This window comes from Cupriavidus sp. UYPR2.512 (assembly GCF_000379565.1).
Lineage (GTDB): Bacteria > Pseudomonadota > Gammaproteobacteria > Burkholderiales > Burkholderiaceae > Cupriavidus.
Genome location: NZ_KB902853.1, coordinates 112,389 through 168,358 on the forward strand (window position 1 = coordinate 112,389; position 55,970 = coordinate 168,358).

Annotated in this window: 50 protein-coding genes and 1 tRNA gene (2 of these 51 cut by a window edge); 11 read left to right on the forward strand and 40 right to left on the reverse strand. The window is 66.4% G+C overall.

Annotation, left to right across the window (positions count from 1 at the left end; all coding sequences use genetic code 11):
* The 4 genes from A3A5_RS0103195 to ugpB all read right to left on the reverse strand — a co-directional run.
* A protein-coding gene (locus A3A5_RS0103195; RefSeq protein ID WP_018309214.1) for a sn-glycerol-3-phosphate import ATP-binding protein UgpC crosses the window boundary here: on the reverse strand, positions 1-268 show its beginning. Its footprint begins 833 nt before the window's first position; 268 of the gene's 1,101 nt are visible here — the first part of the coding sequence; the start codon lies at positions 266-268; its stop codon lies beyond the left edge, outside the window.
* A 39-nt stretch (positions 269-307) separates the two neighbouring features.
* Positions 308-1,156, reverse strand: a complete 849-nt coding sequence (gene ugpE / locus A3A5_RS0103200) for a sn-glycerol-3-phosphate ABC transporter permease UgpE (RefSeq protein WP_010809461.1) — start codon at positions 1,154-1,156, stop codon at positions 308-310.
* Positions 1,157-1,168: 12 nt separating this feature from the next.
* A complete protein-coding gene (ugpA, locus tag A3A5_RS0103205; protein WP_018309215.1) occupies positions 1,169-2,050 on the reverse strand; it encodes a sn-glycerol-3-phosphate ABC transporter permease UgpA in 882 nt (293 codons plus the stop codon).
* Between the two features lie 153 nt (positions 2,051-2,203).
* Positions 2,204-3,520, reverse strand: a complete 1,317-nt coding sequence (ugpB, locus tag A3A5_RS0103210; RefSeq protein WP_018309216.1) for a sn-glycerol-3-phosphate ABC transporter substrate-binding protein UgpB — start codon at positions 3,518-3,520, stop codon at positions 2,204-2,206.
* 195 nt (positions 3,521-3,715) lie between these two features.
* Here ugpB and A3A5_RS0103215 point away from each other — a divergent pair, with 195 nt between their 5' ends.
* Complete coding sequence (locus tag A3A5_RS0103215) at positions 3,716-4,507, forward strand: HAD-IIB family hydrolase (RefSeq protein ID WP_026200402.1); 792 nt, start codon at positions 3,716-3,718, stop codon at positions 4,505-4,507.
* Between the two features lie 68 nt (positions 4,508-4,575).
* On the opposite strand, the gene ntrC is transcribed toward A3A5_RS0103215, so the two are convergent.
* The 4 genes from ntrC to A3A5_RS0103235 all read right to left on the reverse strand — a co-directional run bounded on the left by ntrC (position 4,576) and on the right by A3A5_RS0103235 (position 9,525).
* Positions 4,576-6,123 carry a nitrogen regulation protein NR(I) gene (ntrC, locus tag A3A5_RS0103220; protein ID WP_018309218.1) on the reverse strand — a complete coding sequence of 516 codons (1,548 nt, stop codon included), beginning with the start codon at positions 6,121-6,123 and terminating at the stop codon, positions 4,576-4,578.
* Positions 6,124-6,210: 87 nt separating this feature from the next.
* Positions 6,211-7,389: a nitrogen regulation protein NR(II) gene (gene glnL, locus A3A5_RS0103225; RefSeq protein ID WP_018309219.1), complete on the reverse strand. Its 1,179-nt coding sequence runs from the start codon at positions 7,387-7,389 to the stop codon at positions 6,211-6,213.
* Between the two features lie 4 nt (positions 7,390-7,393).
* Complete coding sequence (locus tag A3A5_RS0103230) at positions 7,394-7,969, reverse strand: hypothetical protein (RefSeq protein ID WP_026200403.1); 576 nt, start codon at positions 7,967-7,969, stop codon at positions 7,394-7,396.
* A gap of 140 nt (positions 7,970-8,109) precedes the next feature.
* Positions 8,110-9,525: a 3-hydroxylaminophenol mutase gene (locus tag A3A5_RS0103235; RefSeq protein ID WP_018309221.1), complete on the reverse strand. Its 1,416-nt coding sequence runs from the start codon at positions 9,523-9,525 to the stop codon at positions 8,110-8,112.
* 461 nt (positions 9,526-9,986) lie between these two features.
* Between A3A5_RS0103235 and A3A5_RS0103240 the strand changes: the two genes are divergently transcribed.
* Positions 9,987-10,451 carry a rhodanese-like domain-containing protein gene (locus A3A5_RS0103240; RefSeq protein ID WP_018309222.1) on the forward strand — a complete coding sequence of 155 codons (465 nt, stop codon included), beginning with the start codon at positions 9,987-9,989 and terminating at the stop codon, positions 10,449-10,451.
* Positions 10,452-10,551: 100 nt separating this feature from the next.
* On the opposite strand, the gene A3A5_RS0103245 is transcribed toward A3A5_RS0103240, so the two are convergent.
* The 6 genes from A3A5_RS0103245 to hrpA all read right to left on the reverse strand — a co-directional run bounded on the left by A3A5_RS0103245 (position 10,552) and on the right by hrpA (position 19,474).
* The gene (locus A3A5_RS0103245) at positions 10,552-11,376 is read right to left on the reverse strand and encodes a molybdopterin-binding protein (protein WP_018309223.1); all 825 of its coding nucleotides are present in this window, start codon (positions 11,374-11,376) and stop codon (positions 10,552-10,554) included.
* 12 nt (positions 11,377-11,388) lie between these two features.
* Positions 11,389-12,288, reverse strand: coding sequence for an EI24 domain-containing protein (locus A3A5_RS0103250; protein ID WP_018309224.1), 900 nt, complete (start codon positions 12,286-12,288; stop codon positions 11,389-11,391).
* Between the two features lie 153 nt (positions 12,289-12,441).
* Positions 12,442-13,416, reverse strand: a complete 975-nt coding sequence (locus A3A5_RS0103255) for a sterol desaturase family protein (protein ID WP_018309225.1) — start codon at positions 13,414-13,416, stop codon at positions 12,442-12,444.
* The gene (locus A3A5_RS0103260) at positions 13,416-14,276 is read right to left on the reverse strand and encodes a polysaccharide deacetylase family protein (protein WP_018309226.1); all 861 of its coding nucleotides are present in this window, start codon (positions 14,274-14,276) and stop codon (positions 13,416-13,418) included. The genes A3A5_RS0103255 and A3A5_RS0103260 overlap by 1 nt, the downstream gene beginning before the upstream one ends.
* A gap of 18 nt (positions 14,277-14,294) precedes the next feature.
* Positions 14,295-15,293 (reverse strand): cytochrome D1 domain-containing protein, encoded by a 999-nt coding sequence (locus A3A5_RS0103265; RefSeq protein ID WP_018309227.1) that lies wholly within the window; start codon positions 15,291-15,293, stop codon positions 14,295-14,297.
* Positions 15,294-15,436: 143 nt separating this feature from the next.
* A complete protein-coding gene (gene hrpA / locus A3A5_RS0103270; protein WP_018309228.1) occupies positions 15,437-19,474 on the reverse strand; it encodes an ATP-dependent RNA helicase HrpA in 4,038 nt (1,345 codons plus the stop codon).
* A gap of 23 nt (positions 19,475-19,497) precedes the next feature.
* On the opposite strand from hrpA, the gene argA reads away from it, so the two are divergent.
* Together argA and A3A5_RS0103280 are read left to right on the forward strand one after the other, a co-directional pair.
* Complete coding sequence (gene argA / locus A3A5_RS0103275; RefSeq protein ID WP_026200404.1) at positions 19,498-20,964, forward strand: amino-acid N-acetyltransferase; 1,467 nt, start codon at positions 19,498-19,500, stop codon at positions 20,962-20,964.
* 99 nt (positions 20,965-21,063) lie between these two features.
* The gene (locus A3A5_RS0103280) at positions 21,064-21,336 is read left to right on the forward strand and encodes an oxidative damage protection protein (protein ID WP_010809445.1); all 273 of its coding nucleotides are present in this window, start codon (positions 21,064-21,066) and stop codon (positions 21,334-21,336) included.
* A gap of 68 nt (positions 21,337-21,404) precedes the next feature.
* Here A3A5_RS0103280 and rpiA read toward each other — a convergent pair whose 3' ends face one another.
* Entirely contained in the window at positions 21,405-22,091 is a 687-nt protein-coding gene (gene rpiA, locus A3A5_RS0103285) for a ribose-5-phosphate isomerase RpiA (RefSeq protein ID WP_018309230.1), read from the reverse strand.
* A 180-nt stretch (positions 22,092-22,271) separates the two neighbouring features.
* Between rpiA and tal the strand changes: the two genes are divergently transcribed.
* Complete coding sequence (tal, locus tag A3A5_RS0103290; RefSeq protein ID WP_018309231.1) at positions 22,272-23,228, forward strand: transaldolase; 957 nt, start codon at positions 22,272-22,274, stop codon at positions 23,226-23,228.
* Positions 23,229-23,279: 51 nt separating this feature from the next.
* On the opposite strand, the gene A3A5_RS0103295 is transcribed toward tal, so the two are convergent.
* The 3 genes from A3A5_RS0103295 to rnr all read right to left on the reverse strand — a co-directional run bounded on the left by A3A5_RS0103295 (position 23,280) and on the right by rnr (position 27,469).
* A complete protein-coding gene (locus A3A5_RS0103295; protein ID WP_018309232.1) occupies positions 23,280-24,047 on the reverse strand; it encodes an NAD-dependent deacylase in 768 nt (255 codons plus the stop codon).
* Positions 24,048-24,051: 4 nt separating this feature from the next.
* A complete protein-coding gene (gene rlmB / locus A3A5_RS0103300) occupies positions 24,052-24,795 on the reverse strand; it encodes a 23S rRNA (guanosine(2251)-2'-O)-methyltransferase RlmB (protein ID WP_010809441.1) in 744 nt (247 codons plus the stop codon).
* Positions 24,796-24,865: 70 nt separating this feature from the next.
* Entirely contained in the window at positions 24,866-27,469 is a 2,604-nt protein-coding gene (gene rnr / locus A3A5_RS0103305; RefSeq protein WP_018309233.1) for a ribonuclease R, read from the reverse strand.
* Between the two features lie 70 nt (positions 27,470-27,539).
* On the opposite strand from rnr, the gene A3A5_RS0103310 reads away from it, so the two are divergent.
* The 3 genes from A3A5_RS0103310 to A3A5_RS0103320 all read left to right on the forward strand — a co-directional run bounded on the left by A3A5_RS0103310 (position 27,540) and on the right by A3A5_RS0103320 (position 29,126).
* Positions 27,540-27,626: transfer RNA gene (locus A3A5_RS0103310), tRNA-Leu, on the forward strand.
* Between the two features lie 388 nt (positions 27,627-28,014).
* Complete coding sequence (locus A3A5_RS0103315) at positions 28,015-28,449, forward strand: Rrf2 family transcriptional regulator (protein WP_013957208.1); 435 nt, start codon at positions 28,015-28,017, stop codon at positions 28,447-28,449.
* Positions 28,450-28,514: 65 nt separating this feature from the next.
* Positions 28,515-29,126 carry an NAD(P)-dependent oxidoreductase gene (locus A3A5_RS0103320; RefSeq protein WP_018309235.1) on the forward strand — a complete coding sequence of 204 codons (612 nt, stop codon included), beginning with the start codon at positions 28,515-28,517 and terminating at the stop codon, positions 29,124-29,126.
* 28 nt (positions 29,127-29,154) lie between these two features.
* Here A3A5_RS0103320 and A3A5_RS0103325 read toward each other — a convergent pair whose 3' ends face one another.
* From A3A5_RS0103325 to ndk, 16 genes are all read right to left on the reverse strand, one after another.
* On the reverse strand, positions 29,155-29,724 hold the full coding sequence (locus A3A5_RS0103325) for a phosphoribosyltransferase (RefSeq protein WP_018309236.1): 570 nt from the start codon (positions 29,722-29,724) through the stop codon (positions 29,155-29,157).
* Positions 29,725-29,849: 125 nt separating this feature from the next.
* Positions 29,850-31,190, reverse strand: a complete 1,341-nt coding sequence (locus tag A3A5_RS0103330; protein ID WP_018309237.1) for an adenylosuccinate synthase — start codon at positions 31,188-31,190, stop codon at positions 29,850-29,852.
* Positions 31,191-31,275: 85 nt separating this feature from the next.
* Positions 31,276-32,427 (reverse strand): ATP phosphoribosyltransferase regulatory subunit, encoded by a 1,152-nt coding sequence (locus A3A5_RS0103335; RefSeq protein ID WP_018309238.1) that lies wholly within the window; start codon positions 32,425-32,427, stop codon positions 31,276-31,278.
* A gap of 199 nt (positions 32,428-32,626) precedes the next feature.
* Positions 32,627-33,535, reverse strand: a complete 909-nt coding sequence (gene hflC, locus A3A5_RS0103340; RefSeq protein WP_018309239.1) for a protease modulator HflC — start codon at positions 33,533-33,535, stop codon at positions 32,627-32,629.
* A gap of 10 nt (positions 33,536-33,545) precedes the next feature.
* Entirely contained in the window at positions 33,546-34,907 is a 1,362-nt protein-coding gene (gene hflK, locus A3A5_RS0103345) for an FtsH protease activity modulator HflK (protein ID WP_018309240.1), read from the reverse strand.
* A 141-nt stretch (positions 34,908-35,048) separates the two neighbouring features.
* Positions 35,049-36,311 carry a GTPase HflX gene (hflX, locus tag A3A5_RS0103350; protein WP_018309241.1) on the reverse strand — a complete coding sequence of 421 codons (1,263 nt, stop codon included), beginning with the start codon at positions 36,309-36,311 and terminating at the stop codon, positions 35,049-35,051.
* A 225-nt stretch (positions 36,312-36,536) separates the two neighbouring features.
* The gene (hfq, locus tag A3A5_RS0103355) at positions 36,537-36,776 is read right to left on the reverse strand and encodes an RNA chaperone Hfq (RefSeq protein ID WP_010809431.1); all 240 of its coding nucleotides are present in this window, start codon (positions 36,774-36,776) and stop codon (positions 36,537-36,539) included.
* A 213-nt stretch (positions 36,777-36,989) separates the two neighbouring features.
* Positions 36,990-38,333: a ribosome biogenesis GTPase Der gene (gene der, locus A3A5_RS0103360; RefSeq protein WP_026200407.1), complete on the reverse strand. Its 1,344-nt coding sequence runs from the start codon at positions 38,331-38,333 to the stop codon at positions 36,990-36,992.
* A gap of 219 nt (positions 38,334-38,552) precedes the next feature.
* Entirely contained in the window at positions 38,553-39,728 is a 1,176-nt protein-coding gene (gene bamB, locus A3A5_RS0103365) for an outer membrane protein assembly factor BamB (RefSeq protein ID WP_026200408.1), read from the reverse strand.
* Between the two features lie 68 nt (positions 39,729-39,796).
* On the reverse strand, positions 39,797-40,429 hold the full coding sequence (locus A3A5_RS0103370; protein ID WP_018309244.1) for a tetratricopeptide repeat protein: 633 nt from the start codon (positions 40,427-40,429) through the stop codon (positions 39,797-39,799).
* An 82-nt stretch (positions 40,430-40,511) separates the two neighbouring features.
* The gene (hisS, locus tag A3A5_RS0103375) at positions 40,512-41,891 is read right to left on the reverse strand and encodes a histidine--tRNA ligase (protein WP_018309245.1); all 1,380 of its coding nucleotides are present in this window, start codon (positions 41,889-41,891) and stop codon (positions 40,512-40,514) included.
* A 39-nt stretch (positions 41,892-41,930) separates the two neighbouring features.
* Positions 41,931-43,223 carry a flavodoxin-dependent (E)-4-hydroxy-3-methylbut-2-enyl-diphosphate synthase gene (gene ispG / locus A3A5_RS0103380; RefSeq protein WP_018309246.1) on the reverse strand — a complete coding sequence of 431 codons (1,293 nt, stop codon included), beginning with the start codon at positions 43,221-43,223 and terminating at the stop codon, positions 41,931-41,933.
* A gap of 48 nt (positions 43,224-43,271) precedes the next feature.
* Positions 43,272-44,237: a RodZ domain-containing protein gene (locus tag A3A5_RS0103385; protein WP_018309247.1), complete on the reverse strand. Its 966-nt coding sequence runs from the start codon at positions 44,235-44,237 to the stop codon at positions 43,272-43,274.
* Positions 44,230-45,009, reverse strand: a complete 780-nt coding sequence (gene pilW, locus A3A5_RS0103390; protein ID WP_018309248.1) for a type IV pilus biogenesis/stability protein PilW — start codon at positions 45,007-45,009, stop codon at positions 44,230-44,232. The genes A3A5_RS0103385 and pilW overlap by 8 nt, the downstream gene beginning before the upstream one ends.
* Positions 45,006-46,160 (reverse strand): 23S rRNA (adenine(2503)-C(2))-methyltransferase RlmN, encoded by a 1,155-nt coding sequence (gene rlmN / locus A3A5_RS0103395; protein ID WP_018309249.1) that lies wholly within the window; start codon positions 46,158-46,160, stop codon positions 45,006-45,008. Before rlmN ends, pilW begins: the two co-directional genes overlap by 4 nt.
* A 53-nt stretch (positions 46,161-46,213) precedes the next feature.
* Complete coding sequence (gene ndk / locus A3A5_RS0103400; RefSeq protein ID WP_018309250.1) at positions 46,214-46,639, reverse strand: nucleoside-diphosphate kinase; 426 nt, start codon at positions 46,637-46,639, stop codon at positions 46,214-46,216.
* A 374-nt stretch (positions 46,640-47,013) separates the two neighbouring features.
* Between ndk and A3A5_RS0103405 the strand changes: the two genes are divergently transcribed.
* On the forward strand, positions 47,014-47,718 hold the full coding sequence (locus A3A5_RS0103405; RefSeq protein ID WP_018309251.1) for a Bax inhibitor-1/YccA family protein: 705 nt from the start codon (positions 47,014-47,016) through the stop codon (positions 47,716-47,718).
* Positions 47,719-47,788: 70 nt separating this feature from the next.
* Here the strand turns inward: A3A5_RS0103405 and rlmD are convergent, their stop codons facing one another.
* Positions 47,789-49,093 (reverse strand): 23S rRNA (uracil(1939)-C(5))-methyltransferase RlmD, encoded by a 1,305-nt coding sequence (gene rlmD / locus A3A5_RS0103410; RefSeq protein ID WP_232431259.1) that lies wholly within the window; start codon positions 49,091-49,093, stop codon positions 47,789-47,791.
* A 251-nt stretch (positions 49,094-49,344) separates the two neighbouring features.
* Here rlmD and A3A5_RS0103415 point away from each other — a divergent pair, with 251 nt between their 5' ends.
* Positions 49,345-50,199 carry an endonuclease/exonuclease/phosphatase family protein gene (locus A3A5_RS0103415; protein WP_018309253.1) on the forward strand — a complete coding sequence of 285 codons (855 nt, stop codon included), beginning with the start codon at positions 49,345-49,347 and terminating at the stop codon, positions 50,197-50,199.
* A 26-nt stretch (positions 50,200-50,225) separates the two neighbouring features.
* Here A3A5_RS0103415 and A3A5_RS0103420 read toward each other — a convergent pair whose 3' ends face one another.
* From A3A5_RS0103420 to surE, 5 genes are read right to left on the reverse strand one after another with little or no spacing between them, the layout of a single operon-like run.
* The gene (locus tag A3A5_RS0103420; RefSeq protein ID WP_018309254.1) at positions 50,226-51,065 is read right to left on the reverse strand and encodes a 3'-5' exonuclease; all 840 of its coding nucleotides are present in this window, start codon (positions 51,063-51,065) and stop codon (positions 50,226-50,228) included.
* Positions 51,062-52,240: an RNA polymerase sigma factor RpoS gene (rpoS, locus tag A3A5_RS0103425; protein WP_026200410.1), complete on the reverse strand. Its 1,179-nt coding sequence runs from the start codon at positions 52,238-52,240 to the stop codon at positions 51,062-51,064. The genes A3A5_RS0103420 and rpoS overlap by 4 nt, the downstream gene beginning before the upstream one ends.
* 6 nt (positions 52,241-52,246) lie before the next feature.
* Positions 52,247-53,098, reverse strand: a complete 852-nt coding sequence (locus tag A3A5_RS0103430) for a peptidoglycan DD-metalloendopeptidase family protein (RefSeq protein WP_018309256.1) — start codon at positions 53,096-53,098, stop codon at positions 52,247-52,249.
* 8 nt (positions 53,099-53,106) lie between these two features.
* Positions 53,107-54,027 carry a protein-L-isoaspartate(D-aspartate) O-methyltransferase gene (locus tag A3A5_RS0103435; RefSeq protein WP_018309257.1) on the reverse strand — a complete coding sequence of 307 codons (921 nt, stop codon included), beginning with the start codon at positions 54,025-54,027 and terminating at the stop codon, positions 53,107-53,109.
* Positions 54,028-54,055: 28 nt separating this feature from the next.
* Positions 54,056-54,808 carry a 5'/3'-nucleotidase SurE gene (surE, locus tag A3A5_RS0103440; protein ID WP_026200411.1) on the reverse strand — a complete coding sequence of 251 codons (753 nt, stop codon included), beginning with the start codon at positions 54,806-54,808 and terminating at the stop codon, positions 54,056-54,058.
* A gap of 207 nt (positions 54,809-55,015) precedes the next feature.
* Here surE and A3A5_RS0103445 point away from each other — a divergent pair, with 207 nt between their 5' ends.
* A protein-coding gene (locus tag A3A5_RS0103445; RefSeq protein WP_010814246.1) for an NADPH:quinone oxidoreductase family protein crosses the window boundary here: on the forward strand, positions 55,016-55,970 show its 5' portion. It continues 20 nt past the right edge of the window; the window shows 955 of its 975 coding nt (coding positions 1-955); the start codon lies at positions 55,016-55,018; the stop codon falls past the right edge of the window.

Sequence of the window (55,970 nt, forward strand, 5' to 3'; positions counted from 1 at the left end):
GCGGATAGAGCGCGTAGTTCTGGAACACCATGGCGATGTCCCGCTCGGCCGGCTCCAGGTCGTTGACCACCTTGTCGCCGATATCGATCTCGCCGCCGGTGATGGTTTCGAGCCCCGCCACCATGCGCAGCAGCGTGGACTTGCCGCAGCCCGAGGGGCCGACGATGACGATGAACTCGCCGTCGGCGATCTCCATGTCGATGCCGTGCACCACCTTGACGTTGCCGGCGTAGGTTTTCTGTACGTTGCGTAGCGACAGTTTTGCCATTGCTGTTGTCCTGCGTTGCGCGCGGTGGCGCGCAATGCCTTATTTTTCCGTTTCGACCAGGCCCTTGACGAACCACTTCTGCATCAGCACCACCACTACCGCGGGCGGGATCATCGCCAGCATCACCGTGGCCATCACCAGGTTCCAGTCAGTGGCGGCATCGCCCGAGCGCGAGATCATCTGCGTCACGCCCACCACCACCGGCGTCATCGACTTCTGCGTGGTGATCAGCAACGGCCACAGGTACTGGTTCCAGCCGTAGATGAACTGGATCACGAAGAGTGCCGCGATACTGGTGCGCGACAACGGCAGCACCACATCCCAGAAGAAGCGCAGCGGCCCGGCGCCGTCAATGCGCGCGGCCTCGGCCAACTCGTCCGGGATGGTCAGGAAGAACTGGCGGAACAGGAAGGTGGCAGTAGCCGACGCGATGATCGGGACGGTCAGGCCAAAGTAGCTGTCGAGCATGCCCAGGTCGGACACCACCTTGTAGGTCGGCAGGATGCGCACCTCCACCGGCAGCATCAGCGTGATGAAGATCAGCCAGAAGAAGGTCTTGCGCAGCGGGAACTTGAAATAGACGATGGCAAAGGCCGAGATGATCGAGATGGCGATCTTCCCCAGCGCAATGCCCAGCGCCATGATCAGGCTGTTCTTCATCATGGTCGAGACCGGCGATGCGGCCTCGCCCACGCCCTGGAACAGCACGGTGCGATAGTTCTCAATCAGGTGGCTGCCGGGGATCAGCGTCATCGGCGCGTCCAGCACCTCTTCGGCGGTCAGCGTGGACGCTACGAAGGTCAGGTACACCGGAAACACCACGATCACGATGCCGAGGATCAGCACCGCGTGGCTCAGGAAATCCAGGAAGGGGCGACGTTCTACCATGTGTTGTCTCCGTCAGTACTGGACCTTGCGTTCCACGTAGCGGAACTGCACCACAGTCAGGCCGATCACGATCACCATCAGCACCACCGACTGCGCGGCCGAGCCCCCGATGTCCATGCCGCGGAAGCCGTCATGGAAGACCTTGTAGACCAGCGTGTTGGTCGAATTGAACGGGCCGCCGTGGGTGACCGCGTCGATGATCGCGAAGGTATCGAAGAACGCGTAGACCACGTTGATCACCATCAGGAAGAAGGTGGTCGGCGACAGCAGCGGGAACACGATCGACCAGAAGCGGCGCCACGGGCCGGCGCCGTCAATGGCGGCGGCCTCGATCAGCGAGCGCGGGATGCTCTGCAGCCCCGCCAGGAAAAACAGGAAGTTATAGCTGATCTGCTTCCAGGCGGCGGCCAGCACCACCAGCAGCAATGCCTGGTCGCCGTTGAGCAGGAAGTTCCATTCGACGCCGAGCTTGCGCAGCGCGTAGGAGACCACGCCCAGCGTCGGGTTGAACATGAACATCCACAGCACGCCGGCCACGGCCGGCGCCACCGCATACGGCCAGATCAGCAACGTCTTGTAGCCGACGGCGCCGCGGATGATGCGGTCGGCAAAATAGGCCAGCGCCAGCGCGGTGGTCAGTCCCACCACCGTGACGCCCACCGCAAAGATGGCAGTGGTCTGGAACGACTCCACATACAGCGGGTCGTTCCACAGCATGCGGAAGTTGTCCAGGCCGACGAACTCCAGGTTGATGCCGAAGGCATCCTGCTGCAGCATCGACTGGTACAACGCCTGCCCGGCGGGCAGGAAGAAGAAGATCAGCGTGATCGCGATCTGCGGCAAGACCAGCAGATACGGCAGCCACGGCGAACGGAAAACGACGCGTTTTTCCATAAACGGATTCCGGCGGATGCCGCGGGTCTCGGCATCAGACTAGGTACGGAGTTGCAGGCAGCCCCGATCGGTGCGACAGGGCCCTCCACAATGCAAGCGGGCGGAGGTTTCGCCACCGCCCGCTTGTCACATCAGCTTGCTGGCAATGCCGGGTTACTCGCGGGCAGTCTTCTGGAAGCGCTCCAGCAGATCATTGCCGCGGGCCACGGCCGAGTCCAGCGCCGCCTTGGGCTCCTTCTTGCCGGCCCAGACGGCTTCCAGCTCTTCGTCCACCACGGTGCGGATCTGCACCATGTTGCCCAGGCGCACGCCGCGCGACTTGTCGGTGGTCTTGACCACCATCTGCTGCACCGACACATCGGCACCCGGGTTCTTGTCGTAGTAGCCCGATTTCTTTGTCATCTCGTAGGCGGCCATCGTCACCGGCAGGTAGCCGGTGGCCTGGTGCCAGTCAGACTGGATCTCGGGGCGCGACAGGAAATTGAAGAACTTGGCCACACCCTTGTACTCGTCGGGCTTCTTGCCGCCCATCACCCACAGCGACGCGCCGCCGATGATGGTGTTCTGCGGGGCGCCCTGCACCTCCGGATAATACGGCAGCTGCGCCACCGCGAACGCGAACTTGGCGTTCTTGCGGATATTGGCCAGCGATGCCGACGACCCGGTGAACATCGCGCACTCGCCGTTGTAGAACTTGGCCTGCGACTCGGCCTTGCGCCCGCCGTAGCTGAAGTAGCCCTTCTTCACCATGTCCTGCAGGTTGGTGATGTGCTTGACGTGCAGCGGGCTATTGAAGAGCAGGCGCGTATCGGTGCCGCCGAAGCCGTTGTTCTTGGTCGCGTACAGGGTGTTGTGCCAGGCCGAGAAGCTCTCCAGGTGGACCCAGCCCTGCCAGTCGGTGGTGTACGCGCAGTTGGTGCCCGAGGCCTTGAGCTTGGCCGAGTACTGCATCACCTCGGGCCAGGTCTTGGGCGGCTTTTCCGGATCCAGGCCGGCCTTCTTGAAGGCGTCCTTGTTGTAGTAGAACACCGTGGTCGAGCTGTTGAACGGGAACGACAGCATCTCGCCCTTGGACGAGGTGTAGTAGCCCGCCACCGCCGGGATATAGGCCTTCTGGTCGAACTTCTCGCCGGCGTCCTTCATCACGGCCGACACCGGCTTGATCGCGCCCTTGGCGCTCATCATGGTGGCGGTGCCCACTTCAAACACCTGCAGAATGGCGGGCGAGCCGCCGGCGCGGAAGGCCGCAATGCCCGCGGCCATGGTTTCGTCGTAATTGCCCTTGTTGACCGGCACCACCTTGTATTCGGACTGGCTGGCGTTGAACTTGTTGGCGATCTCGTTCACCTTGTCGTTCAGGGCGCCCTGCATGGCGTGCCACCACTGGATTTCAACGGCGGCGTGGGCGCTGCCGGCCCCGGTCAGGGCTGTCAGCGCTGCGAGTTTGAGCACGGTACGGGAAAAGGACATCGGTGGCTCTCCTTTGGTCTGTCTGTTCCGGTCGGTCGAAAATCCGACAGCATGTGATTCTTTTATGACAGCGGCATGTTACGCCTGTCGCACCTGGGCTAGCAAATCAGCAGATTCACCAGTATGGCCAGTACGGTGAGTTTTGCAGTGCAATAAGAGAAATTGCCGCCAGATCCACGGTTACAATGGCCCGCCATGCAATCTCTGAACAAGCTCTCTAATACGGCGTTGCGCAGCGTGCGCGGCGTGCTGACCGACATCGACGGCACCCTGACCACCGAAGGGCGGCTGCCGGCCTCGACCTACCTCGCGCTCGACGGCCTGCGCCGCGCGGGCCTGCACGTGATCCCGGTCACCGGGCGCTGCATCGCCTGGGCCGAGATCCTGACCCGGCTGTGGCCGGTCGACGCCATCATCGGCGAGAACGGTGCGTTCTATTCGCACCTGCACAACGGCCGCCTGCAGACCCGCTTCCTGGACGATGCCCCCACGCGCGCGCGCAACCTGGAGCGCATCCACGCGCTGGGCCAGCGCATCGTGCGCGAAGTGCCGGGCTGCGCGCTGGCCTCGGACCAGGCCTGGCATGCCGCCGACCTGGCCATCGACCATGCCGAGGACGTCGCGCCGTTGCCTGAAGACGCCGTGGCCCGCATCGCCGCCATCATGCTCGAGGCCGGCATGACCGCCACGGTCAGCTCAATCCATGTCAACGGCTGGTTTGGCCTTCACGACAAGCTGTCGATGAGCAAGCTGTGCGTGGCCGAACTGCTGGGCGAAGACCTGGACGCGTGCCGCGACGAATGGCTGTTTATTGGCGATTCGGCCAACGATGCCAGCATGTTCGCCCACTTTCCGCTGTCGGTTGGCGTGGCCAATGTGCGCGACATCCTGCCTCGGCTGCCGGTGCCGCCGGCCTATATCACCGCAGCAGCCGGTGGCGAGGGCTTTGCCGAGATGGCGCAGCGGCTGGTCGAAGCGCGCGGCTGAATACGCCGCGCAAAAAAAACCGGCCAGGAAAGTCCCGGCCGGTTTCTTTGCCGCGTGCCTGCGCTGGCTCAGTCGAACCCCAATTCCTGCAGCTTGCGCGTGATGGTATTGCGCCCGATCCCGAGCCGGGTCGCCGCCTCGACGCGGCGCCCGCGCGTGACACCCAGCGCGGCCTCCAGCACCGCCTTCTCGAACCGGCGCGTCAGCACATCCATGACCTCCGGCTGGCCGGCTTCGAGCATCGCCCGTGCCTCGCCGGCAAGCAGGCTTTCCCAGCCGGCCGAGGCCGGGACCGGGACCACCGTCGCCACGGACGCGGGCCGGACTGCGGTGGCCGTATCGGCCTCTGCCACCGTCGTCGCGTACCCGCCGTAGTCGGCCAGGTCAGGTGCGCTTTCATACTCGGGCGCGCGCACTTCAGCAACGCGCTCGGGCCGCGGCGCATTGACCGGCTCGCTGGTGCCGGCCTCCAGCATCTCGCGCGGCAGGTCCTTGACCTCGATGGTCTGCGCCGGCGCCATCACGGTCAGCCAGTTGCACAGGTTTTCCAGCTGGCGCACGTTGCCTGGGAACGGCAGCGTGCTGACATAGGCCAGCGCTTCGTCCGACATGCGCTTGGGCTCGACGCCCAGTTCCTTGGCGCTCTTCTGCAGGAAATGACGCGCCAGCAGCGTGATGTCCTCCGGGCGTTCGCGCAGCGGCGGCAGGCGCAGCCGGATCACGTTCAGGCGGTGGAACAAGTCCTCGCGGAACAGCCCCTCCTTGACGCGCAGCTCCAGGTTCTGGTGGGTGGCGGCAATCACGCGCACATTGGCGCGCAAGGGGTTGTGGCCGCCGACACGATAGAAATTGCCATCGGACAGCACGCGCAGCAGGCGTGTCTGCAGGTCGAACGGCATGTCGCCGATTTCATCGAGGAACAGCGTGCCGCCCTCGGCCTGCTCGAAGCGGCCGCGCCGCATGGTCTGCGCACCGGTGAAGGCGCCGCGCTCATGGCCGAACAGTTCGGATTCGAGCAGGTCCTTGGGGATGGCTGCGGTATTGAGCGCGATGAAGGGCCCGTTGGCGCGCGGGCTGTGCTTGTGCAGCGCGCGTGCGACCAGTTCCTTGCCGGTGCCGGACTCGCCGGTGATCATCACCGTCACGTTGGACTGCGAGAGCCGGCCGATGGCGCGGAACACGTCCTGCATCGCCGGCGCCTGGCCGAGGATCTCGGGCGCGTCGACCAGGCGGTCTTCCAGCTCTTCCTCGCGCAGGCTTTCTTCCAGCGCGCGGCGGATCAGCTCGACCGCCTTGTCGACATCGAAGGGCTTGGCCAGGTATTCGAAGGCGCCGCCCTGGAACGCGGCCACGGCGCTGTCCAGGTCCGAGTATGCCGTCATCACGATGACGGGCAGGCCCGGATGCCGCGCCTTGATGGCTTGCAGCAGGTCCAGGCCCGATCCGCCGGGCATGCGGATATCCGATATCAGCACCTGCGGCTGGTCGTCTTCCAGCGCGGCCAGCGCATCCCGCACATTGGTGAAGCTGCGCGAGAGCAGGCTTTCACGGGCAAGGGCCTTTTCCAGGACCCAGCGGATTGATTGATCGTCGTCGACTATCCAGATCGGCTTCATGTGCGTCGCTTGTCTGCTCGGTGTCATTTGGTCTTCCGCATGCCCGGCCACGGCGGGTGCACCATCGCTCGCGGACGCCAGCAAAAGCTAGTGCAGCGGCAACAGGATGCGAAAGTCGGTACAGCCCGGCCTGCTCTCGCATTCGATCAAGCCCTCGTGCTGCTGCACGAAGGTTTGAGCGAGTGTGAGACCGAGTCCGCTGCCGCCATCCCTGCCCGATACCAGCGGATAGAAGATGCGTTCGCGGATGTCTTCGGGAATTCCCGGGCCGTTGTCAATGACATGCAAGTCCAATGCCAGCTTGAACAAGCGCTTGGCAATCGTGACCTGGCGCGCCACGCGCGTGCGCAGCACGATCTGCGCATCGCCGCGCGCCATGCGGTCGGCCAGCGCCTGCGCGGCGTTGTGCACGATGTTGAGCACGGCCTGGATCAGTTGCTCCATGTCGCCCTGCAGCTCGGGCAGGCTGGCGTCGTAGTCGCGCACGATCTCCAGCCCGTTGGGAAACTCCGCCAGCACCACCGAGCGCACGCGCTCCAGCACTTCGTGGATATTCAGGCTCGATACGATATGCGGATGCCGGTGTGGCTCCAGCAACCGGTCCACCAGCGTCTGCAGTCGATCCGATTCCTTGATGATGACCTGCGTGTACTCGCGCAGCGAGCGCTCCGGCAGCTCGAACTCCAGCAGCTGCGCCGCGCCGCGGATGCCGCCCAGCGGGTTCTTGATCTCGTGGGCCAGGTTGCGGATCAGTTCCTTGTTGGCCGAGGTCAGGTCCAGGATGCGCTCTTCGCGTTCGCTGCGCACCTTCTGTTCATTGGGCAGGATCTCCACCACCACGGTGTCGCCCACTGCTTCCAGCGCGGCGATCACCACGTGCACATGGGCCGGCTCCTGCAGCGGCGGGTGCAGGATCAGGTCCTGCCGGCGCACGTCGAACTGCCGTGTGACCACGGTGTCGATCATGCTGTGCAGCTCATCGGAACGCCCGAACAGGTCAGGCAGCGTCAGCTCCACCATGCCCTTGCGCGACACGCCGAAGGTGGCTTCAGCCGCCGGGTTCGCAAAGACGACGCGCAGCCCCGGCTGCTGCACCAGCAGCACCGGGTTGGCCACCACGTCCAGGCCGGCATGAAACGCCACGGCGCCCATGGTCAGCACCTGGGCGCTGCCTTCGGCCAGTGCCGCGTCAGCCGCCGGCGATTCGCCACGGACGCCGTCGGCACCGCTGACCTTGCGCGACACTCCGCGAATCAGGCGACGCATAAGACTAGTCCTTCAAATTGCCAAGCTCGCGCCGCAGCGACGCCGCGTTGGCTTCGCTGCGGGCGATGTCATCGCGCAGCGCTGCCGTGCGATCGAGGTATTTCTGATAGTTGCGCTCATTGCCCTGGCGCTCCGGCTGGCCGTTGTTGTACTCGGCACGCAGCGCCTGCAGCTTGGCCTCTTCGGCCTGCAGCTCCTGCGCGAGCACCGCGCGGCGCTCGCCGTCGCGACTCTTCTGCGTGGCACTGTCCACGCGCGGGAAGCTGGTGCCGCCAGCAGCCGCGCCGGCCGTGCTGCCAGCGCCCTTGGCCGGCGCAGCAATGCGCCCGCCCGGGACCGTCACCACCTCCGGCAGGTTCAGCTTCTTGCAGCCCTTGCCGGCGTTGCCATTGCGATACTCGGGCACGCCATTGGGCCCGGTGCAGACATAGACGTCCGAGGACTGCGCGGAAGACTGCCCGGCCCATGCGCCCAGCGTCAGCGCCACGGCACTCACCAGAACAGGGAATCCGAGACGAAATTGGTGCAGAGATTGGTGCAAGGTCAGGGTCCGGCGGGCCGTGCGAGAAGAGGCGTCCATGAACATGGCGTTAGGTTTGAACGGGGTGGAACAGGATTCCCCATTCTAGCGAGCAAAGCAAAAAGGGACAGCCGAAGCCGCCCCTTTCTGGTGCAACTGTTGCCCGGTCGCAACCTGCGTCATTCCCGGGCAAGGGCCGCTTACAGCGAGTAGTACATTTCGAACTCGACCGGGTGCGTGGTCATGCGGAAACGCGTGACTTCTTCCATCTTCAGTTCGATGTAGGCATCGATCATCGAGTTCGAGAACACGCCGCCGCGGGTCAGGAACTCGCGGTCATTGTCCAGGTACTCCAGCGACTGGTCGAGGCTCGAGCAGACGGTCGGGATCTTTGCATCCTCTTCCGGCGGCAGGTCGTACAGGTTCTTGTCTGCGGCTTCGCCCGGGTGGATCTTGTTCATCACGCCGTCCAGACCGGCCATCAGCAGCGCCGAGAAGCCCAGGTACGGGTTCATCAGCGGATCCGGGAAGCGGGTCTCGATGCGGCGGCCCTTCGGGTTGGCGACGTACGGGATGCGGATCGAAGCCGAACGGTTGCGGGCCGAGTAAGCCAGCTTGACCGGAGCCTCGAAGCCCGGCACCAGGCGCTTGTACGAGTTCGTGCCCGGGTTGGTGATAGCGTTCAGCGCGCGGGCGTGCTTGATGATGCCGCCGATGTAGTACAGCGCGAATTCCGACAGGCCGGCGTAGCCGTTGCCCGCGAACAGGTTCTGGCCGTCCTTCCACACGGACTGGTGCACGTGCATGCCCGAACCGTTGTCGCCAACCACCGGCTTCGGCATGAAGGTGGCGGTCTTGCCGTAGGTGTGGGCGACGTTCTGGATCACGTACTTCTGCAGCTGGGTCCAGTCGGCGCGCTGCACCAGCGTGCTGAACTTGGTGCCGATTTCGTTCTGGCCCTGGCCAGCCACTTCGTGGTGGTGGACTTCAACGGGGATGCCCAGCGATTCCAGGATCAGGCACATTTCCGAACGCATGTCCTGGAAGGTGTCGATCGGGGCGACCGGGAAGTAGCCGCCCTTCTTGCCCGGACGGTGGCCGCTGTTGCCGTGCTCGAATTCCTTGCCCGACGACCACGGGGCTTCTTCGGAGTGGATCTTCACGAAGCAGCCTTGCATGTCGACGTTCCACGTCACGCCGTCGAAGATGAAGAATTCGGGTTCCGGGCCGAAGTAGGCGGTGTCGCCCAGGCCAGTGCTCTTCAGGTAGGCTTCGGCGCGCTTGGCGATCGAGCGCGGATCGCGGTCATAGCCCTTGCCGTCCGACGGCTCGACTACGTCGCAAGTCAGCACCAGCGTGGGTTCTTCGTAGAACGGATCGACGTTGGCGGTATTCGGATCCGGCATCAGCAGCATGTCCGAAGCTTCGATACCCTTCCAGCCGGCGATCGACGAACCGTCGAAGGCGTGGCCGCTTTCGAACTTGTCTTCATCGAAGTGCGACACGGGCACGGACACGTGTTGCTCCTTGCCTTTGGTATCGGTGAAACGGAAATCGACGAATTTGACGTCGTTTTCCTTCACAAGCTTCATCACGTCTGCAACGCTGTGGGCCATGCCAATCTCCTGGATATTCGGCGGAAGTCTGAGAAAGCCAATTCTTGGGCCTGTCGTCACCGGCGCCGATGCATGCTCTGCCGCGCCGTCCCGACCAGCCACGAAAGGACGAGGAATGTTAGCAGAAAGCGTGCCATGCAAACGCCCCACTGCCGCCGATAGCCCGAAAAATGTGCAACGTCGGCGAACCGCGCACCGCGGCGGCGTCAGTGTCCGTCACGCAAGTAGCTGCTTCGGTGGCGAGTGGCGCAGCGGTTACACGCATCCCGCCATAGCGCCTCCTAATAAAACACCACAATGGTGCATTCAGCAAGGAGGCGCACTGTAACAGTGCAGCCGCACCAAAAAGAGTCATGCAGCGCTCCGGCAGCCGGCAATCAGGCTTCGAACCGGCCCGGCGCTATAGAATACTGTGTTGCGGTCTTGCCGCACCCATTCCATTCCTCAAATTTGTCACGCAGATGACCACCCGAGACGATCTCCTCCAGGCCGCCCGCCAGCGCCAGCAACAGAACCAGCTCCCGTATTTCGGCGCGCTGTCGCCGCAGGAAGCCTTTGCGCTGCTGCAGAACGACCCTTCCGCCGTGCTGGTCGACGTACGCACCCAGGCCGAGCTGGACTGGGTCGGCGGCGTTGACGTGCCGGACGCGCAATTCGCCCATGTCGAATGGATGTCCTATCCGGGAGGTGCGCAGAATGCCCGCTTCGTCGAAGAGCTGAAGGCGCGCGTGCCGGCCGACGTGCCGGTGCTGTTCCTGTGCCGCAGCGCGGCGCGCTCAAAGCACGCCGCGCGCGTGGCCACCGAAGCCGGCTACCACTTCGCCATGGACGTGCTGGAAGGCTTCGAGGGCAACCGCGACGACCACCACCACCGCAAGACTGTTGAAGGCTGGTGCGTGCGCGGACTGCCGTGGCACGGCGCCTGATCGCTGTCGGGCATGAATAGAAGAAGGGGCAGCCTTGGCTGCCCCTTCTTCTTTCTTGCGACCAGTCCTGCTGAAGAACCTTTTCTTTGTGAAACGGGTTCTAAGCCTGCGCCGCTTCGCGCGGCGGCTGCTCCACGGTCTCGAATCCCATCGCCTGCACGCCTTCGAGCAGCATCGCATAGGCCGGCGCCAGCAGATCGGCCGGGCCCTTGACCCCGAGGTCGATGTGGCGGCGCGCGAAGCGGTCGCCGCGCTGCACGTCGCCGACCGACGGCAGGCTGAACACGCGGATGCCCGGATGCGCCGCTTCGACCGTCTCCATCAGCGGCGTCAGCGTGGACTCCGGCGCCTCGAACACGTAGAAGGCCCGCTCCTGCTGCTGCACCTGATGGAACAGGTGCGCATAGTCGTGGTCCAGCACCCATTCCATCATCGGCCATGCCATCACCGGGAAGCCCGGCATGAAGTGGTGGTGACCGACCGAAAAGCCCGGGATGCGGTTGTAGCTGTTGGGGATGATGCGCGCGCCTTCGGGGAACTCGCCCATCTTGAAACGGTGCTGGTTTTCCGGCTGGTTCAAGTCGGCCTTGACCGGGTCGCCGCCGGCAGTCTCGGCAATGCGCAGCGCAATCAGCTCGCGCGCCTCGGGATGCAGCAGCAGCGGCACGCCCAGCGCGGCGGCCGCGCACTGGCGGGTGTGATCGTCCGGCGTGGCGCCGATGCCGCCGGTGCAGAACACCACGTCCGGGCCGGCCAGCGTGCGCCGCAGCGTGGCAGTGATGCGGGCGCGGTCGTCGCCGACGTATTCGGCCCAGTCCAGCGCCAGGCCGCGCGCGCCCAGCAGTTCGATGGTGCGGCGCAGATGCTTGTCTTCACGCCGCCCCGACAGGATCTCGTCGCCAATGACGATCAGGCCAAAACCCATATTGCCCTCGCTTCAGGAATTTTCGATGCGGCGCACGTCGGTCGGCGCCAGGTCAATGACGTCACCGTCAAGCGCCGGCTTGCCCGGCTGATGCGCCGGCGGCTGGGCCGGCACCGCCGCGCGCTCGGCCCGCAACTGCGCCAGCGCGCGCAGGCAGAAGTGGCCGAACCACAGCGCCGAGAAGATAAAGATCAGCACATAGAGCCACAGCGTGCCGGCCAGCACGAACGGGAACAGGAAGATCACCGCCGCCGACGACACCCACAGCAGCGTCGGCGCCGAACCTAGCAGCCCCACCGCCACTCCGATCACCAGCAGCGGCGTGCGGTGGCGGCGCACCAGCGTCTTGCGCTCTTCGGCGCTGGCGTGGTCGGCGAGCGCGTCATACGTCATCACGCGGTAGGTCAGCCAGCCCCACAGCACCGGCGGGATCAGCGCAAAGAACGGCGGGATCAGCCACAGCGGCAGCGTCACCAGCACCAGCACCAGGAACACCAGCGTGCTGCCCAGCGACTGGAACACGCTGCCCAGGATGCTGCCGCCATGGGCCTTGGCCAGGTCCGGGTAGCTGCGCTCCAGGTGGCGCACCACCGCCGGCACCGAGAACACGCCGATAAACATCAGCATCGAGGCGATCACCAGCGGGATCGCCAGCGCCGCCACGAACAGCGGCGCCACGATAGTGCGCATCGACTGCAGGCCGAACCAGTCAAGCGCGCTGTAGATCCAGCTGGTCAGGATGGAGGTTTCCAGGAAACTGCGCGTGGCGCCCATGATGGGGTCCCAGCCCCACCAGAGCAGGCCGCCCCACAGCAGCGTGACCAGGACGAAAGGCAGCACGGTCAGCATCAGCATGCGGGGATGCAGCTGGCTGACCAGCGCGCGGCCAAACGAGCGGAAGATATCGTTCATGCAGTCGAAGGCAAACAGGAGGAAAGGCGCCGGGCGCGGCAGTAGTCCGACTGGGCCGGACCGGCGGCAATCCGAAACACTAGCATACGCCGCTTGCCGCCGCGGCGCGCCGTGCTGCGCCGCGGGTAGAGGGCTGCCTCCAGACCTGTCGTTTCAGCGCAGCCTCAGCAGCCGCTTGATGCCGTACCACTGGTGCGCCAGGAAGCCCGCGCCGTAGTCGTGGCCCTTGCCCAGCGGCGGGGGCAGCTGGTCGCGGATGCCGGTCGGGTGGTAGGTCTCGGTGAAGACCGCGGTGCCGAGCAGCATGTCCCACCACGGGAAGATCACGCCGTAGTTGCAGCCGCCCAGGCTGGCCGGTGCGCCGTCGGCCTCATGGCCGATGCCCACGGCGTGATGGGTGCGGTGAAAGCGCGGCGAGATCAGCAGCCGCTCGCCGATGGCGCCGAAGTGCAACCGCACGTTGGCATGCTGCAGGCTCTGCAGCAGCTGCGACAACGCCACCAGCAGCACGTACTGCGACGGCTCCACGCCCACGCCCAGCGCCACCAGCGCGAACACCAGGTCGCGCAGCATGTCGTCCAGCAGGTGGTTGCGGTTATCGCTCCACAGCGTCATCTGGCGCTGGCTGTGGTGCACCGCATGCAGTTGCCACCACCAGCGGAACGTATGCGACAGCCGGTGGTACCAGTAGTCGAGCAGGTCGAACAGCAGCAGGTAGACAAAGAAGCTGACCAGCGGCACCGAGGTCACGCCCGGCCACCAGTCTTCCACATTGATGCGGTGCCAGCCCATCAGCCGCAGCTCGCCTTCCAGGGCGTCGGTCAGCGGCGCCAGCAGGAAGAACATGGCCAGCCGGAACAGCCCGAGCCGGTGGATCACCGTGTAGAAGATATCGGTGCGGATGGCGGCACGGTCGGATACCGGCTCGACCGGGCGCCATTTCTCCAGCGGTCCCAGGATCAATGCCATCACCACGATCTGCACCAGGCCCACCAGCAGCCATTCGGTGCCGGTGAAGGCTTCCTCGGCATAGCGGCCAAACCCGAGGTCATAGACCACGGGCAGCACCACGTCCTGGAACAGCGTGCCCTCAACCTGGCCGATCCAGCCGTTCAGCGTCTCCCACATTACCGCCTGCCCTCCTTTTGCCCCACTGCCTGCGGCCTGGCGATCCAGTCGCGGTAGGCCGGGTGCTCGCGCAGCGTCGCGAAACAGAATCCCTTGCGCTCAAGACCGGCGAGCAGCGGCTCCAGCACGCCAGGCGCCCACGGATCCTTGCGCGACCAGATGCCCAGGTGCGCCATGGTGATATCGCCGTCGCGCAGGCTGGCCAGCGCGCGCTCCAGCAGCACCGCGTTGGGATAGCGGTCGGACGACAGCTCATCGCCCAGGAACCCCGCCGGCGCCCAGCCGACGTGGCGGAAGCCGCACCGTTCGGCCCATTGCACAGTCTGCGGCGCGGTGCGCCCGCCGGGGGCGCGCCACAGCGGCACCATGTCGGCGCCGGTCATACCGTGGAAAGCGTCGGCGCTGCGCCGCAGCTCCTGGCAGAATCCAGCGGCGTCCATGGCCATGTCCTTGCCCGCCTGCGTGCCGAACTGCGGCCGCATGGTCACATGCCCGGCGCGCACGCTGCGCAGGTAGACATGGTCGAAGGTGTGCGTGCCGAAGGCGTGGCCGTCGGCCACCAGCGCCTTCCAGTACGGCGCCCAGGATGGGTCCAGCGAACTGTCCTGGCGCACGGTCGGCTCATTGGCCAGGAAGAAGGTGGCGCGGATATGGTGGCGGCGCAGCGTGTCGGCGATCAGCTGCGCCTGGCTCATGCTGCCGGTGTCGAAGGTCAGGTAGAGCGTGCCGGCCAGGCACGCTTTGGCGGCGGGCTTGGGGACATCAGCCGCCTGCAGCGCGGCCGGCAGGCCGCAGGCAAGCGCCAGCGCAGCCAGCAGCTTGCCCAGCCATGCGGATCGCGATGCCCTGGTGTGGTCCATGGTCCCTGCCCTGCCCGGTCAATACAGCGGCGCGCGCGTGCGGAAATAGATGCCGTGCGGCGAGCGCCCGACGCGCACGGTCTTGACCAGCTTGCGGCTGGCCACGTCGACCAGGCCGACCGAGCGCGCCCAGCGGAAGGTGACCCACAGCGTCTTGCCGTCGGCGGTCAGCTCCATGTCGTCCGGGCCCGGCGGCAGGCCGGTGATGTCGCCGACCTTGGCCAGCGTCTGCTGGTCGATGATGCTGATGCTGCCCGTGACCCGGTTGCTGAGGAACAGATGGCGCTTGTCGCCGACGGCGCGGAAGTTGTGCGCGCCCTTGCCGGTCTGGATCTGCTTGACCACCGTGCGCGTGCGCCAGTCGATCACGGCCACGTAATCAGCCCCGGTCATGCCGACCAGCAGGTATTTCTGGTCCGGCGTGACCCAGATGCCCGCCGGCGCCGAGCCGGTTTCCATGCGCCACATCACGTTCTGCGTGACCAGGTCGATGGCTACCACCTCATTGGAGTCCTGCAGCGTGATGAAGGCGATGCGGCTGTCGGCGGTAAAGGCGATATGGCTGGGGGTCTTGGCCAGCGGGAACTGCTTGGCCAGCTTCAGCGCCTTGCCGTCCCAGCGGTAGAGGTCGACACGGTCGAGCCGGTTGCCGGTGGCGACAAACCACTTCTGGTCCGGCGAGAAGCCGATCTGGTACGGGTCGTCGACATTGGGCACGCGCTGCTGGACCTTGCCCGAGACCGGGTCCAGGAACACCAGGTCGTTGCCGACCGCGTTGGCAATGATCAGCGACTTGTCGTCCGGCGTGGCGATCAGGTGGTGCGGTTCCTTGCCGATCGGGAAGGTCTCCAGCACCTTCTGGGTATCCTTGTCGATCAGAGTGACAGTTGCATCACCCGAATTCAGGATCACCACCACTTCCGCCGATGCCGGTGCGGCCAGCAGGCCCAGCGCCAGGGCGCCCACCGTGAAACCACCAGCTACAACACGACGCAATGCGAACTGCAGCGCAAACATAAGACCCGCCAGAAGAAGACTGAACCGGCGATTCTAACGGTTGAGCATGAGAATCCGCTGACGTCCAGACTGATCACCATCAAGATTTTGGCAGATTGTTGCGCCGGAGCGACCAATTGTGGTTCGCCCCGGCATTCCGACGTTCAGCGCTGCATCGATTCCCACACCTTCTGCAGCCGCTTGACCGACATCGGCACCGGTGTGCGCAGCTCCTGGGCGAACAGCGCGATGCGCAGTTCCTCCAGCATCCAGCGGAATTCCTCCAGCCGCGCGTCCTCGCCGCCGCGGCCCTGGGTGCGCAGCTGCTTTTCGGACCGCTGCCACTGCTGTACCAGCGGCGCCATCTCCTGCGTGCGCTGCGTGTCGCGCGCCGGGTCGCCCTTGAGCTTGTCGACCCGCATGGCGATGCCCTTCAGGTAGCGCGGGAAATGGACCAGCTGCGTGTACGGGGTCTCGTCGACAAAGCGCTTGCCCATCAGCCGCCCGAGCTGCGCTTCCATGTCCGCATGGGGCCCGGCGAACGGCTTGGCCTGCAGCAGCTTGCGCGGCAGTCCGGCGTACTCGGCCAGGATCGTCCCCACCAGCCGCGCGATCTCCTGCGCCAGCAGCGACAGCCGGGTGCGGCCCTCGTCCTTGCGCGCATTGAACTCGGCCTCGTTGCGCGGCAGCGGCGCCTGCATGCAGGCACGCTCCAGCGCCAGCATCACGATCTGCTCGCGCAGCATCTCCTGCGTGCCCAGCGTCATGTACTGCATCGCCATCTGCTGCAGGCCCGGGATGTTCTTCTCGATGAACTTGACCTGCTCGCGCAGCTGCAGCGCAAACAGCCGGCGCAGCCCCAGGTGGTGGACGCGGGCGGCTTCCTGCGGGTCGTCAAAGACTTCCACGTCGCAGTGCGTGCCGCGGTCGACCAGCGCAGGGTAGCCGAACAGGGTCTGGCTGCCCTTGCGGATCTCCAGCAGCTCGGGCAGCTCACCGAAGGTCCACCCGGTCAGGCCCTCGTACTTGCCGGGCTCGGCCGCGGCCAGCGGCACCGCCTGCTCCGGCGCCTGGGTTGCCGCCTGTGCCGCGGCTTGCGCGGCCACCCGCTGGAACGACTGCTGCGCCTGCCCGCCCAGCTCGGCGCGCAACTGGGCCAGGTTGCGGCCCATCTCAAGCTGGCGGCCGTGCTCGTCGACCACCTTGAAGTTCATCGTATGGTGCGCGGGCAGCGTTTCCAGCTTGAAGTCGGCCCGCTTTACCATGGTGCCGGTCTGCTCGCGGATATCGGCGATCAGCACATCCAGCAGTTCGCCCTCGCCAAGCGGCTGGCGTGCGACAAAGCCCGCCGCATATTCCGGCAGCGGCACGCAGTGGCGGCGCAGCTTCTGCGGCAGCGACTTGAGCAGCAGGTGCACCTTCTCCCTGATCATGCCCGGCACCAGCCAGTCGGCGCGCTCCTGGCGCACCTGGTTGAGTGCGTACAGCGGCACGGTCAGGGTCACGCCGTCGCGGTGGCTGCCTGGCTCGAAGTGGTAAGTCAGCCCCATGTCCACCCCGGCCACGTTCATGGCCTTGGGGAACAGGTCGGTGGTGATGCCGGCCGCCTCGTGCCGCATCAGCTCGTCGCGGTTCAGGTACAGCAGCTTGCGGTCCTTGGCGCTGTCGGCCTGGTACCACTGCTCGAAGGTGGCCTGCTGGCAGATGTCGGCGGGAATCGCGCGATCGTAGAAGGCGTAGATCAGTTCGTCGTCGACCAGCACGTCCTGGCGGCGCGACTTGTGCTCCAGGTTCTCGATTTCGCGCACCAGGCGCTGGTTGTGCGCATAGAACGGCAGGCGCGTATCGAACTCGCCCTCGACCAGCGCGCGGCGGATAAAGATCTCGCGCGCTTCCTGCGGGTTCATCGGGCCGTAGTGCACGCGGCGGTGCTGGTAGACCACCAGCCCGTACAGCGTGGCGCGCTCCAGCGCCAGCACCTGGCCCGCCTTCTTTTCCCAGTGCGGATCGCTCCAGCTGACCCTGAGCAGGTGGCGGCCCACCTGTTCCAGCCATTCCGGCTCGATGCGCGCCAGCGTGCGCGCGAACAGCCGGCTGGTCTCGACCAGCTCGGCGGCCACGATCCAGCGCCCGACCTTGCGCGCGATCAGCGAGCCCGGCCAGAGGTGGAACTTGATGCCGCGCGCGCCCAGGTATTCGCGGCCCTTGCCGTCGCCGTCCTCGATGCGGCAGCCGACATTGCCCAGCAGGCCGGTCAGCAGCGCCTTGTGCACCTGCTCATAGGTGGGCTCGCTGTCGTTCAGGCGCCAGCCCTGCTCGGTCACCGTGGTCATGAGCTGCGAATGCACGTCACGCCACTCGCGCAGCCGCAGGTGCGAAAGGAAGTGGGCGCGGCACTGGTCCTGCAACTGGCGGTTGGACTTCTTGTGCGCGACCGCGTCCTCGAACCACTTCCACAGTTTGACCCAGCCCAGGAACTCGGACTTCTCGTCCATGAACTTGCGATGCGCCTGGTCGGCGGCTTCCTGCGCTTCCTGCGGGCGGTCGCGCGGGTCCTGCACCGACAGCGCGCTGGCGATGACCAGCACCTCGCGCAGGCACTGGTGCTCGCGCGCGGCCAGGATCATGCGCGCCACGCGCGGGTCCAGCGGCAGCTTGGCCAGCTGGCGCCCGGTGGCGGTAAGCTGGTTGGCGTCGTCGACCGCACCCAGTTCCTGCAGCAGCTGGTAGCCGTCGGCAACGGCGCGGCCCAGCGGCGGCTCGATAAACGGGAACGACTCGATCTCGGTCAGCCGCAGCGCCTTCATGCGCAGGATCACCGCGGCCAGCGACGAGCGCAGGATCTCGGGGTCGGTAAAGCGCGGACGGCCGGTGAAATCGGACTCTTCATACAGGCGGATGCACACGCCGTTGGCAACCCGGCCGCAACGGCCGGCGCGCTGGTTGGCGGCGGCCTGCGAGATCGACTCTACCTGCAGTTGCTCGACCTTGTTGCGATACGAGTAGCGCTTGACCCGCGCCAGCCCGGTATCGACCACATAACGGATGCCCGGCACCGTCAGCGAGGTTTCGGCGACGTTGGTCGCCAGCACGATGCGCCGTGCGTTGGACGGCTTGAACACCCGCTCCTGCTCCTGCACCGACAGCCGCGCAAACAGCGGCAGGATCTCGGTATGCGGCGGGTGGTGCTTGCGCAGCGCCTCGGCGGCCTCGCGGATCTCGCGCTCGCCAGGCAGGAAGACCAGCACATCGCCCGGGCCGACGCGGCACAGCTCGTCGACCGCCTCGACAATGCCGTCGTACAGGTCGCGCTCGCGTGCCTGCGGGCTGCGCGGCGCGCCCGCGGGCACGTCCTCGGTGATCGGACGGTAACGCACTTCCACCGGGTACAAGCGGCCGCTGACCTCGATCACCGGCGCCGGCTTGTCGCCCGAAGCGAAATGCTGGGCAAAGCGCTGGGCATCGATGGTGGCAGAGGTGATGATCACCTTCAGGTCCGGGCGCTTTGGCAGGATCTGGCGCAGGTAGCCGATCAGGAAGTCGATGTTCAGGCTGCGCTCGTGCGCCTCATCGATGATCAGCGTGTCGTAGGCGCGCAGCAGCGGATCGTTCTGGGTCTCGGCCAGCAGGATGCCGTCGGTCATCAGCTTGACCGACGCCCCCGACGACATGGTGTCGTTGAAACGCACCTGGTAGCCCACATGCTCGCCCAGCGGCGTGCCGATTTCCTGCGCGATGCGCTTGGCGGTCGAGGTGGCGGCGATGCGCCGCGGCTGGGTGTGGCCGATCAGCCCCCCACCCTCGCGCCCCGGGCCGCGCCCGATCGACAGGCAGATCTTGGGCAGCTGGGTGGTCTTGCCCGAGCCGGTCTCGCCCGAGACGATCACCACCTGGTTGGCCAGCAGCGCCGCGGCGATCTCGTCGCGGCGGCCGGAGACCGGCAGGGCCTCCGGGAAGGTGATTGGCGGCAGCGGGTTGACCGGCCTTGGCGCACGCGGCGCACGCGGCTCGCGGGGCCCGCGTGGCGGGCGCTGCCCGGCGTCACCGGCCGGCCGGGCAGCGGCTGGCTGCGCACGGACGTCCGGCTTCCTGACCGGGCCTGGGGCCGGCCGGGACTGGGTTGGGGAGGCGGACTGGCCGGCACCGGCGCGCTGGCTCGGCGCGGCGGGTGGTTTAGGCTTGACGGGGCGTTGTTCTGACATTGGCCGGGATTATAATCCGCGGGATGAACGCCAGAACCGACGCGCCGCAGACGGCGCCTGCCTCCTCACCCGCCGCCCCCGTGCCGGCGGAGCCGCCCGCGGCTGAACTCCCCGCGCCTGCCCCGACCTCTCCCGTGCCCGCCACCGCGGCGCCCACGGCGGCCGAGCCCGAGCGCAGCGGCCCCGACCACCAGCAGTTCGTCGACTGGCTGCGCATGGTGGCGCCGTATATCCATGCCTTCCGCGGCAAGACCTTTGTGATCGCCTTCGCCGGCGAGCTGGTCAAGTCGGGCGTGCTCAATGCGCTGGTCAACGACGTCGCGCTGCTGCACGCCATGGGCATGCAGATCGTGCTGGTGCACGGCTCGCGCCCGCAGGTGGAAGAACAGCTGGCGCTGCGCCATGTCGAGTCACAGTTCGTCGATGGCGTGCGCGTCACCGACAACGCCGCGCTCGAATGCGCCAAGGAGGCTGCCGGCGAGCTGCGCCTGGACATCGAGGCCGCCTTCAGCCAGGGCCTGCCCAATACGCCGATGGCCGGCGCCCAGCTGTCGGTGATCTCCGGCAACTTCGTCACCGCGCGCCCGGTCGGCATCGTCAACGGCACTGACTACCAGCACACCGGCCTGGTTCGCAAGATCGACGCCGAGTCCGTGCGCATGTCGCTGTCGCACGGCAAGGTGGTGCTGCTGTCGCCGCTGGGCTTCTCGCCCACCGGCCAGGCCTTCAACCTGTCGATGGAAGACGTGGCCAGCGCCACCGCCACGGCGCTCAAGGCCGACAAGCTGATCTTCATCACCGAGGTGCCGGGCGTGCCCGACCCGGTCGGCAAGATGATGCAGGAAATGTCGCTGCGCACCGCGGTGGAGCGCCTGCAGAACAAGCACCTGCCGCCGGACGTGGCCAATTACCTGCAGCACCTGGTCAAGGCGCTCAAGGGCGGCGTGCCGCGTGCGCACCTGATCCCCTATTCGCTCGACGGCGCGGTGCTGCTGGAACTGTTCCTGCACGACGGCGTCGGCACCATGCTGTCCGACACCGACCTGGAAAGCCTGCGCGAAGCCACGCTCGACGACGTCGGCGGCATCGTCCAGCTGATCGCCCCGCTGGAGCAGGACGGCACGCTGGTGCCGCGCGGACGTCACCTGATCGAGCGCGATATCGCCAACTTCTCGGTGATCGAGCACGACGGCGTGCTGTTCGGCTGCGCGGCGCTCTACGACTACCCGCGCGAGAACATGGGCGAGATGGCCTGCCTGACGGTATCGCAGGAAGCCCAGGGCACCGGCGACGGCGAGCGCCTGCTCAAGCGCATCGAGCGCCGCGCCCGCGCGCTCGGCCTGGAAAAGCTGTTCGTGCTCACCACCCGGACCGAACACTGGTTCCTGAAGCGCGGTTTCGTCCACGCCAACGTCGACGACCTGCCCGAAGACAAGCGCAAGCTCTACAACTGGCAGCGCAAGTCCATGGTGCTGATGAAAAAGCTGTGATGCCGTAGGGGCAATCGCCGCCGCGCCGCGGCCCCGGTGCCCCGCTTGGCTACAATAGCGCCAGCGCCGAAGCTCTAACGAACATACCAAGGAGTCCCCATGGCCCGCATGGTCCAATGCATCAAGCTGAACAAGGAAGCCGAAGGCCTCGACTTCCCGCCGCTGCCCGGCGAACTGGGCAAGAAGATCTGGCAAAGCGTGTCGAAGGAAGCCTGGGCTGGCTGGCTCAAGCACCAGACCATGCTGATCAACGAAAACCGCCTGAACATGGCCGATGCGCGCGCGCGCCAGTACCTGCTCAAGCAGACCGAAAAGTACTTCTTCGGTGAAGGCGCCGACCAGGCCCAGGGCTACGTGCCGCCGCAGTCCTGAACCGGACCGGCCAATGACAAAAGGGGTGCCTCAGGCACCCCTTTTTGCTTGGCAGCGGACGATTTTGCTCAGTAGTCCGTGCGCTGCACGCCGTCGCCGGTGCCCAGCAGCAGCACATCCGCGCCGCGCAGCGCGAACAGGCCCACCGTGACCACGCCCGGCACCTGGTTGACGGCGTGCTCCAGGCCGCGCGGATCGTCGATCTTCAGGCCGACCACGTCCAGGATCACATTGCCGTTGTCGGTCTTGTAGATGCCGCCTTCCTTGGTCATGCGCAGGCGCGGCTGGCCACCCAGGGCCTGCAGCTTGCGCGCCACCGCGGCGCGTGCCATCGGGATCACCTCGACCGGCAGCGGGAAGGTGCCCATGGTCTGGACCAGCTTGCTGCCGTCGGCGATGCAGACAAAGCGCTTTGCGACCGAGGCCACGATCTTCTCGCGCGTGAGCGCCCCGCCGCCGCCCTTGATCATGGCGCCGCTGGCATCGATCTCGTCGGCGCCGTCGACATACACCGGGATCTCGTCGACCTCGTTCAGGTCCAGCACCTTGAAGCCGTGCTGCTGCAGGCGGCGCGTGGACGCCTCGGAACTCGACACCGCACCGGCGAAGCGCTCCTTGAATGCCGCCACGGCGTCAATGAAGAGATTGGCGGTGGAGCCTGTGCCCACGCCGAGCACCGCCCCTTCGGGCACTTCCTGCTTCACGTAGTCGGCGGCGGCTTGCGCGACCAGCGCCTTGAGTTCATCCTGAGTCATGACAACAGCCAGATTGCGTTGGGGGAAACGCGTAGTGTAGCGGATTGCGGCGGCAGGTCACGCGGGCGACGGTACAATGGATCAGGCTAGGGTGCCGGGTGCGCGCCCCGTATGCGACCTGCGCGCCCCCTGATGCCCGCGAACGATTTTGCAGACGCTCAAGCAGACCAACTAGCGACCATGAACCAGCTCGAACAACTCAGGCAGTTCACCACGGTGGTGGCCGATACCGGCGACTTCCAGCTGATGAAGCAATACACCCCGCAGGATGCGACCACCAATCCGTCGCTGATCCTGAAGGCGGTACAGAAACCCGAATACCGCCACCTGCTGGAGCGGGCCGTGCGCGACCACCACGGCAACGGCGGCGTCGATGCGGTGATGGACGAAGTGCTGATCGCCTTTGGCTGCGAGATCCTGGCGATCGTGCCGGGCCGCGTTTCGACCGAGGTCGATGCGCGCCTGTCCTTCGACACCGAGGCCAGCGTGGCCAAGGCGCGCCACCTGATCCAGCTGTACGAGCAGCGCGGCATCGCGCGCGAGCGCGTGCTGATCAAGGTCGCCTCCACCTGGGAAGGCATCCGCGCGGCCGAGATCCTGCAGCGCGACGGCATCCGCTGCAACATGACACTGCTGTTCTCGCTGGTGCAGGCGGTGGCGTGCGCCGAGGCCGGCGCGCAGCTGATCTCGCCATTCGTCGGCCGCATCTTCGACTGGTACAAGAAGCAGGCCGGCGACCAATGGGACGCGGCCGCCAACGGCGGCGACAACGACCCCGGTGTGCGCTCGGTGCGCCAGATCTACGACTACTACAAGAAGTTCGGCTACCCGACCGAGGTGATGGGCGCCAGCTTCCGCAGCACCGCGCAGATCCTGTCGCTGGCCGGCTGCGACCTGCTGACCATCAGCCCCGAGCTGCTCGAGCAACTGGCCGCCGGCCAGGGCCCGGTGGCGCACAATCTTTCGGTGGACCAGGCCCAGGCCGCCAATATCGCCCGCATCGCGGCCGACGAGGCGTCCTTCCGCTGGCAGTTGAACGAGGATGCGATGGCGACCGAGAAGCTGGCCGAAGGCATCCGCCTGTTTGCGGCGGATGCGGTCAAGCTGGAGAAGCTGATCGGCGAGATTGCGAAATAAGCGCCAGTTCAGCGCAAGACAGGCCCGGGCGGCAAAGCCCGGACCCGAGGCTCAGCCGGCCGATGGCGCCAGCTGCGGCCACAGCCGCGGCAGGCACGCGCCCGCCGCGGCGGACAGCACGATATCCGCGGTCTGGTCCAGCGCCGACGGCTGCGGATTGACCACGATCACCGGCGCGCCATGCTCGCGCGCCAGGCCCGGCAGCCCCGCCGCCGGATAGACCAGCCCCGAAGTGCCGACCACCAGGCACAGGTCACAGTTCTGCGCCGCATGCTCGGCGCGGTAGCGCGCCACGCGCGGCAGGTCCTCACCGAACCACACCACGCCCGGACGCATCAGCGCGCCGCATAGGTCGCAGCGCGGCGGCATGCCGGGCAGCGCGGTTGCCTCGTTGCAGCGTCCGCACCCGTCCAGCCATTTGTTGGCGAACAGGTTCCCATGCAGCTCGACCACGCCCGCGCAGCCGGCGCGCTGGTGCAGGCCGTCCACGTTCTGCGTGACCAGCGTGAAAGGTTTCTGCGCAGCCAGAGCGACCAGCGCATAGTGCGCCGGGTTGGGATGCACGGCTGCGACCAGCTCGCGCCGGTGCAGGTACCACTCCCAGACCAGCGCCGGCTGGCGGCGGTAGGCCTCCTCGCTGGCCAGCTCTTCCGGGTCGAACTGCTGCCACAGCCCGGTCATCGCGTCGCGGAAGGTCGGCACGCCGGATTCGGCGGAAATGCCGGCGCCGGTCAGCACGAAGATATTGCCGGCGGCCGCGATCAGCCGGCGTGCTTCCTCAAGCCCCGGCATTTCAAAGAGACCGGAATCAGCGGCCATGGACTTATCGCGGCAGGCGCCGCTGGCGCACGGCTTCGTACAGGCATACGCCGCTGGCGACCGAGACGTTCAGGCTTTCCACGCCACCCGCCATCGGGATGCCGACCAGCTCATCGCAGGTCTCGCGCGTCAGGCGGCGCATGCCCTCGCCTTCGGCGCCCATCACGATCGCGGTCGGGCCCTTGAAGTCGATGTCATACAGCGACTTTTCGGTACCGTCGGCGGTGCCGATGACCCAGATGCCGCGTTCCTGCAGTTCACGCAGGGTGCGGGCCAGGTTGGTGACGGTGATATAGGGCACGGTCTCGGCGGCGCCGCTGGCGACCTTCGCCACGGTGGCATTGAGGCCGACGCTGCGGTCCTTGGGGGCGATCACGGCATGCGCGCCGGCGCCGTCGGCCACGCGCAGGCAGGCGCCCAGGTTGTGGGGGTCGGTGACGCCGTCCAGCACTAGCAGCAGCGGCGTGCCCTCGATGCCGTCGAGCAGTTCATCCAGGTTCAGCGCCAGTGCCACGTCTTCGGCACGCGCCACCACGCCCTGGTGGCGGTCGGTGCCGGCCATGCCGCGCAGGCGCTCGGCATCGACCGGATGCAGGCGCACGCCCAGGCTCTCGGCCAGGCGCACGAAGTCCTGCATGCGCCGGTCGCGGCGGGCGGATTCGATATAGACATCGGTCACGCCCTTGGCATCTTGGCGCAGGCGTGCGGTGACGGCGTGAAAGCCGATCAGGAGTTTGTTTTTAGCCATGGCGCGATTGTACCCGCCCCCGGCAGCCGGCCGGGGGCGAGAGGCGGCGGCATGGCGGCCGCCGCAGGCTTCAGCGCTTGCGCGGGGTGCGCGGGCCCTTGGCCGGCGTCTTGCCCGCCGGCTTGGCCTGGTGCGACTTGGAGGCCGGCTTGCGCGGTTTCTCCAGGTGCGGCGGCTTGGGCTTGGCCGCGCGCTTGGCCGGCTTGCCGCCGGTCTTCACATGCGGCCTGAGCGGCGTGATCACCGCCTCGAACACCGGCTGCTCCTCGATCACGCGGTCCAGCGTCTCGTCGAACGACTCTTCCGGCTTGGACGAGCCGCCCAGCAGCGCCGCCAGCTGGCGGCCCTTCTTGCGCGCCGGCACCGCATGGGCGGCGGGCACGCGCGGCTGGGTCTCGGTGCCGCCCGCGCGAGCACGCAGGGTTTTCGCCGACGGCTCCTGCACCAGGCGGAAGTCGATCTTGCGCGCATCCAGGTCCACGCGCGACACCTGCACGCGCACGCGGTCGGTCAGGCGGTAGCGGATGCCGGTGCGCTCGCCGCGCAGTTCGTTGCGGGCCTCGTCGTACTGGAAGTAGTCGCTGCCCAGCTCGGTCACGTGGACCAGGCCTTCCACATACAGCTCGTCGAGCTGCACGAAGATGCCGAACGAGGTCACGGCGCTGATGGTGCCGGCGTAGTCGCTGCCCAGCTTGTCGCGCATGAAGTAGCACTTGAGCCAGGCCTCGACATCGCGCGAAGCCTCGTCCGCGCGGCGCTCATTGGCCGAGCAGTGCAGGCCGAGCTCGTCCCAGATGGCCTCATTGCGCCTGGCGCGCGCCGCGGTCAGTTCTGCCTTCTGCTCGGCATCCTTGGCCTGCAGCCGGCGCGCCTTGGGCGAGATCGCGGTATTCAGCTCGGTCCCGTGCGCAAACGCCGGCTGGTACTTGGTATGTGCCAGCACCGCCTTGATCGCGCGGTGCACCAGCAGGTCAGGGTAGCGGCGGATCGGGCTGGTGAAGTGCGCATAGGCCTCGTACGCCAGGCCGAAGTGGCCGATATTGTCGGGGCTGTAGACCGCCTGCTGCATCGAGCGCAGCAGCATGGTCTGCAGCATCGGCGCATCCGGGCGGGACTTGATCTTGTCCATCACCTCGGCGTAATCCGATGCCTGCGGCTTGTCGCCGCCGCCCAGCGACAGGCCGGCGGTGCGCAGGAAATCGCGCAGGTTCTTCAGCTTCTCTTCGCTGGGGCCCGCGTGGATGCGGTACAGCGCCGGGTGCTTGAAGCGTTCGAGGAAGTCGGCCGCGCATACGTTGGCGGTCAGCATGCACTCCTCGATCAGCCGGTGCGCGTCGTTGCGCGTGCGCGGCAGGATCTGCTCGATCTTGCCCTGCGCGTTGCAGACGATATAGGTCTCGGTGGTGTCGAAGTCGATCGCGCCGCGCGCGCGCCGTGCCTTGAGCAGGACCTGGAACAGCTCATACAGGTTCTGCAGGTGCGGCACCAGCTCGCCGCGCTTGTGCGCCTCGGGGCCCTTGGTGTTGGACAGCACCGACCAGACCTCGTTGTAGGTCAGGCGCGCGGTCGAATGCATCACGGCCGGGTAGAACTGGTAGCCCTTGAGCTCGCCCTTGGCGGTGATCACGGCATCGCACACCATGCACAGCCGGTCCACATGCGGATTGAGCGAGCACAGCCCGTTGGACAGCTTCTCCGGCAGCATCGGGATCACGCGGCGCGGGAAATAGACCGAGGTGGCCCGATCCAGCGCATCCGCATCCAGCGGCGTGCCGGGGCGCACATAGTGCGACACGTCGGCGATCGCCACGATCAGGCGCCAGCCCTTGGCGCGGCCGATCTTCACCGGCTCGCAATAGACTGCATCGTCGAAGTCGCGTGCGTCTTCGCCGTCGATGGTCACCAGCGGGATGTCGCGCAGGTCGATGCGGTGGTCCAGGTCGGCCTGGCGCACCTCGTCGGGCAGCGCGGTGGCTTCCTGGGCAGCGGCCGGCGAGAATGCATGCGGCACGCCGTACTTGCGCACGGCGATCTCGATCTCCATGCCGGGATCGTCGATGTCGCCCAGCACTTCCACCACGCGGCCCACCGGCTGCACATAGCGGTCGGGGAATTCGATCAGCTCGACGCTGACCACCTGCCCCACCCGTGCCTTACCCTGCGCCTTGGGCGGGATCAGGATGTCCTGGCTGATGCGCTTGTCCTCAGGCGCAACCACCAGCACGCCGCCTTCACTGAGCAGGCGGCCGATGACAAAACGGTTGGCGCGCTCGATGATCTCGACGATCTGCCCTTCGGGGCGTCCGCGCCGGTCGTAGCCCACCACGCGCACCTGCGCGCGGTCGTTGTGCATGGCCTTCTGCAGCTCGCGCTCGGGCAGGAAGATGTCGTCTTCGCCGTCGTCGCGGATCAGGAAGCCGAAGCCGTCGCGGTGGCCCTGCACCCGCCCAGTGACGAAGTTCGGCTGATGGGCCAGCTCATAGCGGCCCTTGCGGTTCAGCTCGATCTGGCCGTCGCGCTCCATGGCCGCCAGGCGCTTCTGGAAACCGTCATGCTCTTTGCGCGTGACGGAGAGGGCCTTGGCAATATCGCCGGCGGACTGGGGGGATCCCGACGTTCTCAACACGCCCAGGATTTCTTCCCGGCTGGGGATCGGATAATTGTTCTGATTCAATTTTTTCTGGAAACTAATTGACAAAATTCTCGCGCTCTCTATAATGAGCGCTTCGGTTGTTTCGACACCTGCCCAGGTGGCGGAATTGGTAGACGCACTAGGTTCAGGTCCTAGCGGTGGCAACACTGTGGAGGTTCGAGTCCTCTCCTGGGCACCAGATCACCGGAAAACCCGCAGCGCTTTCAAGCCCTGCGGGTTTTTTGTTTTTGACGCCATTTTCGCGCATCAGATCCGGCAACTTGCACTCCTTGCTTGGCGGCCATTGCCGCGATGTCATACCTGCGAGCGTACGGGTTTTTTCCCGTCCGTGAAACCGCGCACCGTACCCCGCGCGGCAGCCGAACCACAACGGTACGGCAATGTCGGGGAGTGTAACAGCTTCAGTGGCGATTCCGGCATTCCACCGGCCATTGGCTGCCACATCGGCGTATCACCTCCTTCCCGCCCGGTACTCCGGACACTTTGCACCCTGCGCGCGCTTGACATGCCCGACCATGTGTAACTATCATGGTTTCACATTGCACCCGACATCCCGAGCACAAGCATTGAGCACAAGCAGCCGGTTCGCCGTGGCGGTCCACATCCTTACCCTGCTCGCCAGTTCGGCCGAACCGGTGCCCTCGTCGCTGATCGCCGGCAGCGTGGGCACCAACCCGGCGCTGATCCGGCGGCTGGTCGGCCAACTGGCTGAAGCGGGGCTGGTGGCGACCACCATGGGCAGCACCGGCGGCGCCACGCTGGCGCGCCCGGCCGCGTCAATCACGCTGCTCGACGTGTTCCGCGTGGTGGAAACCACCGCGCTGATCACGCTGCACCAGAGCGCGCCCAACCCGGCCTGCCCGGTCGGGCGCGAGATCACCGGTGCGCTGCGCAAGGTCGCGGACCGTGCTCAGGCGGCCATGGACGATACCCTTGCGGGCATCACCATCGCCAGCATGCTCGCCGATGTCGAAGGCAGCAACCAGCGCCGCAAGCGCTGAATTTTTTTGCCCCGATATGTAACCACGCTGGTTTCATATCAACCTGACCAAAAGAAGGAGTGACCATGAAGATCGCAATCATCGGCGCCACCGGCCGCGTTGGCACGCGCCTGACCGACGAAGCCCTGCGCCGCGGCCACCAGGTCGCCGCCATCGCGCGCCAGGCCAGCCAACTGCCCGCACGCGCAGGCGTGACAACCACGGATGCGGATGCGACCGACAGCGCCGCACTGGCCGCGGCCCTCGCCGGCCACGATGTCGTCATCAGCAGCGCGCGCTTTGCGCAACTGAACGCGCAGCAGGTGACTTCGGCTGTGCGCAAGGCGGGCGTGCCGCGCCTGCTGGTGGTGGGCGGTGCCGGCAGCCTCCATGTCGCGCCGGGCGCGCACCTGGTCGACACCCCGAATTTCCCCGAAGCCTACAAGGCCGAGGCGCTGGCCGGCCGGGACTTCCTGAACGCGCTGCGTAGCGAGCAGCAGATCGACTGGACCTTCCTGTCGCCGTCTGCGCTGTTCGAGCCGGGCGAGCGCACCGGCAAATTCCGCATCGGCGGGGACAACCTGCTGAGCGACGCGGCAGGCAAGAGCTGGATCTCGATGGAAGACTACGCCATCGCGATGCTCGACGAAATCGAAACGCCGGCGCATTCGCGCCAGCGTTTCACGGTCGGCTACTGAGCCGCAGCGTGGCGGCCGGCGGGGGCGCTCAGTCGCGCCCGCCGTCGTCCAGCAGGCTGGCGCGCTTGCCGCGCTTGAGCCATGCGGCGAGGTTGTGCGGGCGCAGCGTGTCGTACTCTTCGAACGGCTGGTGGATCCAGGGGTTGGACTCCAGGAAGGTCACGTGGTAGTCCGGCTCGATCTTGGAGCACGCCTTGTACCACAGTACCGCCGAGCGCACCTCGGTCACCGCCGGGTAGCGTTCCTTGAGGTGGCGGCCCACGCGCTCCAGCGTGATGCCCGAGTCCACCAGATCGTCCACCAGCAGGATCTTGCCGCTCAGCTCGCCGCGGGTCATGGTGATGTACTGCGCGATGTCCAGGTCGCCCTGCTGCGTGCCGGCGGCCTCGCGATAGCTGCTGGTGGCCAGGATCGCCAGCGGCACGTCGAAGATGCGCGACATCTGGTCGCCCACGCGCAGCCCGCCGCGCGCGAGACAAAGGATCTTGTCGAACTTCCAGCCCGACTCATGCACGTTCAGCGACAGGCGTGCGATCAGGCGATGGTATTCGTCCCAGGAGACCCACAGGTTCTCGTCATCGTTGGTAGGCAGGTTCATCGTTCTACTCTTTGTATCTTCGGGTCGGTTGACCGATATGGCTCGGCCCGCTTGCGCGGGCCGATTTTTTTCTGGCGGGCCGCTGCGCTCGTGGCGTGGCGGCTTGCAGCCGTACTGCTGGCGGGTCAGGCCGTGTACGGGTGGCGCAGCAGGATGGTCTCGTCGCGGTCCGGGCCGGTCGAGATCATGTCGATCGGAATGCCGACCACTTCTTCCACGCGCTTCAGGTAGACACGGGCCTGCTCGGGCAGCGCGTCCCACGTCTTCACGCCGAAGGTCGACTCGTTCCAGCCGGGGAATTCCTCGTAGACCGGTACGCAACGGGCCACGGCGTCAGAGCCGCGCGGCAGGATGTCGACGGTCTTGCCGTCGAGTTCGTAGCCCACGCACAGCTTGATGGTTTCCAGGCCATCGAGCACGTCCAGCTTGGTCATGCACAGGCCGGACACGCCGTTGATCTGCACCGAGCGCTTGAGCGCGGCGGCGTCCAGCCAGCCGGTGCGGCGCGGACGGCCGGTGACCGAACCGAATTCCTTGCCGACGTTGGCCAGGCGCACGCCGACCGGGTCCTGGCGCGACGGGTTGTCGTTGTCGTACAGCTCGCTCGGGAACGGGCCCGCGCCCACGCGCGTGCAGTAGGCCTTGGTGATGCCCAGGATGTAGTTCAGGCGGCCCGGGCCGACGCCGGCGCCCGCTGCGGCCGCACCGGCCACGCAGTTGCTCGAGGTCACGAACGGATAGGTGCCGTGGTCCACGTCCAGCAGCGTGCCTTGCGCGCCTTCGAACATCAGGTTGCCGCCGGCGGCGTTGACCGCGTACAGCTCGGCCGACACGTCGGCCACCATCGGCGCCAGGCGCGGCGCATAGGCCAGCGCTTCGTCCAGGGTCTGCTGGAAGTCCACGGCTTCGGCGCCGAGGTACTGGGTCAGCATGAAGTTGTGGTAGTCTAGGTTCTCGCGCAGGCGTTCGGCGAACTGCTGCGGATCGAACAGGTCCTGCACGCGCAGCGCGCGGCGGGCCACCTTGTCTTCATAGGCCGGGCCGATGCCGCGGCCGGTGGTGCCGATCTTGGCGGCACCGCGGCGGGCTTCGCGCGCCTTGTCGATGGCAACGTGGTACGGCAGGATCAGCGTGGCTGCCTCGGAAATGCGCAGGCGGCTCTGCACCTGCAGGCCGGCGCCTTCGAGTTCTTCGATTTCACGGAACAAAGCTTCGGGCGACAGCACCACACCGTTGCCGATGTAGCAGACCGTGCCGTCACGCATGATCCCGGACGGGATCAGGCGGAGAATGGTCTTCTTGCCGCCGATGATCAGCGTGTGGCCAGCGTTGTGGCCGCCCTGGAACCGCACCACGCCCTTTGCCTGGTCGGTAAGCCAATCGACGATTTTTCCTTTGCCTTCGTCACCCCATTGGGTGCCGATCACGACGACATTGCGCCCCTGGCCTACTGCGGATGCGGACATATTGCTTTGGTCAATAGGTTAAAAACGTATTCTACTCTTGTTGCCGGGCGATTCTCGATTTTTGGGCACGCCCGGCGCCCAAGCGTCAGCGCGGCACCACGGCCCAGCCGGCGTCCTGGCGCACCAGCTGCCGGTCGCAGTTGAATTCATCGAGCTCGTGGGTATGGCCGGGCAGCGACTGGATCACGATCTCGCCGGCCGCACGCAGGGCGGAAATGGCGGCGCGGAGTGCGGGATCCGCATCCCAGGGCGCAAAAATCGCCTGAGCGCGCACTTCCACGGGCGACAGCGCCGCCACTTCGCGCAGGTCCAGCGAGAAACCCGTGGCCGGGCGGGCACGGCCGAAGGCCTCGCCCACCTTGTCGTAACGGCCGCCACGCGCCACATAGTTGGGCAGCCCGGCAACATAGGCCGCGAACATCACGCCACTGTGATAGTGGTAACCGCGCAAATCCGACAGGTCGATATTCACGCTGGCACCGCGCACCTGCACCGCCAGTGCCGCCAGCTCATCCAGCGCGCGGCCGATGGCCGGGCTGGCCGGCAGCGTCGCGCGGGCGCGCTCGATCACGTCCACGCCGCCGTACAGCGTCGGCAGCGCCAGCAGCGCATCGCGCTCGGTCTGCGGCATGCCTGCGGTCAGTTCGCGCAGGGCCGGCACATCCTTGGTTTCCAGCGCGGCAAAGAGCGCGTCCTCGATCTTGCGGATCGACGGCAGGCCCGCCAGCAGCGCTTCCAGGATGCCGGCATGGCACAGGTCGATGCGGACATCCGACAGCCCCGCCGCCTGCAGCGCGGCCAGCATCAGGTCCTGGATCTCGACGTCGGCTTCCAGGCCGGCATGGCCATAGATCTCGGCGCCGATCTGGATCGGCTCGCGCGTGGCATGGAAACCCGCCGGGCGCGCATGCAGCACGTTGCCCGCGTAGCACAGGCGGGTCACGCCCGGACGGTTCAGCAGGTGCGCGTCGATGCGCGCCACCTGCGGCGTGATATCGGCACGCAGGCCCATGGTGCGGCCCGACAGCTGGTCCACCAGCTTGAGCGTGCGCAGGTCCAGGTCATGGCCGGTGCCGGTCAGCAGTGACTCCAGGTATTCCAGCATCGGCGGCATCACCATCTCATAGCCGTAGGTGCGGAACAGGTCCAGCATGCGGCGGCGCAATTCTTCGATCTTGCGCGCTTCCGACGGCAGCACGTCGGCAATGTTTTCTGGCAGCAGCCAATGGTTGGACATAGTGAATCTCTTCTCAGTCAGTCTCGTCTCTGTCATTCGGCTTGCCTCGAGGCAATGCCCCCAAGGCACCCGTCCTTGACCAGGAACTTCATTGCAGGCGCCGCGCGCCCGCGCCATCACTCAGCGAGGATGGCTCCAGCCGGACAAAACCCCGGCAAGCCGGGGTTTCGTCAATCCGCCACACGGACAAGCGACGGTGCTAACGCTTGCCCCCGGATCCGCCCGGGGCGGCCGCGGCGGCACCGCCGCTGGAACGCATGTAGCGGAAGAACTCCGAGTTGGGCTCAAGCACCAGTACGTCGCGCTTGTCGCGGAAGGTGTTGCGGTAAGCCTCCATGCTGCGCCAGAACTGCGCGAACTGCGGATCGCGGCCAAACGCATCGGCATAGATCTGCGAGGCCTTGGCATCGCCCTGGCCCTTGATCACCTGGGCGTCGCGATAGGCCTCGGCCAGCACCACTTCGCGCTGGCGGTCGGCATCGGCGCGGATCTTCTCGCCCTCGGCGGCGCCGGTGGAGCGCAGTTCGTTGGCCACGCGCTTGCGCTCGGCCTCCATGCGCCGATACACCGATTCGCTGATCGCGGGCAGCAGATCAACGCGCTTGAGGCGCACGTCCAGGATCTCCACGCCTACCGACTTGGCGTATTCGCTCATGGCGCTGCGGATGGCCTGCATCACCTGCTCGCGCTCGCCGGCGACTACATCGGCCACGGTGCGTTTGCCGAACTCCTCGCGCGCCACCGAGTCGATCCGCTGGGTCATGCGGTCCTGCGCGCCGCGCACGTTGCCGCCGAAGGCGACAAAGAACTTGCGCGGATCGGTGATGCGCCATTTGACGAACCAGTCCACCACCATGCTCTTCTTCTCGGCGGTCAGGAAACGCTCGCTGGCGGCGCCATCGATGGTCTGCAGGCGGCGGTCCATGAACACCACGTTCTGGAACGGCGGCGGCAGCTTGAAGTGCAGGCCGGGCTCGCGCACCACCTGCTTGATCTCGCCAAAGGCGAACACCACGGCGTACTGGCGCTGGTCGACCACGAACAGCATGGACGAGACCACGGCCAGCAGGATGAAAAAGCCAATCGCGAAGGAAATCAGTCGGTTCATGACGGTCTCCTCAGCGCGAGTCGCGGTCGCGGTTGCGCAGCGATTCGCGCGAACGGATGTCCGTCGATGCATCCGGCGCGGGTGCCGGCGTGCTCGCGGCGCCCGGCTGGCCCGGTTGCGGCGCGGCGCGGCCGTCGGCCTGCGCCATCAGCTTGTCCAGCGGCAGATAGAGGAGATTGTTGCCCTGGCGCGCGTCCACCAGCACCTTGGTCGAGTTGGTGTAGATCTGCTGCATGGTTTCCAGATAGATGCGGTCGCGCGTCACCTGCGGCGCCTTGGCATATTCGGTCTGCACCGAACGGAAGCGCGAGGCATCGCCCTCGGCCTGCGCCACCACGCGGGAGCGGTAGGCTTCGGACTCCTCCTTCAGGCGCGCCGCGGTACCCTTGGCGCGCGGGAGGATGTCATTGGCATAGGCCTGGCCTTCGCTGATCGCGCGCTCGCGGTCCTGGCTGGCCTTGTTGACGTCATCGAATGCGGCCTGCACCTGCTCGGGCGGCTGCACGCTCTGGACGTTCACGGACAGCACGCGGATACCGGTCTTGTACGCGGTCAGGATGGCCTGGATCGACTTGGCCAGTTGCTGCGCGATCTGTTCGCGGCTCTCGTACAGCACCGCGTCCATCTTGTTGCGGCCGACGATCTCGCGCACCGAGGTCTCGGCGGCCTGCGTCACCAGTTCTTCATCGCCGCCGCGGTCGGTCTTGTTGAAGAACAGGAATTCGCTGGCGTCCTGGATCACGTACTGCACGGTAAAGCGCACGTCGATGATGTTCTCGTCCTGCGTCAGCATCGACGAGTCCTTCAGGTTGCTGTCCTTGATCGAGGTGGAGCGCCCCACCTCGACCGAACGCACGGCCGACAGGTTGACGACCTCGGCCGACTGGACCGGCCAGGGCATGCGCCAGTTGATGCCGGGGCCAGTAGCGTACTTGAACTTGCCGAACTGCAGGATCACCGCGGTCTGGCCTTCCTGCACCATGAAGAAGCCGCTGGCCAGCCAGATGCCGACCACGGCCGCCACGATCACGCCAGCGCCCATGCCCGAGCCCTTGCCCGGCGTGCGCGGGCCGCCAAAGCCCTGGTTGCCGCCGCCGTTGTCCTTGCGGCCGAGCAGGCCATTCAGGCGGCGGTTGAAGTCGCGCCACAGCTCGTCCAGGTCGGGAGGGCCGCCGTCCTGCTGCGGGCGCTGATTCTGCTGGCGGTTGTCGTCGCGACCATCCTTCTTGTTGTCGTCGTCGTCCTGACCGTTGCGACCCCAGCGCGGATCGTTCAGCGAGAAGATGGCGCGCAGGCGCTGCCAGCCCGCGCGCAGCGCGAAGCGGCCGCCTGGTGTCAGGCTCGAATCAGCATTCCGGGGAAACTGGGGCATGAAGTGCACGGGTCCGGGGAAGTTTGTAACAGGGGGATTCTAGCAGTCATCCGAGCCACTTTTGGCCAATTCGCGCAATCCCGGCAGCAATCGCACCGGAATTGGGCAGAAGCTCCGGAGGACTGGCGGCGAACTGACTGGCTAAAGCCTGCCCGGATTCCCCGCATCGGGGGCGTCGCTGCCGTCAGCCACGCCGCCATCATCGGCGCTGTCATCATCGCCGGCACCGTCGTAATGCGGCACCTCGGCCAGGCGCGGATCATAGGGTTGCGGCTCGGGCGGGCGGCTGGCCAGCCATTGCGCCACCTCGACCACGGCCTCGCGCAGCGCATCCAGGCCGATCCCCTCGCGCGCGCTCAGGAACACGCGGGTGGGGATACCGTCCTCATCGCGCTCCAGGCGCGGGCCCTGCTCCAACAACTCGGGCGCCGCATCGATCTTGTTCATCACCACGATCTGAGGGATGTCCAGCGCGTTGATTTCCGCCAGCACGCGGTTGACCTGCTCGATCTGCTCGTGGCGCACCGGGCTCGATGCATCCACCACATGCAGCAGCACGTCGGCATGCACGGTCTCGTCCAGCGTGGCGCGAAATGCCGCCACCAGCTGCGTCGGCAAGTCGCGGATAAAGCCGACCGTGTCGGACAGCACCACGTTGCCCAGGCCGTCCAGGAACAACCGGCGCGAGGTGGTATCCAACGTGGCAAAGAGTTGGTCGGCCGCATAGGCGCCCGCCTTGGTCAGCGCGTTGAACAGCGTCGACTTGCCCGCGTTGGTATAGCCCACCAGCGAAATGCTGAGCGTGTCGTTGCGCGCGCGGGCGCGCCGCTGCGTGCTGTGCTGGCGCTGCAGCCGCGACAGATCGGACTTGAGCCGCTTGGCGCGCTCGTCCAGCATGCGCCGGTCCAGTTCGAGCTGGCGCTCGCCGGGGCCGCCGCGCATGCCGATGCCGCCCTTCTGCCGCTCCAGGTGGCTCCACGCGCGAACCAGCCGCGACGCGCGGTACTGGACCTGCGCCAGCTCCACCTGCACCTTGCCGACGTGGCTCTGTGCGCGCTGCCCGAAGATATCCAGGATCAGGCCGGTGCGGTCGATCACGTGGCGGTTCAGGAAGCGCTCCAGGTTGCGCTGCTGTGCCGGGCTCAGGGCGTGGTTGAACACCACCACGTCGGCATCCAGGGCGTCGGCGGCCTCCTTCAGTTCCTCGGCCTTGCCCGAGCCGATAAACAGCGCCGGATCCGGCCGCGAGCGGCGGCCCGTCAGCGTATGCACTGGCAGCGAGCCGGCGGTAGACGTCAGCAGCGCGAGTTCGCTGAGGCTTTCCTGGAAATCATGCTTGCCGAAGTCGACGCCGACGAGAATGGCGCGCGAAGGGGCGGTATTGGAAGTGGCTCTGGGGTCCAAGGGAGGGCGCGAAAGCGCAGGGAAAAACGGGTTCAGGGGGAAGGCGGGCGGATGTCGGACACTGTCCTGGCCCCTGCCGGGACAGGCCGCCGCATGATGCGGAACGTGGCGGCAGCGGCGGCTGCATTGGCAACCGCCGGGCCGCGCGGCACCGGGCGCGATGGCGCACCGGCGCCGGGCATCGATGCGGCGCCGCGGGGCGCCCGCACGATGCCCGCAAGCAGATCAGGCCTCGGCGGCGTCATCCACGCGGAAATTGACCGCGCGCGCAGGAACGACAGTGGAAATCGCATGCTTGTAGACCATCTGCGTTACGGTGTTGCGCAGCAGGACGACATACTGGTCGAACGATTCGATATTGCCTTGCAGCTTGATGCCATTGACGAGGTAGATGGAAACCGGCACGTGCTCTTTGCGCAGCGCGTTCAGAAACGGGTCTTGTAGCAGTTGCCCTTTGTTGCTCATGGCACACTCCAAATTTATAGGTTTAGTGATGAATGATGGGGATGGAAATCCCCGGTTCAAGTCAGTCGGCGCAAAAACGCGCCAGAAAAAAGATCAAAAACGGTACCAAGTCGGCGTCAATGCACAGGGGAACCCCCCTGCTACCGCAAATTTAGCCGCAGTTCCAAACGAACGCAAACGAAAACTTGCCCCGCCAGGGATCCGATTCCGGACTCAATCCTTCGAGTCCGCATACGGATTTTTGTTCGTACGGAATTCGATGCGAAGAGGGGTGCCCTTGAGCTTGAATGCCGTACGGAAACGATTTTCCAGGTAGCGCCGGTAGGTTTCCGCAACGCCCGACAGCGCATTGCCGTGGATCACGATAATGGGCGGATTCGAGCCGCCCTGGTGCGCGTAGCGCAGCTTGGGCCGCGATGCGCCGACCCGCTTGGGCTGCTGGAATTCCACCGCTTCCTGCAGCACACGCGTGAGCTGCGGCGTCGGCAGCTTGACCATCGCCGCGGCGAACGCGTCATCGACCGAACGCATCAGCGCGCCAATGCCGGTACGCTCGCGCGCCGAGACAAAATGGAAATTCGCGAAGCTCAGGAATTGCAGCTTGCGTTCCAGGTCGTGCTTGATGCGGTCGCGGGCATGGCCGTCCAGCCCATCCCATTTATTGACGCCCACCACCAGCGCGCGGCCCGACTCCACGATAAAGCCGGCGATATGCGCATCCTGCTCGGAAATATCCTGTTGCGCATCGAGCAGCAGGATCACCACATTGGCATCGGCGATCGACTGCAGCGTCTTGACCACCGAGAACTTCTCGATCGCCTCGAACACCTTGCCGCGCCTGCGCAAGCCCGCCGTGTCGATCAGCGTGTAGGGCTTGCCGCCGCGCTCGAACTCCACGTAAATGGCATCCCGGGTGGTGCCGGGCATGTCGAACGCGATCACGCGCTCTTCACCGATCAGCGTGTTGACCAGCGTGGATTTCCCCACATTGGGGCGCCCGACGATGGCAATCTTGACGCCCTTGCCTTCGTCCGAAATCTCTTCGGCCAGCTCGGGGCGCTCCTGGACCGCGAGCTCGATGGCCTCGTCGACCAGTTCGCTCACGCCGTCGCCGTGGGCCGCGGAGATCGCGTACGGATCGCCCATGCCCAGCTCATAGAAATCGGCCGCCACCGAGGTGTACTTCATGCCCTCGGCCTTGTTGACCGCCAGCATGATGCGCCGGCCGGTCTTGCGCAGGTAGTCGGCAATGGCACGGTCCTGCGGCGCCAGGCCCAGGCGGCCGTCGACGATGAAGATCACCACGTCGGCCTCGACCACGGCCTGCTTGGTCTGCTTGGCCATCTCGGCGACGATGCCTTCCTTGACCACCGGCTCAAAGCCGCCGGTATCGATGGCAATGAACGGACGTTCGCCGATGCGCCCTTCCCCGTAATGGCGGTCGCGCGTCAGGCCCGGCAGGTCGGCGACAAGGGCGTCGCGCGATCGGGTCATGCGGTTGAATAGCGTCGACTTGCCCACATTGGGGCGGCCGACAAGTGCGATAACTGGTTTCATGCAATAAACGGAAACGGGGGCCGGCACGCCGCCCCCCGGTAACTCCGGAGTCAATGGATCCGACGGCAGGCCGCGCCACCTGGGCGCGGCCTGCCGCTTGTCCTGTCGGGCGCGGCGCCGGGTCAACGGACCCGCTGCAATTGCCGCGCTAAGGATCATGCTACCGGATTCGGCGCTGACCGTACCGACAGGTGTACGGCAGCGCGCATTGGATGCCTGTCAGCCAGGCTGGAAACCGTAGACGTCGCCGTCGCGGGTCTGGATTACCATGGTCTGCCCCGCCACCACGGGCGCGGCGGTGATGGCACTGCCATCGGTCTTCATGCGTGCGATGACCTGGCCATCTTCGCGCGACAGGAAGTGTACATAACCTTCAAAGTCGCCCATTACCACCGAGCGGCCCAGGGCCAGCGGCGCGCCCAGGCGGCGGTTGCGCAGGTCGTTGTTCTTCCAGCGCTCGTTGCCGTTCTGGCGGTCGAAGGCATGCACGACCGACTGCTCGTCGCTGGCGTAAATCGCATTGTCATCCTGCGCCGGGCCGCTCGGCGACGAGAAATCCTTGCCCCACTGCGGCTGGCCGCTGGCCAGTTCCAGGCAGGCCACCCGGCCCTGGAAGGTAGTGGCGCAGACCTGGCGCCCGCTCACCATCGGCAGGCCGGTGACATCGTTCAGGCGCTCGATCTCCGACACGCCCTTCGGGTACGAGACCGCGCTCTCCCAGCGCAGCACGCCGTTGCCCGGCGTCAGCACGCCCAGCTTGCCGCCGGGGAAGCCCATCACGATGCCGTCGCCGGCAAACACCATCCCCATCGACGCACGCAGGTTCAGCGGCGTCTGCGAACGCTGGTAGATCCAGCGGCGCTCGCCGGTCCCGGCGTCCAGACCGAATACGCGCGTGTCGGTGGTGCGCACCACCACCAGTCCGTTGCCGACCAGCGGCGCCGACAGCACCTCGCCGTTGACCTGCTTCTTCCAGATCTGCTTGCCGCTGGCGTCAAAGGCATAGATGGCGCCCTTCTCGCCGGCGACCGCCGTCACCGAGCCATCGCTGCCCGGGCCCGAGGTCAGGTCCAGGTCGGCCTTGGCCTTCCACAGCACGCGCCCGCTGGCGCCTTCCAGCGCCATCACGTTGCCGTTGTTGGACGACACGTAGACGTTATTGCCCGCCGCGGCAGGCTGCATCGAATAGGGGCCGCTCTTGCCCACGTCGGCCTTCCAGGCCTGGCGCACCGACAGCGTGCCCGAGACTGGCTTGAGTTCGGCGGGCGGGTGCTTGTTTTCCTTGCTGAACAGCGAGCAGCCGCCCAGTGTGGCCAGGCAGGCAACCGCCACCAGCGCACGGGTCATGGTGCGGGCGGGCTGGCGATGTACGGCACGGGAAAGCACTGACGTCATAGGGTTACGGTCCTGTTTATACGATCCGCTGGATATGCGGTGTTTGCACGCGCTCGGGAGCGGCCGGATCAGGCCGTGCCCAGCGCATCGAGCTTGAACTGGATGATCTGGCGCATCGCCGGCTCGCCCTGGCCCAGCTTGTCCAGCGCCTTGCGATAGGCCGTGCGCGCATCGTCGCGCTTGTCCTGCGCGGCGAGCAGGTCGCCGCGTCGGTCGGCATACAGCGCGGCAAACGCGGCCGGCGGCTCGTCCTTGAGCAGCGCCAGGCCCTGGTCATAGGCCTTCTCGTCCAGCAGCACGCCGGCCAGGCGCACGCGCGCCAGGTGCGAATACTCCTGGTCGCCATGGTCGATGGCCCACTGCAACTGGCTCTTGGCCGCGGCGAGGTCGCCCGCATCGTACAGCACGCGGCCCGCGACCAGCGCGCTCATCTGCCCATAGGCAGTGCGGCCGAACTTGGCTTCCAGGTCGGTCGCGGCGCGCTTGATGCGCTCGATATCGCGCGCTTCGGCGGCTTTGAGCACCTGCTCATACAGCACGGCGGCTTCGCCCGCCTGCTTGCGTTCCCAATACTTCCAGCCATTCCAGCCGGCAAACGCCAGCAGCGCGATGATCAGCACCCAGGTCAGCGCATTGCCGTACTGGCGCCACCAGGCCTTCAGATTCTCAAGCTGTTCCTGTTCTTCTAGATCGTAAGCCATGTCGAGGCAATCACCTGCGTGGGTTGGATACTTGTGTAATCGGGTTGCGGCGAGCCGCCGCGCGCATGGCGGCGGCGCACCGTTATTCGCTGGCGCCGACCATGGCGTCGATCAGGTAGTCGACCAGGCCTTCGGCCGGCACGGTGGCCTGCTGCCCACCGCCTTCGGCCTGCTCGCGCTGGCGAAGTTCCTTGACCTGGGCCACGCCGGCAGCCACTTCGTCGTCGCCAATGATAACGGCATAGGCCGCGCCGCTTGCGTCCGCGCGCTTCATCTGCGACTTGAAGCTGCCGCCCTTGCCGTCGGGGCTGGCGTGCAGCACCACGTCCAGGCCCGCGTCGCGCAGCCGTTCCGCGGCGATCATCGCCTGCTGTGCGGCGGCTTCGCCCTGGTGCACCAGATAGACGTCGCAGCCCACCGCTTCGGGCACCACGCCTTCTTCGCGGATCAGCTCGATGATGCGCTCGATGCCCATGGCCCAGCCGCAGGCCGGTGCCGGCTTGCCGCCCATCTGCGCGATCAGCGGGTCATAGCGCCCGCCGCCGGCGATGGTGCCCTGCGCGCCCAGCTTGTCGGTGATCCACTCGAACACCGTCAGGTTGTAGTAGTCCAGGCCGCGCACCAGGCGCGGGTTGATCTTGAACGGGATGTTGTTGGCCTTGAGCAGGCGCTGCACGCCCTCGAAGTGCGCCAGCGACTCTTCGCCCAGGAAGTCGATCAGTTTGGGCGCGTTGGCCGCCATCTCCTGCAGCGCCGGGTTCTTGGTGTCCAGCACGCGCAGCGGGTTGGTGTACAGGCGGCGCTTGCTGTCGTCGTCCAGGATGTCCTGGAAGCCTTCCAGGTACTTGATCAGCTGTTCGCGGTGCGCGGCGCGTTCATCGGCCTGCCCCAGCGAATTGAGCTCCAGGCGCACGCCAATCAGGCCCAGGTCGTCCCACAGTCGCTGGCACATCAGGATGATTTCCGCATCCACGTCCGGGCCGGCAAAGCCCAGTGCCTCGGCGCCGAGCTGGTGGAACTGGCGATAGCGGCCGCGCTGCGGGCGCTCGTGGCGGAACATCGGGCCGGTGTACCACAGGCGCTTGGGGCCGTCGTACAGCAGGTTGTGCTCGATGGTGGCGCGCACGGCTGCGGCAGTGCCTTCCGGGCGCAGCGTCAGCTGCTCGCCGTTGAGCGAATCGGTGAAGGAGTACATCTCCTTCTCGACGATGTCGGTGACCTCGCCGATGCCGCGCACGAACAGCTGCGTAGGCTCGACAATGGGCGTGCGGATCTGCTGGTAGCCGTAGGCGCGCAGCATGGCGCGCGCGGCATTCTCGAAATGCTCCCACAGCGGCGCGTCCGCCGGCAGCATGTCGTTCATGCCCTTCACGCCCTGCAGGGCCTTGGCGGGGCGCACCTTCGGTTCGGTCTTCGGTTCGGTCTTGGCGCCTGCGGCGGCCACGTTCTCGGATTGCGTCATTCTGTTCTTGTCAGGCTGCTGGCACCCGGCCGGTCCGGCTCAGGCTGCCACTTCTTTGTCGGCCCGCGCAGCGCCCGGGCCGTAATGCGTGCGAACGTATTCGTCTACGATCGCCTGGAACTCTTCTGCAATGCGCTCGCCGCGCAGCGTCTTCACCTTGACGCCATCGACGAACACCGGTGCCGCCGGCGATTCACCCGAGCCCGGCAGCGAGATGCCGATGTTGGCGTGCTTGCTCTCGCCCGGGCCGTTGACGATGCAGCCCATCACGGCCACATCCATTTCCTCGACGCCCGGGTAGGCGGTCTTCCAGTGCGGCATCTGCTCGCGCAGGTAGGCCTGGATGCTGGCCGCCAGCTCCTGGAACACGGTGCTGGTCGTCCGTCCGCAGCCGGGGCACGCAATCACCATCGGGGTGAAGTTGCGCATGCCCATGGTCTGCAGGATCTCCTGCCCCACGTATACCTCCTTCTCGCGCGGCGCGCCGGGTTCGGGCGTCAGCGAGATGCGGATGGTGTCGCCGATGCCTTCCTGCAGCAGCACCGACAGTGCCGCGGTCGAGGCCACGATGCCCTTGCTGCCCATGCCGGCCTCGGTCAGCCCGAGGTGCAGCGCGTAGTCGCAGCGGCGTGCCAGCTCGCGGTAGACCGCGACCAGTTCCTGCACCTGCGACACCTTGCACGACAGGATGATCTGGTCGCCCGGCAGGCCGATCTCCTCGGCCTTCTTCGCCGAATCGATGGCCGAGGTGATCAGCGCCTCGATCATCACGCTCTGCGCCGGCCACGGCTCGGCGCGCCCGGCGTTCTCGTCCATGATCCGTGCCAGCAGGTCCTGGTCCAGGCTGCCCCAGTTCACGCCGATGCGCACCGGCTTGTTGTAGCGGCACGCCATCTCGATCATCTGCGCGAACTGCGTGTCGCGCTTGGCACCCTGGCCGACATTGCCGGGGTTGATCCGGTACTTGGAGAGCGCCTCGGCACAGGCCGGATAGTCCTGCAGCAGCTTGTGGCCGTTGTAGTGGAAGTCGCCCACCAGCGGCACATCCACGCCCATGCGGTCGAGCTGCTCACGGACCGACGGCACCGCGGCGGCGGCCTCGGGCGTGTTCACCGTGATGCGCACGATCTCCGAGCCCGCACGCGCCAGTTCCTTGACCTGGATTGCGGTGCCGATGGCGTCCACCGTGTCGGTATTGGTCATCGACTGCACGCGCACCGGCGCGCCGCCGCCAATAGTCACCACATTGTCGCCCCACGCGACGCGCGCCTGGCGCGTCTGGCGGCGCGGCAGCGGACCGGGCAGGACCGGGAGACAGAGCTGTTGGTTCATAGCGTTACCACCTTGCAAAGACGCACCTTGCCGCACCTTGCGCCCGCGTCAGGGCAGCGTCAGGCGCGCCACGTTGTTGCGGTTGGCTGCCTTCAGGTCGACCGGCGTGCCATTGCGCGTCAGCGACTCGACGCCCTTGACGTTGCCGATCACCACCTTGTACGGGGCGGTGCCGCCACCGGCCATGGTCTGGCCAGCCTTGGCGGTACCGCCCATGACGATCTTGCCGCTATTGTCCCGGATCTCATACCAGGTATCGGCGGCAAAACGGATCTGCAGTTCACCCGCGCCTGCTGCCGCAACCGGCGCCGTGGCAGCAGCAGGCGCGGAAGCGGCTGCAGGCGCCATCGCGGCCGCGGGGGCTGCCGCGGCACTGGCCGGAGCGGTTTCGGCAGACGGCGCCGGCGAATCGCTGGCGGCCATGACCGGCGGCAGCGCCGCCGTCACGGTGCCGGCTTCCGTGCTCCGGATCACGGCAGGCGCTTCAGCCGTTACGGTCTCGGCAGCGCTGCTGCGCGCGTCGATCCATGCGCGGATATGGTCAAGCCCGAACCAGCCGCCCGCGGCCACCAACACGGCCACCAGCGCCAGCCAGACCCAGCGACCGCCGTTGCCGCCCGAGCGGAAGCGGTTGCGGTCGTCGAAGGCCGCGTTGATGCCACCCTCGCGCTGCCTGGCAATTTCCGCCACCTGCGCCACCGGGCGCGGCTGGAATCGTGCCAGCAACGGGTCGATGTCGACGTGCAGCATGCGCGCATAGGCACGCATCACGCCCTTGGCGAAGGTCACGTCGGGCAGTGCCTGCAGGCTGCCGGCCTCGATCGCGCGCAGCTTGCCTGCAGCCACCTTCAGCCGCGCGCTGACGTCTTCCACCGACATCCGCTGCGCCTCGCGCTCGCGCGCCAGCGCTGCGCCGATCTCGCGTGCGGCAGCTTCGCGTTCTCCTTCGTGCGCGCCCCCGCCGACTTGTTGCGTCGGTACGGCCTGGCCTGCGGCGCGGTCGTGCTCACTCATCCCATGCTCCTTGTTCGTAGGCGGTCAACTCACGCGAGTCGGGGAAGCGGCTGCGCAGTTGCGCCCCAAGCGCATCCTGCGTGCGGCTGTCGCCCTGACGGTGGGCAATGCGTGCTCCCAGCCAGAGGGATTGCGCATTGACAAATTGGCTGTTGTTGACGCGCTGGACATACTGCCCGGCCTGCGCGAAGTCGCCGCGCCGGTAGAAGACCAGCGCGAGGTTGGTGTTGGCCACCGGGTTGTTGCGGTCGTAGCCGAGCGCGGCCTTCAGGTTCTTTTCCGCTTCGGCGCTGTGGCCCTGGCGCAGCTCGCACGCGCCCAGGCTGATCAGCGGCTTGGCGGGGCCGCCTGCGGACGGCGCCGACATCGCCCGCTGCAGCATCGGCGCGGCCTCGCCGTAGCGCCCTTCCTGGCACAGGAACCAGCCGTAGTTATTGAGCAGGTCGCCGTCGTTGGCACGCATCGACACCGCCGTGCGGAAGCTGTCGTCGGCCAGCGTCCGCTCATTCATGTTCATGTAGATCAGCGCGCGCACATGGTAGGCGTCGGCGAGCGTCGGATCGATGGCAATGGCCTGCTTGATCTCGTCAAGGGCGACCGCGTTCTGGCCGGCCTCAAGGTAGTTGGTGGCCAGCTGCAGCCGGATGCCGGCGCGGCGCCTTGCATCGGTCTGGTCAGAAGCGGTCTGGGGATCCTGCGCTGGCGCATGCGGCAGCTGGCAGCCGGACAACATCAGCAGCCCCAGCAGGGCCGCAGCGATCAGACGGATCATGCAGGGCGAACCTCCCGAGGCTGGCCGGAAGCAGTGACCGGCACCAGTGGCGTGATCTTGCCGAACTTGCCGCGCTCGGCCAGGCGCGTGCGGTCCTTCACTTCCCCGGCCAGCTGGCCGCAGGCGGCGTCGATATCGTCGCCGCGGGTCTTGCGGATGGTGGTCACGATGCCTGCATCCATCAGCACCTGCGCAAAGCGCCGGATCTGATCGTTGTTGGAACGCTTCAGGCCCGATTCGGGGAACGGATTGAACGGGATCAGGTTGAACTTGCATGGCACCTCGGCCACAAGCTTCAGCAGTTCCCGTGCATGCTCGACGCCGTCGTTGACGCCGTCAAGCATGCAGTATTCGAAAGTAATGAAATCGCGCGGCGCGAATTCCAGGTAGCGGCGGCATGCCGCCATCAGTTCGGCCAGCGGGTACTTCTTGTTCAGCGGCACCAGCACGTCGCGCAGGGCGTCGTTGGACGCGTGCAGCGACACGGCAAGCGCCACCGGCAGGTCCTTGGACAGCCGGTCCATCATTGGCACCACGCCGGAGGTCGACAGCGTCACGCGGCGGCGCGACAGGCCGTAGGCGTTGTCGTCGAGCATCAGGCGCATGGCCGGCACGACAGCGTCGTAGTTCAGCAGCGGCTCGCCCATGCCCATCATCACCACGTTGGAGATGACGCGGTCATCCTTGGGGCCGCGGCCCAGTTGCTCGCGCATGGCGAACTCCGCCATCCACAGCTGGCCGATGATTTCACCGGTGCTGAGGTTGCGCGAAAAGCCTTGCTTGCCGGTGGAACAGAACCGGCAGTTGACGGCGCATCCCGCCTGCGAGGAAACGCACAGCGTGCCGCGCGTTTCCTCTGGGATGTAGACCGTTTCCACCGCGTTGCCCTGGCCCACGTCGAGCAGCCACTTGCGCGTGCCGTCGGCCGACAGGTTGTCGGTGATGGCGGCAGGCGCGCGGATCTCGGCCCGCGTCGCGAGCTTTTCGCGCAGCGACTTGGCGAGATCCGACATGGCGTCGAAGCGGCTGGCACCGTAGTGGTGGATCCAGCGTTGCAGTTGCCGCGCACGGAACGGCTTCTCGCCGAGCTCGCCGCAATAAGCGGTGAGCGCGTCCGCGTCGAGGTCGAGCAGGTTGACGAGAGCGTTCATGACGGCAAACTCAGCTTCGGTGTCAGTCTAGTCCTGGCAGCAGCGCCGGACAATCAGCGGCTGTAGACGTTCATGCCCGGGAAGAAGAACGACACTTCCGCGGCAGCCGTTTCAGCAGCGTCCGAGCCGTGCACGGCATTGGCGTCGATGCTGTCGGCGAAATCGGCGCGGATGGTGCCCTTCTCGGCCTTCTTCGGGTCGGTGGCGCCCATCAGGTCGCGGTGCTTGGCGATGGCGTTCTCGCCTTCCAGGGTCTGGATAATGACCGGGCCGGAAATCATGAAGTCCACCAGGTCCTTGAAGAACGGACGCTCCTTGTGGACAGCGTAGAACTGCTCGGCTTCGCCGCGCGACAGGTGCACCATCTTGGCAGCAACGATCTTCAGGCCGGCGGCCTCGAAACGGGCGTAGATCTGGCCAATGACGTTCTTGGCCACGGCATCCGGCTTGATAATCGACAGGGTGCGTTCGATCGCCATGAAAAACTCCGAAAAATGAAGGGGTTACAAATGGATTAAACGTGCGATTCTAGCACGAAGACCATGACCCTTTCGAGGGTCTTCCCTGCTCTGGCGTGTGTCGGGCCGCCCTTGCCGCACAAGCCGGCAACAAGTAGATCAAAGGCCACATTACAACCTTGTCATGCCAGGAACACGCCGCCCCGGCTAACATCCAATGTGAGCGGCACCGTACGGGCGCAAAGCATGGGCGAGGTGACTCCTGGGTTACCCCGCCCTTGCAATTCGACCTCCCAGGTGCCACATTGACGATGGTTCCGTCCGGGTTCCATACGAATCTTCGCATCCGAAGCCTCGCAGCCCCGGCGCCTCACCGTTTTGAGACAGGAGTCACCATGGATAACAAGCTGAACACCTACGGTTTCGGCAATAGTGCGTCGACCGTCACTGACGTCGTCGTTCGCAACCGGGTCTTGCGCAACACTTACTGGCTGCTTGCCATCTCGATGATCCCCACCGTGCTCGGCGCGTGGATCGGCGTGGCAAGCGGCTTCAGCTTCATGAAGGGCAGCCCCGGCCTGTCGCTGATCCTGTTCCTGGGCATCGCCTTCGCCTTCTTCTACGGCATCGAGAAGACCAAGAACAGCAGCATGGGCGTGGTGCTGTTGCTGGCGTTCACGTTCTTCATGGGCCTGATGCTGTCGCGCCTGATCGGCGCGGTGCTGCAGTTCTCGAACGGCCCGGCGCTGATCATGTATGCGTTCGGCGGCACGGCGGCGGTGTTCGGCGCCATGGCCACCATCGCCACGGTCAGCAAGCGCGATTTCTCCGGCCTCAGCAAATTCCTGTTCGTCGGCGTGATCCTGCTGATCCTGGCCAGCGTCGCCAATATCTGGCTGCAGCTGCCCTCGCTGATGATCACGGTGTCGGTGATCGCGATCGGCATCTTCTCGGCGTACATCCTGTTCGATGTGCAGCGCGTGGTGAACGGCGGCGAAACCAACTACATCACCGCCACGCTGGCGATCTACCTGGACGTGTACAACGTCTTCACCAACCTGCTGGCGCTGCTGGGCATCTTCGGCGGCAGCCGCGACTGACGGCAACCTCCGCAGCAGCATGCAAAAACCGGCCTGATGGCCGGTTTTTCTTTTGGTGCGCCCTGCGCGCTCAGCCGCGATCGAACACCGCGATCGACTCCACGTGCGAGGTATGCGGGAACATGTTGACCACGCCCGCGCCGCTCAGCCGGTAGCCCGCCTCGTGCACCAGCAGGCCGGCGTCGCGCGCCAGCGTGGCGGGGCTGCACGAGACGTAGACGATGCGCTGCGGCAGCACGTCGCTGCCCTGCTGCGCCAGTTCGCCCAGCGCCTTGCACACGGCCAGCGCGCCTTCGCGCGGCGGGTCGACCAGCCAGCGGTCGAAGCGGCCCAGCGCGGCAATGTCCTCGGCGGTGACTTCAAACAGGTTGCGGCATGCAAACTCGGTCCTCGCCGCCAGCCCGTTGTATTCGGCGTTGGCCAGCGCCCGCGTGGTCAGCGCCTCGCTGCCTTCGATGCCCATCACCGACTTGCCTTGCGTGGCCAGCGGCAGCGTGAAGTTGCCGATGCCGCAGAACAGGTCGAGCAGGCGGTCCTGCGGCTGCGCGTCGAGCAGGCGCAGCGCGCGGCCGATCAGCACCCGGTTGATCTGGTGGTTCACCTGGGTGAAGTCGGTCGGCTTGAACGGCATGCGGATGCCGAATTCCGGCAGCGTATAGGCCAGTTCGGCATCGGCCGGGTAGAACGGGTAGACCGTATCCGGGCCCTTGGGCTGCAGCCAGAACTGCACCTGGTGCTGGTCGGCGAAGGCGCGCAGCAGGTTCTTGTCGGCATCGGTCAGCGGCTCCAGGATGCGCAGCACCAGCGCGGTGACTTCCTGCCCCACGGCCAGCTCGATCTGCGGCATGCGGTCGCGGATCGACAGCCCCATCACCAGCTCGCGCAGCGGCACCAGCAGGGCCGACACATGCGGCGGGAGGATCTCGCAACGGGTCATGTCGGCCACATAGCTGCTCTTGCGCTCGTGGAAGCCGACCAGCACCCCGCCCTTCTTGGCGACGTGGCGCACCGTCAGGCGCGCGCGGTAGCGATAGCCCCAGTCCGGGCCGGCGATCGGGCGGAACACCACATCTGGCTTCACCTTGGACAGGTGCCACAGGTTGTCTTCCAGCACGCGCTGCTTGATCGCCAGCTGCGCGCGGGAATCCAGATGCTGCATCGAGCACCCGCCGCAGACCCCAAAATGCTGGCAGCCGGGCTTCACGCGCATCACCGATTCCTGCCGGACCTCGACCAGGTGGGCCTGCTCGTAGCTGGGCTTGCGGCGAAAGCTGCGGTAGCTGACGGTCTCGCCGGGCAGCGCGCCCTCGACGAAGATGACCTTGCCGGGCGTGCCGTCCTCGTTCACCAGGCGGCCAACGCCGCGGGCCTCCATGTCGAGGCTGTCGATCGACACCACGGGATCGGCCGCGGGGGCACCAGCGTCGGCGCGGACACGGGACTCTTTTGCAACGGGAGCTGCACCTTGGTCGGCAACAGCGGCCGGGGCTGCCGGCGTTTCTTGTGGGGAGGACACGGCTTGGGACACCAGACGAAACCTGACGTATTGTTTTGCGAAAGCGGGATTGTATGCCAGACCGGGCCCGCACCGGTGGCAGCAGCCTGATGATGCAACGGAGACGGCAAATGGAACTGATTTCCTGGAATATCCAGTGGGGGCGAGGCGCCGACGGACATGTCGACCTGGGCCGCCAGGTCGACACCCTGCGCGGCATTGCCGACCCCGACGTAATCTGCCTGCAGGAGGTCACCCGCGGGTTCGGCGAACTGCGCGGCAGCCCCGGTGACGACCAGGTGGCGGAGTTGACCGCCCTGTTGCCCGGCTACCACCTGCTCTACGCGCCGGGTGTCGACCGGCGCACTGCCGCCGGTGGGCGCAAGCAGTTCGGCAACCTGATAGCCACGCGCCTGCCGGTGCGAGAAGTCTTCCGCCACGCCCTGCCCTGGCCGGCGGACCCTCAGGTCGCCTCGATGCCGCGCGTGGCGCTGGAAGCCACGGTCGAGCTCGGCACCCGGCGGCTGCGCGTGATCTGCACGCACCTGGAGTATTACTCATCACACCAGCGCGCCGCGCAGGCCGAAGCCTTGCGCACCTGGCACGCCGAAGCCTGTGACCATGCGCGCCGACCCGGCCGCAGCGAGAAATGGCCGGGCCCGTTCACGCCGGAGCCGCGCCCCGCCGAGGCCGTCCTGTGCGGCGACTTCAACAGCAAACCCGACGATATCGCCTACCGCCGTGTACTCGAGCCCTTTGTCGACGCCACGCCGCCCTGGCGCGATGCCTGGCTGCTCACACACCCAGGCCTGCCGCATGCGCCAACCTGCGCCCTGTACGACAAGGAGCAATGGCCGGAGCCGCCGTTCGCCTGCGATTTCATGCTCGTGACGGAGAATCTCGCCGGGCGTGTCCGGCGCTGCGAGGTCGATGCGGACACGGCCGACTCGGACCACCAGCCGATCCTGCTGTCGCTGGATCTGTGAGTCCGTGTCGGCGCGTCGCGGCGTCCTCAGTCTTCGAGGTCTTCGGCCTCGGGCGTGAGACGCTGCAGCCGGAATGCCTGCAGGTATTCCATCCACTGCTCGCCGGGCAGCTCGGCCAATGACTCCTGGACGAACTCCATCTCGACGTCGAACTCGCGCGGCGACATGCCGCCGCGCATCAGCTGGAAGCGGCAGTACATCAGGTAGGTGTTGACGACGTCGGTCTCGCAGTAGGCGCGGATCTCGTCGAGCTGGCCTGCCTGGAAAGCCTGCCAGACCTTGCTGCCGTCCATCCCCATCTTGCCCGGGAAGCCGCACAGCTTGGCCAGGTCATCCAGCGGCGCGCTGGCGCGGGGCTGGTACATGGCCAGCAGGTCCATCAGGTCCAGGTGCCGCATGTGGTAGCGGCTGATGTAGTTGTTCCACTTGAAGTCACGGCTGTCGTCGTCGCGGCCCTCGCCCATCTCCCAGTAGCGCGGCGCGGTGACGCCGTTGACCAGGCCGCGATAGTGCAGCACCGGCAGGTCGAAGCCGCCGCCGTTCCATGAAACCAGTTGCGGACTGTAGCGCGCGATCAGTTCATAGAACTTCTGGATCAGCGTGGCCTCGTTGTCTGCCGGCGTGCCCAGCGAGCCGACGTGGAATACCGCCGAGCCGTCGCGGTGCGTGCGGCGCAGCACGCAGGAAATCGCCGCGATGCGCTGCAGGTAGTGCGGGAGAAAATCGCTGCCGCTCTTTTCGCGGCGGGCGGCAAACGCATGCTCGGCGACTTCAGCGTCGCTCATCGCATCGGGATGGTCATGCAAACGGCGCAGGCCGGCAACATCGGGAATAGTCTCGATGTCGAATACCAGCACAGGAGTCATAGAACAGCGTCCTTCCTGACACCTTGCGAAGCGAAATGCCGCTTGAGCTTGACCAGCGCCTCCTGCTGGATCTGGCGCACGCGCTCGCGCGTAAGGCCCATTTCCTCGGCGAGCTCTTCCAGCGTGGCGGGCTCGATATGGTTGAGGCCGAAGCGGCGCTCCACCACATAGCGATGTTTTTCCGACAGGCGCGCCAGCCAGAGCTTCATCAGCCCTTCCAGCTCGCGGTGCGCCACCTCCTGGTCGGGGGCGGCGTTGTGCTCGTCGGAGAGGAAATCCAGGAGGCTCGAGCCGGGATCGAGATCGAACGGCGTATCGAGCGAGGTGGTATGTTCGTTGAGTGCCAGGACGTCCTGCACTTCGTCCGGCGTCTTGCCCAGCAGGTGGGCGATGTCTTCCAGGCTGGCGTCGCGCCCGTCGGTGCCGCCCTTTTCCAGATGGCGCTTGGCACGCAGCACCTGGTTGAGCTCGCGGATCACGTGGACCGGCAGGCGGACCGTGCGCGCCTGGTTCATGATGGCGCGCTCGATGCTCTGGCGGATCCACCAGGTCGCGTACGTCGAGAAGCGGAAACCGCGCGACGGATCGAATTTTTCGATCGCATGCATCAGGCCCAGGTTGCCTTCCTCGATCAGGTCGAGCAGCGGCACGCCGCGATTGAGGTAGCCCTTGGCGATGCTGACCACCAGCCGCAGGTTGCGCTCGATCATGACCTGGCGCGCGGCAAAGTCGCCGTCCTTGGCCAGCGTGGAGAAATGCAGTTCTTCCGGGGCCGACAAGAGCGGCTTGATGCTGATGCGGTTCAGGTAGTGCTGGACGGTATCCGCGGCCAGCTCGGTATGCAGCACGGTGCGGAAATCATCATGCTCGGCGGCGGCGCTGTCGGTGCCATTTTCCGCGCTCTCTTCTTCCTCGTCTTCCGACTCGTCCTCTTCGTCGTCGCGCGCGATGCGCTCATTGTCATCGGCGAGCAGGTCGGCCTCGCGCAGGCCCACCGAAGTGGACGTGGCGATGGGCTCGTCGGTCACGGGAATCAGTTCGGCGGCGAGATCAGGCTCGAAGCCTTCGGCATCGGCGCGCGCGTCGGGATGTGCCACACCAGCCTTCACTTCCGGCTGCTTGGGACGGCGAGCCCTGCTGACGGTTCCGGAGGAGACAGTTTTCTGGCGTGGCATGAACCCTCACTGTGGCGGCAGGTACCGCATCGGATCAACCGGTTTTCCGTTCTTGCGAACTTCGAAGTGAAGCTTTACCCGGTCGGTATCACTGTTGCCCATCTCCGCAATCTTCTGGCCTTTTCGGACCGCGGATTGCTCAGCCACGAGCACCTTGTCGTTGTGCCCGTAAGCAGTAAGAAATGTCTCGTTGTGTTTGATGATGACAAGATTCCCGTAGCCGCGCAAGGGGCCAACGTGAATCACCCGACCATCGTCCGCGGCCAGCACCGCATCGCCCTTCTTGCCCGCAATATCGATACCTTTATTGCCCTTGTCGTCGAATTTCCCGACCGTCTGGCCGGTTGCCGGCCAGGCCAGCTTCATCGCGCCATCGGCGACCGGCGCGGCGGGCGCGGCGGGCGTTGCCGCTGGCGCCGAAGCAGCCGCAGCCGGCGCCACCGGCGTGGCGGCCGGGCGGGCCTGGTCGATCGGCTGCGCCTGCACCGTGCCCGGCGCCACCGGCATGGTGGCCACGCCGGGCGCAGTGTTGACGTCGGCACCCGGCGGCACGATCCGCAGCAGCTGGCCGACCTCGATCTGGTTCACATTGGTCAGGTTATTCCAGGTTGCCACATCGCGATATGACTGACCATTCTCCAGCGCGATACGGTAAAGGGTATCGCCTCGCTTGACCCGATAGTATCCGGGGGGCGCCGGTTCCAGCGTCGCGGCCGCGGTACCGGAAGTGGAGGTACGGTCAACCACAGGTGCCGGCATCGGCGAATTGGCGCAGGCGGCCAGCAGGGCCGTCAGCGCCGAGGCCGCAAAAAGTTGTCCGGCGCGTGCGAAATATTGCGATTTCACGATGTTGTGCATAGTTCGACTCAGATGGTGCCCGATTTTAAGGGCACAAAGAAAACGGCTTCAAGCGCGGTTCTGTGAAAGCGATGACGGTTGCGCCGCTCGATCAGCAACAGCTGCTGCGTGACGGTCTGGCCCGGCACGCCCGCCGGCGGCATCACCGCCACCGGGGCGATCAGGCGCCCGCCGATGGCCAGCTGCTCCAGCAGCGCCTCGGGCACCTCCATGCCGGCGGCGGCCAGGATGATGGCCGAAAACGGCGCCGCCTGGGGCAGCCCCAGCATGCCGTCACCGTAGTGCAGGCGCAGGTTGGGCACGCGCAGCGGCCGCAGGTTCGCCTTGGCCTGCTCGTGCAGCGGGCGGATGCGCTCGATCGAGAAGACTTCGCGCGCCACCTGGGCCAGCACCGCGGCCTGGTAGCCACAGCCGGTGCCGATCTCGAGCACGCGCTCCAGCGGCGCGTCGGCGGCCAGGCCCTCGCGCAGCAGCTCGATCATGCGCGCCACCACCGACGGCTTGGAAATGGTCTGCTGGTGGCCGATCGGCAGCGCGGCGTCCTCATACGCCTGAGATGCCAGCCCCGGCTCGACGAACAGGTGGCGTGGCACGGTGGCGATGGCCGACAGCACGCGCTCGTCGCGGATTCCCGCGGCACGCAGCCGCGCCGCCAGCGCCACGCGCGCGCGCGCCGAGGCCATGCCCCCGCCGCCCGCGGTGGCCGCCGAGGCGCGTTGCTCGACCGCGCTTGCAGGCAACGGCGCGGGCGCCGGTGCGGCGGTGCGCGGCAGGCGCGGCTTGGCCGGCTTGGCTGGCGCGGGGGTGGGCGCCGCCGGCCGCGGCGTGCCCACGGCGGGCATGCCGGCAGTGCGGGCCGGCGCGGGCTTGCGCTCGACTACCGCATCGAGCGGCAGCGGAAACTTGTTGCGACGGGGCGTGGAGCTCATCGGGGGCGCGACACTGCGGATCGGTGGCCTACTTCAACCACTGGTCGAGCGCGTCGAGCTGCCCGCGGTGCGTCAGGTCGAGCTGCAACGGCGTGAGCGAGACATAGCCCGACGCGGCTGCATGGAAATCGGTGCCCTCGCTGGCATCGCGCGCATCGCCCGCCGGGCCGATCCAGTAGTTGGTATCGCCGCGCGGATTGACTTGCGTGATCACCGGCTGCGACGGATGGCGCTTGCCCAGGCGCGTGGCACGGAAGCCCTTGATATGTTCGAACGGCAGGTTCGGGATATTGACGTTGAGCAGGAACGGCTCGGCCGGCGGCGTGCCGATGATGCGCTCCACCACGGTGCGCGCCACGCGTGCCGCGGCGTCCAGGTGCTCCCAGCCCTTGTCCACCTGCGAGAAGGCGACCGCCGGAATGCCCAGCAGGTAGCCCTCGATGGCGGCGGCGACGGTGCCGGAGTACAGCACGTCTTCGCCCATGTTCTGTCCCTGGTTGATGCCGGACACCACCAGGTCGGGTTTCTCTTCCAGCAGGCCCGTCAGCGCGATATGCACGCAGTCGGTCGGCGTTCCGTTGACGAAGCGAAAACCCTTCTGCACGCCTTCGCGCGCTTCATAGATCGACAGCGGGCGCTGCAGGGTCAGGGAATTGGAGGCACCGCTATGGTTCTGCTCCGGTGCGATGACCGTGATCCGGCCCAGCGGCGCGAGCGCGGCATGCAAAACGGCCAGTCCCGGCGCGAGATAACCGTCGTCGTTGGCGAGAAGGATATGCATGGCGCGATTGTACCTGAGCGCGCGCGCGCAAGCGGCCCGTGCGCCGCCATGAAAGCACGTTTCTGGCGCTGTATGCAGGCCGCAAATGACCACCTCCATCGCTTAGGCATGGAACAGAACGACCGTGCTATTTCTGCGCTACACTTGCCCTGCCCGCCCGCATAAGCTTGACTGGCGTGAAATGCCACCAACATCACCGGAGACAAGATGAAAGCCGTACTGTGCAAAGCCTGGGGCCCGCCCGATTCGCTGACCATCGAAACCCTGCCCGACCTGGTGCCGGCCAAGGGCGAAGTGGTCATCGACGTCAAGGCGGCCGCCGTCAACTTCCCGGATGTGCTCATCATCCAGAACAAATACCAGGCCAAGCCTGCCCTGCCGTTCAGCCCGGGCTCGGAGCTGGCCGGCGTGGTCAATGCGGTCGGCGAAGGGGTCACCCATGTCAAGCCCGGCGACAAGGTGATCGCCTACCTGGGCAACGGCGCGTTCGCCAGCCAGGCCAAGGCGCCGGCGGCGTCGGTGGTGCCGATGCCGCCCGGCATCGACTTCGAGACCGCGGCGGCCTTCACGCTGACCTACGGCACCTCGCACCACGCGGTCATCGACCGGGGCGAGCTGAAGGCGGGCCAGACCATGCTGGTGCTGGGCGCGGCCGGCGGCGTGGGCCTGGCGGCAATCGAGATCGGCAAGGCCATCGGCGCGCGCGTGATCGCCGCCGCCTCGACCGACGAGAAGCTCGCGGTGTGCAAGGAGCACGGCGCCGACGCACTGATCAACTACAGCACCGAAGACCTGCGCGAGCGCATCAAGGCGCTGACCGACGGCAAGGGCCCGGACGTGATCTACGACCCGGTGGGCGGCATCTATGCCGAACCGGCCTTCCGTTCGATCGGCTGGCGCGGCCGCTACCTGGTGGTGGGTTTTGCCAATGGCGAGATCCCCAAGCTGCCGCTGAACCTGGCGCTGCTCAAGGGCGCCTCGCTGGTGGGCGTGTTCTGGGGCGACTTTGTGCGGCGCGAGCCCAAGGCCAACCAGGCCAATATGGCGCAGATGCTGGGCTGGATGAAGGAAGGCAAGATCCGCCCGCATATCTCTGCGCGCTATCCGCTGGAGCAGGCCCCGCAGGCGCTCAAGGACATGGAAGCGCGCAAGGTCACCGGCA

Excerpts from the sequence above, each read along its gene's own strand:
- ugpE (WP_010809461.1), bottom strand. The coding sequence starts at position 1,156 with ATGGTAGAACGTCGCCCCTTCCTGGATTTCCTGAGCCACGCGGTGCTG.
- ugpA (WP_018309215.1), bottom strand. The coding sequence starts at position 2,050 with ATGGAAAAACGCGTCGTTTTCCGTTCGCCGTGGCTGCCGTATCTGCTG.
- ugpB (WP_018309216.1), bottom strand. The coding sequence starts at position 3,520 with ATGTCCTTTTCCCGTACCGTGCTCAAACTCGCAGCGCTGACAGCCCTG.
- A3A5_RS0103215 (WP_026200402.1), top strand. The coding sequence starts at position 3,716 with ATGCAATCTCTGAACAAGCTCTCTAATACGGCGTTGCGCAGCGTGCGC.
- ntrC (WP_018309218.1), bottom strand. The coding sequence starts at position 6,123 with ATGAAGCCGATCTGGATAGTCGACGACGATCAATCAATCCGCTGGGTC.
- glnL (WP_018309219.1), bottom strand. The coding sequence starts at position 7,389 with ATGCGTCGCCTGATTCGCGGAGTGTCGCGCAAGGTCAGCGGTGCCGAC.
- A3A5_RS0103230 (WP_026200403.1), bottom strand. The coding sequence starts at position 7,969 with ATGGACGCCTCTTCTCGCACGGCCCGCCGGACCCTGACCTTGCACCAA.
- A3A5_RS0103235 (WP_018309221.1), bottom strand. The coding sequence starts at position 9,525 with ATGGCCCACAGCGTTGCAGACGTGATGAAGCTTGTGAAGGAAAACGAC.
- A3A5_RS0103240 (WP_018309222.1), top strand. The coding sequence starts at position 9,987 with ATGACCACCCGAGACGATCTCCTCCAGGCCGCCCGCCAGCGCCAGCAA.
- A3A5_RS0103245 (WP_018309223.1), bottom strand. The coding sequence starts at position 11,376 with ATGGGTTTTGGCCTGATCGTCATTGGCGACGAGATCCTGTCGGGGCGG.
- A3A5_RS0103250 (WP_018309224.1), bottom strand. The coding sequence starts at position 12,288 with ATGAACGATATCTTCCGCTCGTTTGGCCGCGCGCTGGTCAGCCAGCTG.
- A3A5_RS0103255 (WP_018309225.1), bottom strand. The coding sequence starts at position 13,416 with ATGTGGGAGACGCTGAACGGCTGGATCGGCCAGGTTGAGGGCACGCTG.
- A3A5_RS0103260 (WP_018309226.1), bottom strand. The coding sequence starts at position 14,276 with ATGGACCACACCAGGGCATCGCGATCCGCATGGCTGGGCAAGCTGCTG.
- A3A5_RS0103265 (WP_018309227.1), bottom strand. The coding sequence starts at position 15,293 with ATGTTTGCGCTGCAGTTCGCATTGCGTCGTGTTGTAGCTGGTGGTTTC.
- hrpA (WP_018309228.1), bottom strand. The coding sequence starts at position 19,474 with ATGTCAGAACAACGCCCCGTCAAGCCTAAACCACCCGCCGCGCCGAGC.
- argA (WP_026200404.1), top strand. The coding sequence starts at position 19,498 with ATGAACGCCAGAACCGACGCGCCGCAGACGGCGCCTGCCTCCTCACCC.
- A3A5_RS0103280 (WP_010809445.1), top strand. The coding sequence starts at position 21,064 with ATGGCCCGCATGGTCCAATGCATCAAGCTGAACAAGGAAGCCGAAGGC.
- rpiA (WP_018309230.1), bottom strand. The coding sequence starts at position 22,091 with ATGACTCAGGATGAACTCAAGGCGCTGGTCGCGCAAGCCGCCGCCGAC.
- tal (WP_018309231.1), top strand. The coding sequence starts at position 22,272 with ATGAACCAGCTCGAACAACTCAGGCAGTTCACCACGGTGGTGGCCGAT.
- A3A5_RS0103295 (WP_018309232.1), bottom strand. The coding sequence starts at position 24,047 with ATGGCCGCTGATTCCGGTCTCTTTGAAATGCCGGGGCTTGAGGAAGCA.
- rlmB (WP_010809441.1), bottom strand. The coding sequence starts at position 24,795 with ATGGCTAAAAACAAACTCCTGATCGGCTTTCACGCCGTCACCGCACGC.
- A3A5_RS0103320 (WP_018309235.1), top strand. The coding sequence starts at position 28,515 with ATGAAGATCGCAATCATCGGCGCCACCGGCCGCGTTGGCACGCGCCTG.
- A3A5_RS0103325 (WP_018309236.1), bottom strand. The coding sequence starts at position 29,724 with ATGAACCTGCCTACCAACGATGACGAGAACCTGTGGGTCTCCTGGGAC.
- A3A5_RS0103330 (WP_018309237.1), bottom strand. The coding sequence starts at position 31,190 with ATGTCCGCATCCGCAGTAGGCCAGGGGCGCAATGTCGTCGTGATCGGC.
- A3A5_RS0103335 (WP_018309238.1), bottom strand. The coding sequence starts at position 32,427 with ATGTCCAACCATTGGCTGCTGCCAGAAAACATTGCCGACGTGCTGCCG.
- hflC (WP_018309239.1), bottom strand. The coding sequence starts at position 33,535 with ATGAACCGACTGATTTCCTTCGCGATTGGCTTTTTCATCCTGCTGGCC.
- hflK (WP_018309240.1), bottom strand. The coding sequence starts at position 34,907 with ATGCCCCAGTTTCCCCGGAATGCTGATTCGAGCCTGACACCAGGCGGC.
- hfq (WP_010809431.1), bottom strand. The coding sequence starts at position 36,776 with ATGAGCAACAAAGGGCAACTGCTACAAGACCCGTTTCTGAACGCGCTG.
- der (WP_026200407.1), bottom strand. The coding sequence starts at position 38,333 with ATGAAACCAGTTATCGCACTTGTCGGCCGCCCCAATGTGGGCAAGTCG.
- bamB (WP_026200408.1), bottom strand. The coding sequence starts at position 39,728 with ATGACGTCAGTGCTTTCCCGTGCCGTACATCGCCAGCCCGCCCGCACC.
- A3A5_RS0103370 (WP_018309244.1), bottom strand. The coding sequence starts at position 40,429 with ATGGCTTACGATCTAGAAGAACAGGAACAGCTTGAGAATCTGAAGGCC.
- hisS (WP_018309245.1), bottom strand. The coding sequence starts at position 41,891 with ATGACGCAATCCGAGAACGTGGCCGCCGCAGGCGCCAAGACCGAACCG.
- ispG (WP_018309246.1), bottom strand. The coding sequence starts at position 43,223 with ATGAACCAACAGCTCTGTCTCCCGGTCCTGCCCGGTCCGCTGCCGCGC.
- A3A5_RS0103385 (WP_018309247.1), bottom strand. The coding sequence starts at position 44,237 with ATGAGTGAGCACGACCGCGCCGCAGGCCAGGCCGTACCGACGCAACAA.
- pilW (WP_018309248.1), bottom strand. The coding sequence starts at position 45,009 with ATGATCCGTCTGATCGCTGCGGCCCTGCTGGGGCTGCTGATGTTGTCC.
- rlmN (WP_018309249.1), bottom strand. The coding sequence starts at position 46,160 with ATGAACGCTCTCGTCAACCTGCTCGACCTCGACGCGGACGCGCTCACC.
- ndk (WP_018309250.1), bottom strand. The coding sequence starts at position 46,639 with ATGGCGATCGAACGCACCCTGTCGATTATCAAGCCGGATGCCGTGGCC.
- A3A5_RS0103405 (WP_018309251.1), top strand. The coding sequence starts at position 47,014 with ATGGATAACAAGCTGAACACCTACGGTTTCGGCAATAGTGCGTCGACC.
- rlmD (WP_232431259.1), bottom strand. The coding sequence starts at position 49,093 with ATGGAGGCCCGCGGCGTTGGCCGCCTGGTGAACGAGGACGGCACGCCC.
- A3A5_RS0103415 (WP_018309253.1), top strand. The coding sequence starts at position 49,345 with ATGGAACTGATTTCCTGGAATATCCAGTGGGGGCGAGGCGCCGACGGA.
- A3A5_RS0103420 (WP_018309254.1), bottom strand. The coding sequence starts at position 51,065 with ATGACTCCTGTGCTGGTATTCGACATCGAGACTATTCCCGATGTTGCC.
- rpoS (WP_026200410.1), bottom strand. The coding sequence starts at position 52,240 with ATGCCACGCCAGAAAACTGTCTCCTCCGGAACCGTCAGCAGGGCTCGC.
- A3A5_RS0103430 (WP_018309256.1), bottom strand. The coding sequence starts at position 53,098 with ATGCACAACATCGTGAAATCGCAATATTTCGCACGCGCCGGACAACTT.
- A3A5_RS0103435 (WP_018309257.1), bottom strand. The coding sequence starts at position 54,027 with ATGAGCTCCACGCCCCGTCGCAACAAGTTTCCGCTGCCGCTCGATGCG.
- surE (WP_026200411.1), bottom strand. The coding sequence starts at position 54,808 with ATGCATATCCTTCTCGCCAACGACGACGGTTATCTCGCGCCGGGACTG.